The sequence below is a fragment of the Paenibacillus sp. NEAU-GSW1 genome, from assembly GCF_009737085.1.
In the GTDB taxonomy this organism is placed as follows: Bacteria; Bacillota; Bacilli; order Paenibacillales; family Paenibacillaceae; genus Pristimantibacillus.
The window spans coordinates 115344-173014 of record NZ_WOVL01000010.1; the positions used below are offsets into that span (position 1 = coordinate 115344).

At 51.5% G+C, this 57671-nt stretch carries 55 protein-coding genes, 4 tRNA genes and 1 riboswitch (2 of these 60 cut by a window edge); of the genes, 21 read left to right on the top strand and 38 right to left on the bottom strand.

What is annotated here, in order from left to right; all coding sequences use genetic code 11:
* From GOM71_RS09845 to GOM71_RS09895, 11 genes are all read right to left on the bottom strand, one after another.
* On the bottom strand, window positions 1-1412 hold the 5' portion of the coding sequence (locus tag GOM71_RS09845; RefSeq protein WP_173275463.1) for a DUF2339 domain-containing protein. 196 nt of this gene lie to the left of the window's left edge; the window shows 1412 of its 1608 coding nt (coding positions 1-1412); the start codon lies at window positions 1410-1412; the stop codon falls past the left edge of the window.
* The gene (locus tag GOM71_RS09850) at window positions 1409-2086 is read right to left on the bottom strand and encodes a YwaF family protein (RefSeq protein WP_156280440.1); all 678 of its coding nucleotides are present in this window, start codon (window positions 2084-2086) and stop codon (window positions 1409-1411) included. Before GOM71_RS09850 ends, GOM71_RS09845 begins: the two co-directional genes overlap by 4 nt.
* Before the next feature lie 75 nt (window positions 2087-2161).
* On the bottom strand, window positions 2162-2884 hold the full coding sequence (locus GOM71_RS09855; RefSeq protein ID WP_156280442.1) for a response regulator transcription factor: 723 nt from the start codon (window positions 2882-2884) through the stop codon (window positions 2162-2164).
* Window positions 2877-4340 (bottom strand): ATP-binding protein, encoded by a 1464-nt coding sequence (locus tag GOM71_RS24955; protein WP_173275466.1) that lies wholly within the window; start codon window positions 4338-4340, stop codon window positions 2877-2879. The genes GOM71_RS09855 and GOM71_RS24955 overlap by 8 nt, the downstream gene beginning before the upstream one ends.
* Window positions 4341-4469: 129 nt before the next feature.
* Window positions 4470-5198 (bottom strand): DUF6081 family protein, encoded by a 729-nt coding sequence (locus GOM71_RS09865; protein WP_156280446.1) that lies wholly within the window; start codon window positions 5196-5198, stop codon window positions 4470-4472.
* A 37-nt stretch (window positions 5199-5235) separates the two neighbouring features.
* Window positions 5236-6153, bottom strand: coding sequence for a prenyltransferase (locus tag GOM71_RS09870; protein ID WP_156280448.1), 918 nt, complete (start codon window positions 6151-6153; stop codon window positions 5236-5238).
* A gap of 156 nt (window positions 6154-6309) precedes the next feature.
* A complete protein-coding gene (locus GOM71_RS09875; RefSeq protein ID WP_156280450.1) occupies window positions 6310-7053 on the bottom strand; it encodes a hypothetical protein in 744 nt (247 codons plus the stop codon).
* Window positions 7050-7751 (bottom strand): ABC transporter ATP-binding protein, encoded by a 702-nt coding sequence (locus GOM71_RS09880; protein ID WP_367649533.1) that lies wholly within the window; start codon window positions 7749-7751, stop codon window positions 7050-7052. The genes GOM71_RS09875 and GOM71_RS09880 overlap by 4 nt, the downstream gene beginning before the upstream one ends.
* The gene (locus GOM71_RS09885) at window positions 7748-8137 is read right to left on the bottom strand and encodes a GntR family transcriptional regulator (RefSeq protein ID WP_367649534.1); all 390 of its coding nucleotides are present in this window, start codon (window positions 8135-8137) and stop codon (window positions 7748-7750) included. The genes GOM71_RS09880 and GOM71_RS09885 overlap by 4 nt, the downstream gene beginning before the upstream one ends.
* A 647-nt stretch (window positions 8138-8784) precedes the next feature.
* Window positions 8785-10128 (bottom strand): GH1 family beta-glucosidase, encoded by a 1344-nt coding sequence (locus GOM71_RS09890; RefSeq protein ID WP_156280452.1) that lies wholly within the window; start codon window positions 10126-10128, stop codon window positions 8785-8787.
* Between the two features lie 193 nt (window positions 10129-10321).
* Window positions 10322-12109, bottom strand: a complete 1788-nt coding sequence (locus GOM71_RS09895; protein ID WP_156280454.1) for a methyl-accepting chemotaxis protein — start codon at window positions 12107-12109, stop codon at window positions 10322-10324.
* A 78-nt stretch (window positions 12110-12187) separates the two neighbouring features.
* Window positions 12188-12278: riboswitch (cyclic di-GMP riboswitch) on the bottom strand.
* 113 nt (window positions 12279-12391) lie between these two features.
* Here GOM71_RS09895 and GOM71_RS09900 point away from each other — a divergent pair.
* The 3 genes from GOM71_RS09900 to GOM71_RS09910 all read left to right on the top strand — a co-directional run bounded on the left by GOM71_RS09900 (window position 12392) and on the right by GOM71_RS09910 (window position 12843).
* Window positions 12392-12601 (top strand): YrzA family protein, encoded by a 210-nt coding sequence (locus GOM71_RS09900; protein WP_156280456.1) that lies wholly within the window; start codon window positions 12392-12394, stop codon window positions 12599-12601.
* An 80-nt stretch (window positions 12602-12681) separates the two neighbouring features.
* Window positions 12682-12757, top strand: a tRNA-Thr gene (locus tag GOM71_RS09905).
* A gap of 9 nt (window positions 12758-12766) precedes the next feature.
* A tRNA-Pro gene (locus GOM71_RS09910) sits at window positions 12767-12843 on the top strand.
* Window positions 12844-12947: 104 nt separating this feature from the next.
* Here GOM71_RS09910 and GOM71_RS09915 read toward each other — a convergent pair.
* The gene (locus GOM71_RS09915; RefSeq protein ID WP_156280458.1) at window positions 12948-14123 is read right to left on the bottom strand and encodes an acyl-CoA dehydrogenase family protein; all 1176 of its coding nucleotides are present in this window, start codon (window positions 14121-14123) and stop codon (window positions 12948-12950) included.
* Window positions 14124-14208: 85 nt separating this feature from the next.
* Here GOM71_RS09915 and GOM71_RS09920 point away from each other — a divergent pair, with 85 nt between their 5' ends.
* Window positions 14209-14868 carry a YdcF family protein gene (locus tag GOM71_RS09920; RefSeq protein ID WP_367649535.1) on the top strand — a complete coding sequence of 220 codons (660 nt, stop codon included), beginning with the start codon at window positions 14209-14211 and terminating at the stop codon, window positions 14866-14868.
* A 6-nt stretch (window positions 14869-14874) separates the two neighbouring features.
* On the opposite strand, the gene GOM71_RS09925 is transcribed toward GOM71_RS09920, so the two are convergent.
* Complete coding sequence (locus GOM71_RS09925; protein WP_156280462.1) at window positions 14875-16053, bottom strand: MalY/PatB family protein; 1179 nt, start codon at window positions 16051-16053, stop codon at window positions 14875-14877.
* Between the two features lie 199 nt (window positions 16054-16252).
* Here GOM71_RS09925 and GOM71_RS09930 point away from each other — a divergent pair, with 199 nt between their 5' ends.
* Window positions 16253-17476 carry an MFS transporter gene (locus tag GOM71_RS09930; protein WP_156280464.1) on the top strand — a complete coding sequence of 408 codons (1224 nt, stop codon included), beginning with the start codon at window positions 16253-16255 and terminating at the stop codon, window positions 17474-17476.
* Between the two features lie 285 nt (window positions 17477-17761).
* Here GOM71_RS09930 and GOM71_RS09935 read toward each other — a convergent pair whose 3' ends face one another.
* Window positions 17762-21466 (bottom strand): LAGLIDADG family homing endonuclease, encoded by a 3705-nt coding sequence (locus GOM71_RS09935; RefSeq protein ID WP_156280467.1) that lies wholly within the window; start codon window positions 21464-21466, stop codon window positions 17762-17764.
* 310 nt (window positions 21467-21776) lie between these two features.
* Here GOM71_RS09935 and GOM71_RS09940 point away from each other — a divergent pair, with 310 nt between their 5' ends.
* The 3 genes from GOM71_RS09940 to GOM71_RS09950 all read left to right on the top strand — a co-directional run bounded on the left by GOM71_RS09940 (window position 21777) and on the right by GOM71_RS09950 (window position 25574).
* On the top strand, window positions 21777-23540 hold the full coding sequence (locus GOM71_RS09940; RefSeq protein WP_156280589.1) for a DEAD/DEAH box helicase: 1764 nt from the start codon (window positions 21777-21779) through the stop codon (window positions 23538-23540).
* The gene (locus GOM71_RS09945) at window positions 23537-24490 is read left to right on the top strand and encodes a YqhG family protein (protein WP_156280470.1); all 954 of its coding nucleotides are present in this window, start codon (window positions 23537-23539) and stop codon (window positions 24488-24490) included. The genes GOM71_RS09940 and GOM71_RS09945 overlap by 4 nt, the downstream gene beginning before the upstream one ends.
* Before the next feature lie 166 nt (window positions 24491-24656).
* Entirely contained in the window at window positions 24657-25574 is a 918-nt protein-coding gene (locus GOM71_RS09950; RefSeq protein WP_156280474.1) for a hypothetical protein, read from the top strand.
* Here the strand turns inward: GOM71_RS09950 and GOM71_RS09955 are convergent.
* On the bottom strand, window positions 25528-25821 hold the full coding sequence (locus tag GOM71_RS09955; protein ID WP_367649536.1) for a YqzE family protein: 294 nt from the start codon (window positions 25819-25821) through the stop codon (window positions 25528-25530). The genes GOM71_RS09950 and GOM71_RS09955 overlap by 47 nt on opposite strands.
* A gap of 230 nt (window positions 25822-26051) precedes the next feature.
* On the opposite strand from GOM71_RS09955, the gene GOM71_RS09960 reads away from it, so the two are divergent.
* Window positions 26052-26768 carry an N-acetylmuramoyl-L-alanine amidase family protein gene (locus GOM71_RS09960; RefSeq protein ID WP_253944779.1) on the top strand — a complete coding sequence of 239 codons (717 nt, stop codon included), beginning with the start codon at window positions 26052-26054 and terminating at the stop codon, window positions 26766-26768.
* Here GOM71_RS09960 and GOM71_RS09965 read toward each other — a convergent pair.
* On the bottom strand, window positions 26733-27545 hold the full coding sequence (locus tag GOM71_RS09965) for a divergent polysaccharide deacetylase family protein (protein WP_156280595.1): 813 nt from the start codon (window positions 27543-27545) through the stop codon (window positions 26733-26735). The genes GOM71_RS09960 and GOM71_RS09965 overlap by 36 nt on opposite strands.
* Window positions 27546-27728: 183 nt before the next feature.
* Between GOM71_RS09965 and GOM71_RS09970 the strand changes: the two genes are divergently transcribed.
* Window positions 27729-27815, top strand: a tRNA-Leu gene (locus tag GOM71_RS09970).
* 400 nt (window positions 27816-28215) lie between these two features.
* Here GOM71_RS09970 and GOM71_RS09975 read toward each other — a convergent pair.
* Window positions 28216-28503, bottom strand: a complete 288-nt coding sequence (locus GOM71_RS09975; RefSeq protein WP_156280476.1) for a hypothetical protein — start codon at window positions 28501-28503, stop codon at window positions 28216-28218.
* Window positions 28504-28606: 103 nt separating this feature from the next.
* Between GOM71_RS09975 and GOM71_RS09980 the strand changes: the two genes are divergently transcribed.
* Both GOM71_RS09980 and GOM71_RS09985 read left to right on the top strand, forming a co-directional pair.
* Complete coding sequence (locus GOM71_RS09980) at window positions 28607-29623, top strand: S66 family peptidase (RefSeq protein ID WP_156280478.1); 1017 nt, start codon at window positions 28607-28609, stop codon at window positions 29621-29623.
* Window positions 29624-29644: 21 nt separating this feature from the next.
* Window positions 29645-30097, top strand: coding sequence for a GNAT family N-acetyltransferase (locus GOM71_RS09985; protein WP_156280480.1), 453 nt, complete (start codon window positions 29645-29647; stop codon window positions 30095-30097).
* Between the two features lie 70 nt (window positions 30098-30167).
* On the opposite strand, the gene GOM71_RS09990 is transcribed toward GOM71_RS09985, so the two are convergent.
* Together GOM71_RS09990 and GOM71_RS09995 are read right to left on the bottom strand one after the other, a co-directional pair.
* Window positions 30168-30590, bottom strand: coding sequence for an Rrf2 family transcriptional regulator (locus tag GOM71_RS09990; RefSeq protein WP_156280483.1), 423 nt, complete (start codon window positions 30588-30590; stop codon window positions 30168-30170).
* Between the two features lie 69 nt (window positions 30591-30659).
* Window positions 30660-31232: a xanthine phosphoribosyltransferase gene (locus GOM71_RS09995; protein ID WP_156280485.1), complete on the bottom strand. Its 573-nt coding sequence runs from the start codon at window positions 31230-31232 to the stop codon at window positions 30660-30662.
* Window positions 31233-31323: 91 nt separating this feature from the next.
* Here GOM71_RS09995 and GOM71_RS10000 point away from each other — a divergent pair.
* The 4 genes from GOM71_RS10000 to GOM71_RS10015 all read left to right on the top strand — a co-directional run bounded on the left by GOM71_RS10000 (window position 31324) and on the right by GOM71_RS10015 (window position 35291).
* A tRNA-Leu gene (locus GOM71_RS10000) sits at window positions 31324-31410 on the top strand.
* Between the two features lie 373 nt (window positions 31411-31783).
* Entirely contained in the window at window positions 31784-33085 is a 1302-nt protein-coding gene (locus tag GOM71_RS10005) for a sugar ABC transporter substrate-binding protein (RefSeq protein WP_367649538.1), read from the top strand.
* A gap of 68 nt (window positions 33086-33153) precedes the next feature.
* A complete protein-coding gene (locus tag GOM71_RS10010) occupies window positions 33154-34461 on the top strand; it encodes a carbohydrate ABC transporter permease (RefSeq protein WP_156280487.1) in 1308 nt (435 codons plus the stop codon).
* Entirely contained in the window at window positions 34458-35291 is an 834-nt protein-coding gene (locus tag GOM71_RS10015; protein ID WP_156280489.1) for a sugar ABC transporter permease, read from the top strand. Before GOM71_RS10010 ends, GOM71_RS10015 begins: the two co-directional genes overlap by 4 nt.
* A 269-nt stretch (window positions 35292-35560) precedes the next feature.
* Here GOM71_RS10015 and GOM71_RS10020 read toward each other — a convergent pair whose 3' ends face one another.
* The 3 genes from GOM71_RS10020 to GOM71_RS10030 form a co-directional block, all read right to left on the bottom strand.
* The gene (locus tag GOM71_RS10020; RefSeq protein WP_156280491.1) at window positions 35561-35773 is read right to left on the bottom strand and encodes a hypothetical protein; all 213 of its coding nucleotides are present in this window, start codon (window positions 35771-35773) and stop codon (window positions 35561-35563) included.
* A 138-nt stretch (window positions 35774-35911) separates the two neighbouring features.
* Window positions 35912-36244: a hypothetical protein gene (locus GOM71_RS10025; protein ID WP_156280493.1), complete on the bottom strand. Its 333-nt coding sequence runs from the start codon at window positions 36242-36244 to the stop codon at window positions 35912-35914.
* An 83-nt stretch (window positions 36245-36327) separates the two neighbouring features.
* Window positions 36328-36897: a xanthine phosphoribosyltransferase gene (locus tag GOM71_RS10030; RefSeq protein ID WP_156280495.1), complete on the bottom strand. Its 570-nt coding sequence runs from the start codon at window positions 36895-36897 to the stop codon at window positions 36328-36330.
* Between the two features lie 237 nt (window positions 36898-37134).
* Between GOM71_RS10030 and GOM71_RS10035 the strand changes: the two genes are divergently transcribed.
* Entirely contained in the window at window positions 37135-37863 is a 729-nt protein-coding gene (locus GOM71_RS10035) for a hypothetical protein (RefSeq protein WP_156280497.1), read from the top strand.
* A gap of 26 nt (window positions 37864-37889) precedes the next feature.
* On the opposite strand, the gene GOM71_RS10040 is transcribed toward GOM71_RS10035, so the two are convergent.
* Window positions 37890-39173 (bottom strand): ArsB/NhaD family transporter, encoded by a 1284-nt coding sequence (locus GOM71_RS10040; protein WP_156280499.1) that lies wholly within the window; start codon window positions 39171-39173, stop codon window positions 37890-37892.
* A gap of 117 nt (window positions 39174-39290) precedes the next feature.
* Here GOM71_RS10040 and GOM71_RS10045 point away from each other — a divergent pair, with 117 nt between their 5' ends.
* Window positions 39291-40337 carry a YkvI family membrane protein gene (locus GOM71_RS10045; protein ID WP_156280501.1) on the top strand — a complete coding sequence of 349 codons (1047 nt, stop codon included), beginning with the start codon at window positions 39291-39293 and terminating at the stop codon, window positions 40335-40337.
* Here the strand turns inward: GOM71_RS10045 and GOM71_RS10050 are convergent.
* The 3 genes from GOM71_RS10050 to GOM71_RS10060 are packed head-to-tail and all read right to left on the bottom strand — an operon-like array spanning window position 40257 to window position 45997.
* On the bottom strand, window positions 40257-43565 hold the full coding sequence (locus GOM71_RS10050; protein WP_156280503.1) for an AAA family ATPase: 3309 nt from the start codon (window positions 43563-43565) through the stop codon (window positions 40257-40259). The two genes, GOM71_RS10045 and GOM71_RS10050, sit on opposite strands and share 81 nt — an antisense overlap.
* On the bottom strand, window positions 43562-44863 hold the full coding sequence (locus GOM71_RS10055) for a metallophosphoesterase family protein (protein ID WP_367649539.1): 1302 nt from the start codon (window positions 44861-44863) through the stop codon (window positions 43562-43564). The genes GOM71_RS10050 and GOM71_RS10055 overlap by 4 nt, the downstream gene beginning before the upstream one ends.
* 3 nt (window positions 44864-44866) lie before the next feature.
* Window positions 44867-45997, bottom strand: a complete 1131-nt coding sequence (locus GOM71_RS10060; protein ID WP_156280505.1) for a glycosyltransferase family 4 protein — start codon at window positions 45995-45997, stop codon at window positions 44867-44869.
* 178 nt (window positions 45998-46175) lie between these two features.
* Between GOM71_RS10060 and GOM71_RS10065 the strand changes: the two genes are divergently transcribed.
* On the top strand, window positions 46176-47351 hold the full coding sequence (locus GOM71_RS10065; RefSeq protein ID WP_156280510.1) for a GGDEF domain-containing protein: 1176 nt from the start codon (window positions 46176-46178) through the stop codon (window positions 47349-47351).
* 84 nt (window positions 47352-47435) lie between these two features.
* Here the strand turns inward: GOM71_RS10065 and GOM71_RS10070 are convergent, their stop codons facing one another.
* The 6 genes from GOM71_RS10070 to nrdI all read right to left on the bottom strand — a co-directional run bounded on the left by GOM71_RS10070 (window position 47436) and on the right by nrdI (window position 52794).
* Window positions 47436-48095, bottom strand: a complete 660-nt coding sequence (locus tag GOM71_RS10070) for an HAD family hydrolase (protein WP_156280512.1) — start codon at window positions 48093-48095, stop codon at window positions 47436-47438.
* 27 nt (window positions 48096-48122) lie between these two features.
* Window positions 48123-48389 (bottom strand): DUF2164 domain-containing protein, encoded by a 267-nt coding sequence (locus tag GOM71_RS10075; RefSeq protein ID WP_156280514.1) that lies wholly within the window; start codon window positions 48387-48389, stop codon window positions 48123-48125.
* On the bottom strand, window positions 48376-49221 hold the full coding sequence (locus GOM71_RS10080; protein WP_367649540.1) for a PhzF family phenazine biosynthesis protein: 846 nt from the start codon (window positions 49219-49221) through the stop codon (window positions 48376-48378). The genes GOM71_RS10075 and GOM71_RS10080 overlap by 14 nt, the downstream gene beginning before the upstream one ends.
* Before the next feature lie 68 nt (window positions 49222-49289).
* Window positions 49290-50246, bottom strand: coding sequence for a class 1b ribonucleoside-diphosphate reductase subunit beta (nrdF, locus tag GOM71_RS10085; protein WP_156280518.1), 957 nt, complete (start codon window positions 50244-50246; stop codon window positions 49290-49292).
* Window positions 50247-50363: 117 nt separating this feature from the next.
* Complete coding sequence (nrdE, locus tag GOM71_RS10090) at window positions 50364-52448, bottom strand: class 1b ribonucleoside-diphosphate reductase subunit alpha (protein ID WP_156280520.1); 2085 nt, start codon at window positions 52446-52448, stop codon at window positions 50364-50366.
* Complete coding sequence (gene nrdI / locus GOM71_RS10095; protein WP_156280522.1) at window positions 52381-52794, bottom strand: class Ib ribonucleoside-diphosphate reductase assembly flavoprotein NrdI; 414 nt, start codon at window positions 52792-52794, stop codon at window positions 52381-52383. The genes nrdE and nrdI overlap by 68 nt, the downstream gene beginning before the upstream one ends.
* 270 nt (window positions 52795-53064) lie before the next feature.
* Here nrdI and GOM71_RS10100 point away from each other — a divergent pair, with 270 nt between their 5' ends.
* A complete protein-coding gene (locus GOM71_RS10100) occupies window positions 53065-53286 on the top strand; it encodes a hypothetical protein (protein WP_156280524.1) in 222 nt (73 codons plus the stop codon).
* A gap of 165 nt (window positions 53287-53451) precedes the next feature.
* Window positions 53452-54051: a thymidine kinase gene (locus GOM71_RS10105; protein ID WP_367649541.1), complete on the top strand. Its 600-nt coding sequence runs from the start codon at window positions 53452-53454 to the stop codon at window positions 54049-54051.
* A gap of 216 nt (window positions 54052-54267) precedes the next feature.
* Here GOM71_RS10105 and GOM71_RS10110 read toward each other — a convergent pair whose 3' ends face one another.
* The 6 genes in view from GOM71_RS10110 to yhbY are tightly spaced (at most 58 nt apart) and all read right to left on the bottom strand, a layout consistent with a single transcriptional unit that may run on beyond the window.
* Entirely contained in the window at window positions 54268-55029 is a 762-nt protein-coding gene (locus tag GOM71_RS10110; RefSeq protein ID WP_156280526.1) for a class I SAM-dependent DNA methyltransferase, read from the bottom strand.
* Between the two features lie 3 nt (window positions 55030-55032).
* Window positions 55033-55965 carry a CvfB family protein gene (locus GOM71_RS10115; RefSeq protein WP_156280528.1) on the bottom strand — a complete coding sequence of 311 codons (933 nt, stop codon included), beginning with the start codon at window positions 55963-55965 and terminating at the stop codon, window positions 55033-55035.
* Window positions 55962-56309, bottom strand: a complete 348-nt coding sequence (gene rsfS, locus GOM71_RS10120) for a ribosome silencing factor (RefSeq protein ID WP_156280533.1) — start codon at window positions 56307-56309, stop codon at window positions 55962-55964. The genes GOM71_RS10115 and rsfS overlap by 4 nt, the downstream gene beginning before the upstream one ends.
* 58 nt (window positions 56310-56367) lie before the next feature.
* On the bottom strand, window positions 56368-56934 hold the full coding sequence (yqeK, locus tag GOM71_RS10125; protein WP_156280538.1) for a bis(5'-nucleosyl)-tetraphosphatase (symmetrical) YqeK: 567 nt from the start codon (window positions 56932-56934) through the stop codon (window positions 56368-56370).
* A complete protein-coding gene (gene nadD, locus GOM71_RS10130) occupies window positions 56924-57514 on the bottom strand; it encodes a nicotinate-nucleotide adenylyltransferase (protein WP_156280540.1) in 591 nt (196 codons plus the stop codon). The genes yqeK and nadD overlap by 11 nt, the downstream gene beginning before the upstream one ends.
* Window positions 57515-57558: 44 nt before the next feature.
* A protein-coding gene (yhbY, locus tag GOM71_RS10135) for a ribosome assembly RNA-binding protein YhbY (protein WP_156280542.1) crosses the window boundary here: on the bottom strand, window positions 57559-57671 show its final stretch. It continues 196 nt past the right edge of the window; only the last 113 of its 309 coding nucleotides appear in the window; its start codon lies beyond the right edge, outside the window — the gene reads right to left on this strand; it ends in the stop codon at window positions 57559-57561.

Genomic DNA, 57671 nt, shown 5'->3' on the forward strand with positions numbered 1-57671 from the left:
CATTTATACCATTTCTCTCTTTGGAAAGCCCCCCACAGAAACAGCAGAAGCGCATAGATGCCCCACGTTACGGTAAGCGTAACGTTCATATAAACGGAAGGCGCATCAGGGAAATATTCAGTGAATATGTTCTCGATCTGACGCGACAGCAAGCCTCCGATGATGAAATGCGACAGCGCGGAGTAGACATTTGCAAGCACGCGATTAGCCGTTTGCCCGAATTCGTCGATGCGAAGCCTTGTTGCATAATAGAAGCCGATTGCGGCCAGCAAAACCCATGCGATCGCTCCCCAGTTTAAGAATGGAATATAGACGCCAAACCATTCGCCTCTCGGCGTGCTCCACGTAACCACATACCAGTAAAGTCCGACGAAAAACCAGATCGACACCGAAAAGATGGTGGCAATAAGCCATTTATTGAACTGACCGAGAAGCACAAGCGCGACAGCAACGCCCCCCCATATATAAACGTTGACCAGAGGCTTAATTTCCATGCCGCTTCCTGCCTGATTAAGCGACAGAAGAATCAGGAACAATCCAACCGTCCAGTAGACGGCCGCAGCAACGTCTACTTTGAGGAGCAATCGGTTAACCACTGTGCCCGAGAGCAAAAATACGAAGCCGATCAGCGCAATCGGATAAGCGTAATGAAGATCGTTTTGCCAAATGAGCAGCGACCAAAAACCGAATAACACGCCGTTCGCGATGCCAAGATACATATCCAGCCCTTCAAAACTCCGTTTATTGTACCAAGACGACACGAGGAAAGCGATCTGATAGAACAGGAACGCCGACAACGCATAACGAATCGCCATGCTCCATACGCCATCCAGCGACGGCTCGAAGTGAAAGAAATATACGGCATACAATATCCAGGTCCCGCAAAAAGCGGCGATTCTCAGTTCCAGCCAACGTTTAACCACACTCAAATAGATAAAAGCCGCATTCATTACGAGCAAATAAAGAAACAAGGCGAATACTTGATCCGTTTCCGGACGCATCATAAGCGGAGAAATAATGCCGCCGGCCATTGAAATGTTGACGAGCAGTCTGGAATGGTTCCGATAGGCGTACAAAGCAAGCACTACGGTAACTAGCCCCATACCGAGCAGCACCGTTAACGAATCGAGCAGTTCGTAATAGATGCCTGAAAACGATATCGTCATGTAGAGTACCGATGCGGCGACACCCATTACGATTTGGCTGACTACCGCCCATTTCGGTTTGCTCGCCAGATTGTACCCTGCCGCAGCAAGGCCGGCGCCGACAAGCAGCCCGATCGCCATTTTCATCGAATCGGTCACCCAGCCTCTGTCAACTGTATATTGAAACAGTGTAATGAAAGCAACGAGCACGAACAGGACGCCAAGCATCGAAGTCCAATACTTTTTCATCATTTCACCGAAATTCATCTTATTTCTCCTCCTGATTTCTTGTTTTGAAACGGAATATTCGCCAGCCTCATAGCGGCCCACAACAACAGGCAAAGGCCAAACGCGACCATCTCCAGTTGAACCAAGTACCACGGCCATGGAGCAAGCCAGTCAAGCAGCGACGCTGTGGAAGGCTTGCGGGCAAGAAACATAAAATTAGTACCGGCAATACCATTGACGATTGCAGCGGGCACCGCCAGCGCCTGGAGCCAGACAAAGGCTCGCAGCATCGATTGGAAGCCAGGCCGGTAACCGTCAACGGCTGCCATGAACACACATACCGAAATGATGCATATATGCGCGATATAAAAATGGAAATAACGGAAATGCGGGTAGCTAACATCCAAGTTTGGCGTCAGCAGCGCTTGCATCGCGCCCAGAAGGCCAAGAAAAAAGACGATGTCGCCCAGCTTCCGCTTTCGTGTCACGAGAAACGCCGCAGACAGTAAAACCATCATGCTGCATAGCTGCAGCGGAAGCGAATGCACGCCCCAATCCCCTTCGATGATGTACCAGCATTGGAATGAAACTTCACAGGCGATAAGCAGCGCGGCAAGCATATTGCTGAACGCGCTGTTAACCCTTTGCTTTCTTAGCGGCTTGCGGAGCAGAACGATTGCCGCTGCAATTGCGGCGGTCGCCAGCAATTCCATTGCCGATCCCTCGCTTTCCTTATCGTTCTATATGCTCAATTTAAAAGTTTGACGGCAAAAAAAATAGTACCAACTTCAGTTGGTACCATCGCTGTTGCGGCCGCATTCTCCGTCTTTCTGGAACAAGCCCATCGCCTTCACCTCGCGGGCTGCTTCCTTCGAACCGTTAAACGGCAATTTTTTCAACAGATTGTTGATATGGTTTTTGACTGTTCGAACCGACACAACCAGCTTGTCGGCAATTTGCGTTTGCGTATAGCCCTCATCGATGAGCTCTAACAGTTGAAGCTCGGATGGCGTAATTCTGTCGCTCATTTTTTTCGCTTCAAACTCCCGCTCCAGCCGCTTCAGCCGCCGGAACTCTTCGCGCATTTGCTCGGCCGCTATGGCGCTGATCGGCGAAGCGCGCCGGGCTGCCGAACGGATCGCATCGGGCAGCGCCTCGAAATCGGATTTGATTTGATAGTCGATTGCTCCCGCTTGAAAAGAGCTGATAATGAGCTCCTTTTCCTCCATAGAGGTCAGCATTATCACTCTCGCTCCGGTCGCGAGCGCGGCTGCTTCCGCTAATCGAATGCCTTCCGGCTGTCCCTGCAGCATAATATCCATTAGCATGACATCCGGTGGGCCAGTCATTGTTTGGCCAATTGCCGCTTCAGCATCTTCCGGCCGGCTTGCCGTAAAGACTAGCTCGAAATCAGGCTGTCCCTTTAAATACGCCGTTAGTCCGCGAAGCCAATCCGGATCGTCCTCCACAATCGCGATTCGAATCTTCTCACCGGGATTTCTCTCATCCATTCGCTCGATCTCCTTCTATCGCCTGGCCCTGTGACCGGCTGCTTCCGAGGGAGCCTTTCGCATCAGCCAGAGCCGCCCGAACCGCTTTCTTGCGAAATACAAGCTGGATGGCGGTTCCTTCCCCTCGTTTGCTCGTCAGCTGTAAATTGCCCCCGTGCTTTCTCATTACATTGTATGCATAAGGCAATCCAAGACCGAAATTGGCGCCGTCTCCTCTTTTCGTCGTATAAAACGGTTCCAGCGCCTTTATCGCCTGCCCGCGGGTCATCCCCGGACCGGTATCGGCAATTCGCACAAGTATTTCCCGCTTCGCTTCCTTCATTTCAACAGTCAATTCTCCTTCTCCGCCCATCGCTTCCAGCGCGTTATTGATCAGGTTCGTCAGCGCTTCGGCAAGCTGGGCACGATCGATCTCGACCTTCCAGCCCTCAATCAATAGAACCCGAAGCTGAACAGCGCCAAGCATTGGCGTGAACGACTGCAAATGGGATGCGATAAATTCGCCAAAGTCGACGGCAGCGGTGCGAAGCTGCAAATCCTCGGTTCGATGATGAACCCTATAGATCATTTCCTGAATGTGCCGCGACGTATTGAGCACCGTTTCAACGTCTGCAAGGAGCTCCGGTTGATTCGTCGCAATCGCATGCGCCTTCATCTTTTCACCGAACAGCCTTAACTTTCCAACATCGTTTTTGATCGCATGGTTCAGTATGGCAGTCCCGGATGTAACGGCGCGAAGCGTCGTATCGAGTCGGCGCCGTTCGATCAAAATCCGCACGCCAAGAAATCCGTATGTAAACATGCCTATTACAAAAATGGTAACGCCAACGCCTACAAACCACGTATTGTATACCCACATACGCAGCAAGCCAAAGCTCGGCAGCACATAGCTCATTGTCATGCTTAGAAGCACCGTTGGGAGAACCGCCATGCACACGATAATATGCTTTCTCGTCTGCGATGCAAAACCGTTCCGTTTAAGCAGTACGTTAACCGTTCCGAACAGCATGTAGGGCACGGTCCACCACACGATAATGTTATGGGATACAGGACGAACTTCGTTGTAGCCGGGGGTAAATATTAAACAAAGCGCAATCGGCAGAAACAACAGCAAAGGCAGCCCGATGCCGAGTTTGGACAGCTTGCCGATCGGCCTGTACGAAAGCGCAAACATCAGAAATGTGAACGGCAAGCCGTAATAGGAAGTCAGTGAGGATGCCGCTTGAATCATATACAGCAGCTGCTCGGCCGTTTCGCTCGTGCCTGGATTGGCGAGCTTTACGTACGGAATGAGCGTTCCGTCAATAACGGCCGCGAACGCCCCTGCGCCGCCGGTGAACGCCACGCCGCTCAGCCAGCGGTTCGTCGCAAGCCGCGGATCGGATAAGAGCAATATAAGGCCGACGATCCATAATGCAATCAGTACGAATAACATTTTGAGCAGTCCTTTCGTCACAACCAGTCCTATTTAACATATAGCGGACCGTTATCATCGTCAAGCATGCATTGCCGAGCGTAACGCAAAAAAAGAACTCGCTGCGAGATTTACGCGTTTGCGAGTCCTTAATAAGCTTCCTATAGATCCTTACTCTGTTACTGTTATCGTAATTGGAGAATATTCGCCAATGACCGTCTGGCCATGCACCGACACGCTGCCTTCAGGCGTTAAATCTTTCTCGGTCATAATGCCAAGAGCAACCGTAAACTGATTGAACTTGACCGGCACGCCTTTCTCCCGGCGCACTTCGCGTCCGTTCACATAAAATACGATTTCATCCTCGGAACGATTGTACGTAATTTTGTACGTATTGAATTCACGGGCGTTAAAGTCGGTATCCTCTTTAAAAATGCAGAAGAACCGCGTTTTGTCCGATTCCGGAACCGGCACGCCCGGGAACGGAAGCACTGCGTATACGCTCGCATATTTGTCATTGCCTGCAAAGAAATCAAGCGCGCCGCCTGTAGTGAAATCGAGCAGATTCAGCGAAACATAGCCGTCGTACAAATCGCCGGGAGCCGTATTCTGCGAACGGGCGCGAATTTGCAGCTCAAAGCTGATTTCGCCTTGCTCCGGCACTTGTACCGGCTCGGCGGAGTAATACATATGTTTAGCGTTGTCGAGAATTTGCACTTTATCATGGCTGCGGCTAAGCGGCGCTCGCACATATAGGATGCCGTTGCGCACAATAACGACCGCATCCGGCTCGCGGTATTGCCAGAACGAACCGTCAGGCAGCTTAAAGCCGCCGATTGTCCATACTTTCCCTTCGTCGAGAATCGTATCAAAATCGCCAAGTGTCCATTGTTTTGCCATCGTTATTCCTCTCCTCCTGATGAATTTATTCGTATTGCTAGATCAGTCCTTGCACGATTAATGCGGCAATCATAATGATACCGCTGCGGATCGTCGCTTGAAGCGAACCGCCCATTAGAGGCAAGTACGCCGGCGACGGATTCGTCTCCGTTAGCTTGCCGTACACCTTGTTAAGCGGCCAGATTGTCAGCAGCGCCAGCAAAGCATAGAACGGGAGCGCCCCGAAAATGACGCATACGATTAGTGCTGTATAGGCGAGCAGCATGAGCGACCTCGAGAATTGCAGCGCACGGCGTTCGCCCCAAACGACGACCAGCGTTCTTTTGCCGGCTTGCTTGTCCGCTTGCCAGTGCAGGAAGTGGTGATTGAACAGGATCAGTGTCGTTAACAACCCAATAGGCAGCGAAAGAAGCAGAGCACGGTAATCCAGATGCGAGGTTTGCACATAATAAGCGCCGGCTACCGGCAGTACGCCGAAAGAGAGCAATATCGCAATCTCGCTATACCCTTTTCCCCGATAGCCGAAGCGGATCGGAGGCGCGACATAGAAATAAGCAAGCAGCGCGCCCAGCACGCCGAACACAAGCACCATCCAGCCGCTAATGATGGATAAAATAATGCCGCAGGCCGCAGCGACTGCGAAAAGCCCCCACGTAACGGCCGCAAACGTTCGCAATTGCCAAGTTCCGTTCGTCAAATAGCCGGAATTCGTCGAGATGGCGCCTTCCGTCGACTTCGCGGCTTCGTCTGTTCCGTTATAATAGTCCCATAAGTCATTAATCATATTCGAGAATAAATGAACGGCGGCCGACCCGATTAAAGTTAATAGAAATAAGCCAAAATGGAATGCACCGTCCCATACAAAAGCGCCCAGCGCGCCCAGCGCGACGGGTATAAGCATAACAGGCAGCACTCTCGTTCGAGCCGCCTTTTTAAATTGCGTCAATCGTTGCATTTCCTGTTCCCCTCTGTTTATTATCGCATCGTACAATGGTCGTCCACTCCTAATTGAACCACTCTAAAATCGGCGAGTCAACAGCAAGAAAAGGGCGAATGCTTCAAATAATGACAAAAAAGGACGGCCCGATTTGTCCGGAACCGTCCTTAGTACCTATAACTGAACTCGCTTGTTCAGCAGTTTAATTATTGAATAAAAAATCAGCACTGCTGCAACCAGTTGAATGAGCGAAGATCCCCAAGTTTGCGTCGTCCATAGATCAAACTCCATCGTTACATTTTCGGATGTAGAATTGATTTGGGTGATCTTACCATTCACGTCGCTTTTGTAAATCAAATGCTCAAGCCACGAAATGAACAGTTGAATGCCAAAAAATGTTGCGATGCCAAGCCATGGACCAAGCTTTTTACGGTAAACCGACTTCGCGATCGTAATAGCAAAAAAGATGACTAAGACCATGAACAACAGATTCCATAGGCTAAGAAATATGCCTCCGGCAACGTTTGTCAGCGTCACTAGCAAAGGATCGAATGCGAGCTCATTCACTGCATCATACAGCAGAATATAACCGTAAACGGCCGCTCCAAGCACGATAAATCCGAGTAAGCCCCACACGAGCGGCGACAGCACCGTCCAGCCGCCCGATACAGGCAGCAGCCGCCGGCTGTAAGAAGAAATATTGCTCGCGTAGGTTTTGCACATGAGAAAGATGTTGGCTGCGCCAAGCCATGCAAATCCAAGCATGCTTAGCACGAACAACAGCTCTTTGCTCCACTGCGGGCGGCTGCCTCCGAACAAAAGCAAAGCTTCAACGATAATAAACACGGCAGCGACCCCAATAATGACAGAGCTGTTGCGTTTCCAATCATACTTCATTATTTTCAGCAAATCGCTCATGACTCGGAATACACCTCCTTGAAAAGCTCTCCAACGCTTTTGCCGCGCTTCTGCCTAATATCCTCAACGCCCTCATGCAGAACAAGCTCGCCGCTGCGAATAAAGACGACTTCGTCAAAAATGCGTTCTATATCGTTGACAAGATGTGTGGAAACGAGAATACAGCTGTCTTCGCTATAGTATTGCAAAATCGCATCCAATATTTTGTCGCGGGCGATCAGGTCAACGCCGCCGATCGGTTCGTCAAGCAAGTAAAGCTTTGCATTTCTCGAAAGCGCCAGCGTCAATTGCAGTCTTTCGTTCATTCCTTTTGAAAGCGAGCCGATCCGCTCGTCGCCTTTCAAATTCATGAACGCAAGCATTTCACGTGCTTTAGCTGTGTCAAAGTCGGAGTAGAAATCTGCGTAATATTGAACTGCGTCTCCCGCCTTCATCCAGCTTTCGGTCAGCGGCCGGTCCGGCAAGAAGGAAGTAAGCGCCTTCGTTTGCAGTCCCGTCGCCTTTCCGTCAACCTGGATGGTGCCTGATGATGGCTGCAGCAATCCGGCAGCCATTTTCATCAATGTGCTTTTGCCGCTGCCGTTGCTGCCGAGCAATCCGACGATTTTTCCGCCGCCAAGCTCAAGGGACACATTTTTCAAAGCTGCCTTCGATCCGTAGTTTTTCGATACAGATGAAAGTTTCAACAAGCTGCTCACTGCTTTCCACTCCCCTTTGCATCGCTGCCAGTCACCGCTTCGGCAACAATCGAAACGATGTCATTGCTTTCGAAGCCAAGCTCCTTCATGCCTTGCACGAAACGATCCAGCAAATCGCCAGCCATCTCTTTCTTAATGGTCATTATGGTCGCCTCCTCGCTCGTTACATAGCGGCCAAGACCTCGTCTTGTCTCGACTATGCCTTCCCGCTCCAGCTCTTGAAACGTTCGCTGAATCGTGTTCGGGTTAATTTGCAGCTCGGCTGCAAGCTCCCGTACCGAATCGATCTTATCGCCCGGCTTCAGCTTCCCGACAATAATTTGCCGCTTCATATAGTTCATAATTTGCAAGTATATCGGCTGATTGTTGTCAAATGTCATCGTCACAATGGGCAATCCTCCTTCTTATTCGCGGTAGATGGCGCGGGCTAAATGCGCTGCGTGTGCCATCGTGTTAGTGTTATAGTTGAATAGTACACTAGTAAATGGAGAAAGTAAAGCCTATTTTTCACTTTATTTTACAAATTGAGAATGGGGACTATCCTCTGTAATACTTCGGGTGAGTCGTAGCGCGGGAATTACAGGTATGTATGATCGAGGCGAGCATGAAAGATAGTCTGTGCAGCTAATCGGGAGTTCGACCGTTAGAGTGCGGCCGGTTTCGGAGTTTGCATGATATCGTTGCCCGTTGGCCAGATTCGGAGTTTGCGAAGCAGCTTCGCTCATTAACGAATACATTTGCGCTATCTCCAGCCATTTAGTTCGATATCCTAAAAGTACGAAGGCAAGTTCGCTTTTAAAGAACTTGCCTTCCCCATTAGCGAAATATGGTGCTCTAATGCCAATCTGCCTCCGTAAAACGGTCCATTTAGCGAATATCGATTCTTTATTTTGCGAAGCAGCTTCGTTAACGCCTTGAGATACGGTTCATTGGTTGAGTCTTCAGTTGGACGGCGTTGACTGCAACAGCGGAATACAAATTAAAAAAGACGGTTCAGAATTGCTCCTGAACCGTCTTCATCAACCGCAGCGTGTTAAACTTCCAGCCAGCCGCTCGCGATTACGTTTTTATACCAGTAATAGCTGCTTTTTGGCGTGCGCTCAAGCGTGTCGAAGTCGATATGAACGAGACCAAACGGCTTCGAATAGCCAAACGCCCATTCAAAGTTGTCCATCAGCGACCACACCATGTAGCCTTTCAAGTTCACGCCGGATTCAAGCGCGCGGTGCAGCGCCAGCACATGCTTGTGCAGAAACTGAATCCGGTTGTTGTCGCGAACTTTGCCGTCGACTTTGTCGGCCTCGTAGCAGGCGCCGTTTTCGGTAATATAGATCGGAAGCGCGCCGTACTCGGAAGTAATCCAAGTCAATACGCGGTAGAAGCCTTCCGCATAAATGTTCCAGTCAAAATCAGTTTTCTCATAGCCCGAGCTGATTTCTTGGCTGTCGTAAATATCGTTGCCCGGCGCATAACGAACGAGGCTACCTGTGTAGTAGTTGATACCAAGGAAATCGATCGGCTGATTAATGATTTCCATATCGCCTGCTTCGATTTTTACATTGAAGCCTTTCGATGCATACCATTCTACTACTTCCTGCGGGTATTCGCCTTTCAGCACCGGCGAAAGGAACCATTGGTTGAACGAAGCGTTGCGCAGCAGCGCCGTGCGAATGTCATCTTCGTTCGAGCTGTATGGTTCGCGCCATTCCGTATTCGGAGCGTATCCGATTTCGCCTTCTATGCCCAATTCTCTGAAACGTTTCACCGTTTTGCCGTGCGCGACAAGAATATGGTGGGCAACGTCCAGCGCCGCTTGCATATCTTGTTTGCCAGGAGCGTGCGCCCCTATGTAGTTCGACAAAATCGAAATGCACCATGGCTCGTTCAGCGTCAGCCACTTTTTAACCTTGCCGTTCAGACGGTTGAACACAACCTCCGAATAATTTACAAACGCATCGATTGTAGAACGGTTTTCCCAGCCGCCTTGATCCTGCAGCGTTTGCGGCAAGTCCCAATGGTACAGCGTAACAAATGGCTCAATGCCGTTCGCAAGCAGCTTGTCTACAAGCTCTTCGTAATAGGCTAGACCAGCTTCGTTTACAGCGCCGGTTCCTTGCGGAATGATACGCGGCCATGCAATCGAAAAACGGTAAACTCTCGCTCCGAGCTCTTTCAGCAGACGCACATCGTCATCAATGCGGTGGTAGCTGTCGCAAGCGACGTCGCCTGTATGTCCGAAAAGCACTTTACCCGGCGTTTTGGAGAAAGTATCCCAAATGCTCAGGCCGCGACCGTCCTCATTATATGCTCCTTCGATCTGGTAAGCCGCAGTAGCGGTTCCCCATAAGAAATCTTTCGGAAATTGAATTGTACCCATTGTTTCCAAGCCCTCCAATAACAGTATCGTTCTACTCCGTAAGCATTTGCCTAGTTTTGCGAAGCAAAACTTACTCCTTGCGGAATTTGCTCCAAGAAGTGTCCGCTTTATGATATAACGAGTTCCATTATATTGCCTCAGAGGCGTGAATTGCTACTCTCAACATGACTCGAATGACGTTGTGGTGACTTTATTACACTTTAAAAATGGACGCCTTCTCCTTAAGCAGCACCGATGATTGCTTCAAATCTTCCGCGAGCGAGCTCAATTGATCAGAAACAGCATTCTGCTCCCCGGATAAGCCAGTCATCAATTCCATCTTCCCGTTCACATCCTGCGACGTATGCAGCAGCTTGTCCACCGCCGTAACGATATGGGTCATCCCGGCCGTAATTTCTCCGATGGCGGTCGAAATTTCCTTAACCTGCTCGGAAAGCGCTCCGCTTTGCCGCTCTAATCCTTTAAACATCTCGCTTGCCGAAACCGAAGCCGTTTTCGTTGTCGAGATGACCTCTGCGAAAACGTTCAGACGATCGCTGCTGGAGGAAATATCTCCCTGGATCAGATGAAGCTCCTTTGTAATGTTCTTAGAGAATGTTTCCGTTTGTCCCGAAAGCTTGCGGATTTCTTCAGCGACAACCGCAAAGCCTCTGCCGTGTTCGCCTGCACGAGCCGATTCAATCGAGGCGTTGAGCGACAGCAAATTCGTTTGCGTATTCAAATCCTGAATGCCGCCCAAAAACTTCGTAACATTGCCGAAACGCTCTACAATGCGTCCGAAAGCGTCCTTGACGAGCTCAAACTGCTCGACCGTTTGGTTTACTTTGTCCACGACGCCTTCCATGTCCAGCGAGCCTTCCATTGAGGATTGCCGCATTTGCTGCATGTCGCCGTTGATATATTCTGTGGAAGCGGCGATTTCCTCTGAGCTTGCCGATATTTGCTCCGTAACGGCCGAGATAGAAGAGGCATCGTCATATTGGGAAAGGAGCGTTGCCGTTCCAACCTTAATTTGGCTGCTAACTCCTTCGGAAGCAGTCCGGTTACGGCCGATCATATCGCCCATTGAATTGGACATGCTTAACACGGTGCCGCTCACTTCGAGTGTCGCTTTAATTGTATCGCGCAGCTGGCCTCCCATCTCTGATAATAGCCGATCGATTTCGCCCAGCTCATCATGCCGATTCAGCGTTTGCTCGAAAGTAAAATCGCTATTTTTATACGCATTGATCCTTGCCATAACACTCTTTAAACCTTTTTTGAGGCTTTGGCTTAGCGCATAGGACATCAAGAACGGCAGTACGGCAAGCAAAATGACATTAATAATAATGATCGTGTTGGCTGTATTGACGCTCCGCTCCAGCCGTTTCTCATTATCGGCAACATCCTCGCGCATTCGTTCCTGAATCGAAGTACTGGCATAGTTCAGCGTAATGGTATAGATGCCGGTTAGCTCTCTGACGCGCAGCGATTTCATCTCGCTCGTCATATCCGTATCGACCACCGTAAAATTGTTCAGACTCTCAAACGCAAGGTTGAACACTTTTACGACGTTTGCATATGGCATTTCTCCATCTTCAACCGGGTATTTGCGGTCGATTTTTTGGAAAGTGACTTCTAAGCTCTTCAGCATTTCGGGCAATGCCTTTAAGTTCATTTGGATCCGTTCCGCGTAGGAATCTCCATTGTTAGAAGCGTTGGCCTGGTTAGAACCGCTGCTGCCGTTCTCTATGGTATCGATCATCAGAAGCAGCGATTGAAGCATCGAATCTTCAATTTCTTTATATTGCCTCTCAGCATTGCTCAGCTCCCTGGAATCTTTCACCGCGCCTGATACCGATAAGTTTTGCGTGTAAATAAGGATGCCCGAGCCAATGTTGAATAAAGTAATGAGAGTGGTAATAAGAAGCAGTTTGGTAGATATGTTCCGTTTGCTTACGAGCATGGCCGCCTGTTTCGACCATTGGTTCCATTGTTTCATCTGTCAGTTCTCCTCTTCTTTGCCTGAAAAAGAATAAAGCTACCCGGCCAGATGGACGAATAGCTTTCGTATTCATTATCTGGCGGCTTGGCTGCCTTCACTGTCGTCAGACAGCCTTAGGTCCATAGCTTTGCGTCCTTACCTTTCGATAAGTTTGCCTTTTTCGGATTCATGGGTGTGTGAACATCGTTTGACACCGTTCTTTTCTGCTGGATGGACGCGTTCGAACGAATTGCCTTATAATAGTCACAAATAACTATATCGGATGAAGGAGGGCTCAATATGAGCTTTCGATTGGATTTAATAGAAAATAAGGTAGAGTTTTTCGAGGCGAATGACTTGCGGTCGCTGGAGCAGCAAATCGACAGGCAAATCGAAAATAATAAGGCGCTGTTGCTCGATGTCGCTTCCGTTCAGCACCAAGCCGCATTTAATCCAAATACGGGCAAAATGCATTACAGCGCGGTCGTGCTTTTCAAAGTAAAAAAATAAATTTAATAAAGATTTAAAAAAAGGGTTGCATAATCGTATTTGTTTATGGCATAATACTTTTTGTGTCCGATACTTAATATGCCGGTGTAGCTCAGTTGGTAGAGCAACTGACTTGTAATCAGTAGGTCGTGGGTTCGACTCCTATCGCCGGCACCATCTTTTGGACGGGACGTAGCTCAGCTTGGTAGAGCACCTGGTTTGGGACCAGGGGGTCGCATGTTCAAATCGTGTCGTCCCGACCATCCTTTCAGACATAACCGAAGCTTGATTCTATCAAGCTTCTTTTTTATTGCCCGCAAGATAAGAGCGGAAGCGATTCGAAGATCGCTTCCGCTCTTTTTCGCGCTTATAACAATGCCCGCTTCGCCAGCCCTGTAAGAACGACGTCATCCATCGGCGGATTATGCAGCCCCGCCCGCACGTCTCGATACATCCGCTCCAGCGGCAGCGTTCGAGAAAGGCTTGTTCCGCCTACTACCCGCATCGCCAAATCGACAATGCGCAGCGCGCCGTTCGTCGCGGCATATTTCGCCAGTCCCAGCTCAGGCCGCAAGCTCTCGCGCCCGGACGGATCTTTGTCCCAACGATCTGCGACGCTGTACAGCAGCGTTCTTGCCGTAATAAGCTCCGCTTCCAGCTCGCCCAACTGACGCTGAATATTAGGCAGTTCAGCTATTGAACCGCCATTCAGGCTGTTTGGCCGGTATTCCTTCGCAAATTGGATTGCAAAATCGCGCGCCGCATGGGCGATGCCGATGTAACAGGCCGGTATATGAAGCAGCGCGCCGCCGTAGTCTGAAGCGATAGCCGCCGGACGTATTGCGGCTCCTTCTGCCGAAGCAGCTTCTGCGATAAAAACATCGTTCAACAACAAATCATGGCTGCCAGTCGCCCGCATCCCCATCGTATTCCAGGTTTCTTCTATCGTTATGCCGTCTCCCATGCGAACAAGAAACTCACCGACTCGTTGTTCTTCTTCCACCCAAGCCGTCACCGTGAAATGAGTCGCTATCGGGCTTAGCGTGCTGAACGTTTTCCGGCCGTTGATCAGCCAGCCGCCTTCGCACCGTACAGCTGCCGTTTCCGGCCTGCCGCCGCGGCTTGGGCTTCCAGTCGCTCTTTCACTTGCGTAATTGTTAAAGTACGCGCCGTGAAGCACAACCTCACCACATAGCTCGGCGTAAAGCTGCTCCGGCCATGCTCGCGTAATGCGCAGCTGCAGCAGCTGTCCCAGATGCCAGCCGACCGCAAGCGCTGTCGAGCCGTCTCCGCGGGCAAGATGGTCTTGCGCCAGCACCAGCTCATATAGGGAAGCCTCTTCCCCTCCATAAGCTTCCGGCACCGTCAGTTTCGTATATCCGCTCGCGGAAAGGTCGGCAAAATTTTGAAAAGGAAAGCTGCCCTCTCGGTCATGCCCCGAAGCCCGCTCAGCAAACCCGACCGCCAATCGATCCGATCTTGCCGCAATGGCCGCTTCCCGATCATTTCGGATAAAAGGATCCTTCGCATATGTTGCCGTCATATCGGCTCATACCTCCTTGCTCAAACGCTATAGCTATTAATAAAGGACAACCATATCTCTTCTAACTTATCACAAAGCGCGCGAGGTGGCGAAACATTTCACGATTCCGTTCGTCTACATTACTATGACTATTTCGAAAAAAAGCATCAAACGCAGCGTAATTGCATTGTTTCTGTTCACCTTGAGCTACTTGCTTTTCAACGCGTACAGCATTTGGACATTCGGAGAGCACAGCGCGCAGCGCGCACCCTTATATGCAGACGCCGCCGTCGTTCTTGGCGCAGCCGTATGGGACGGAAAGCCTTCTCCCGTATTTCAGGCCAGAATTGATTACGGCATCAAGCTATATAAGAAAGGCTATGTGCGAAAAATTATTTTTACAGGCGGAAAAGGCCACGGAGGAAAATGGGCAGAAGCGGAAGTTGCCCGGGATTATGCCATTAAGCAAGGCGTAAGTTCTGCACATATTTTAGTGGAGACACAATCGAAAATTACGGAGGAAAATCTATTGTTTACGCGCAAACTTGCCAAGGCTAGCGGTCTGAGCACGTTTGCGATTGTAAGCGATCCGCTTCATATGAAACGTTCGATGACTATGGCAAAAAAGCTCGATATGGACGCCTATGCAGCGCCCACACCGAACTCTGCTTACAAGAGCATGAAGACGAAGCTGCCTTTTCTGCTCAGAGAGCTGTTCTATTATACCGGATATGTCGTATTATCTCCCGTTCGTCCCGTTCATTGACGCCTTTTATTTAAGAGCAAGCTTGCCCGCATTGCAAAATTGCTCCAGCGCTTGAGCGACAATGGACCTCGGAGCCGCAAGATTAATCCGCAGCCAGCCTTCGCCCTCAGTTCCGAACGTAGAGCCGAGGCTAAAGGCTACCTTCGCTTCCTCAACCATCCATTTTTTCAGGCTGCTCTGCGCGATGCCAAGCCCTCGGCAATCCACCCAAAGCAAGTACGTGCCGTCCGGCAGGAGCGGCTTGACCTCAGGCAAATGTTGGGCCAAATATTGCAATGCAAAATCGAGGTTGCCTTTCACATAGGCCAGCATTTCATCCAGCCATTGCTCCCCTTCGTTATAAGCGGCAATAATGGCGGCCTCGATAAAATGGTGCGGGTAATTCAATCCAAGCACTTTCAATCGCGTATCGATGCGGCGTTTCCATTGCTTATTCGACGTAATAAGGAATGAGGTTTGAACGCCCGGCAAATTGAACGTCTTCGTCGCAGCAGTACATATTATCGTTAGTTCCGCTATCTCCGGCGACAAGGACGAAAACGGTGTATGCTCGTGTCCAGGGAACGTCAAGTCGCAATGAATTTCGTCGGAAACAACCGCAACTCCGTATTTTATGCAAAGAGCGCCGACTGCCTCCAGCTCCGCTCTCGTCCAGACGCGTCCGCCGGGATTGTGGGGACTGCAAAGAATAAACAGCTTTGCGCCTTCTGCGAACAGCTGCTCCAAATGGGCAAGATCCATCTCAAATCGGTTGTTTCGCTGTACGAGCGGGTTTTTCGCTACAATGCGGCCGTTGCCTTCGATCACTTCATAGAAAGGCGGATATACCGGCGTTTGAATGACGACGCGGTCCCCGGGAGCGCTGAACTGCTCCACGCAAACGCTAAGCGAGGTCACAACAGTCGGCGAGTCGGAAATCCAGCTCGGATCGACTTGCCAGCCATGGCGCCGGTTAAACCAGCCGGCAATCGCCTCGTAATAGTCATTCGAATGTGTCGTATAGCCGTACACGCCAAGCTCAGCGCGTTTGACCAGCGCTTCTTTTATCGCAGGCGGTACGCTGAAATCCATATCTGCAACCCAAAGCGGCAGCAAATCGTCAGCACCGAAAATCCGCTCCATATCATCCCATTTGTACGATCTCGTATTCCGTCTATCAATAAGTTGGTCGAAATTATTATTCATGAGGTGATACATCTCCGTTTCGGCTTAATATATGTTCCTATCATGATAACAAATGAGAAGATAACAAAAAACCAATCAAACAACTGGGCATTACATAAAAAAAAGCCAAGATCCAGCATTGCGCTTCATTATGATGAGCAGTTATTATGTGCTTACCTTTACTAAGCTTATTAAAAGCAACTGAACAGGAGTCAGCATCATGAACAAACCGACACAGTCTATTCAAGCAACAAACAGCTCGTCTGCGACAAGAGCATTCCCCTTATCGCTCATCTGCCTTACTATCGGAGCCTTCGCAATCGGCATGACGGAGTTTCTGGTCATGGGATTGCTCCCGAATGTGGCGAAGGATTTACATGTAACGATCTCGCAAGCCGGCCAGATCATTACCGCGTACGCGCTGGGTGTCGCGATCGGCGCTCCGCTGCTAACCATGCTTACTCACTCTCAGCCGAAGAAGAAACTATTAATCGGGCTGATGGGTATTTTCATCCTTGGAAATGCGCTCTCGATGATAGCGCCGACGTACCCGCTTCTCATCGCGGCCCGAGTGTTGACCGCGCTTGCGCACGGCACCTTTCTTGGCGTCGGATCGCTAATCGCCACTTATCTTGTCTCGCCAGACCGACGCGGCAGTGCCGTCTCGATCGTTCTTGCCGGCTTAACGATCGCTAATATTATCGGCGTACCGATTGGTACGTTTATCGGCCAGCATTTTGGCTGGAGAGCCTCTTTTGGCGTCATTACTGTACTTGGCGTTTTCTCGCTTCTCGGCATTATGAAATTTATTCCGGTTATCCGCGAGAGCCACACTACAAGCCTCAAGCAGGAGATACGGAGCGTGTTGAAGCCGCAGGTGCTGCTTACGCTTCTCGTCGGCTTGTTTGGCTGCGCCAGCCTGTTTGCGTTATTCACTTATATTTCGCCCGTACTGCAATCGATCACCGGTTACCAAGAGAGCAGCGTAACCTGGATACTCGTTATATTCGGCATCGGCGTAACGATCGGCAATATGATCGGCGGCAAGCTGGCCGACTGGAAACCGCTCCCTTACCTTGCCGCAAACTTTGCTGTGCTTGCGATCATTTTGGCCGTTCTGACAGCCGCGTTGTCTAATCCGATTCTCGCTGTCATCACGATATTTCTTTGGGGTGTAGCCGCATTTGCCATTATGCCGGGCATTCAACTGCGAACGATGACGCTCGCCGGAGACGCGCCGATGCTAACGGCCACAGCAAACCACTCGGCGTTGAATGTTGGCAACGCGCTAGGCGCATACACAGGCGGACTCGCCATTACGCTGTTCGGCCTGCCTTCGCTCACATGGCTGGCGGCAGCGCTCGCCGCTTTCGGCTTGATTGGCATCGGCTTTAGCAGAAGATTAGACCAGTCGATCAAGCAAAAAGCGAAAATGCAAAAATAGCTAAACAACAGAGTCGACACTGATAACACAGCGTCGACCCTGTTTTCCTTCCTGGACCTTACAGCAAAAAAGCCCCTCTTCGAGCCTTCCTATAATGCACTCCCGCCAATTTACAATAAATTCCACATATTATGATGGACGCGCCTTATTTTACAACGGTTTTTTACGACTTTTGTCTCACTAAACTTGACTGGCTATCTCAATCTGCTCGACGATCGACATTAACTCGTGTACTGCACAAATATATTAACGGCAGTTTCATCTCAAATGAAACTGCCGTTTTTATTAATTGCACTTGCTGAACCCGCAGTTGCTGCACTGCTTGCAGCCTTCGATGCTGATGAGCGTAGCTGAACCGCAAGATGGACAAAGATCGCGTGAACCTGTATCGTTGCTATATTTGTGTGGCGTTTGCTCATTAACAGTCAGCGCTGTTTCCTTGTCTCCTTCATTCGCAAGAGGCGCAAGCTCTGACGCAGCGGCATGTTCATCCACACTCTCGATATGCGTCTCCAATGCTTTAGCGACAGCGTCGGCAATCGATTCTACCCGATTGACGCCGAAGCCGATTGCGCCAGAGCCGCCGATTCCTTTCAGATGCTTAATAAGCAGCTGTACTTTGTTGCCGTGGTCGCCGTAACGGAGAAACAGCGAGCATACGCGACCCAGCGCTTCCGCCATGGCGAAGACGTCCGAGCCCGCTTTTCCGACATTTAGAAACACTTCAGCCGGTGTGCCGTTCAAGTCGTTAATCGTAATATAGGCCATCCCGAACGGGGTGTTGATTTTGTATGTTGCTCCCCGCAGCATTTGCGGACGGCGCTTGTAGACATTGTCTGCGCCTGAAGCTGCTGCTGGCTCTTTGGCTCCGGAATTTGCAGGACCAACAGGTTCTGTGGCATCATCCGGCTTGACCTCGGCAGCCCCCTTATCCTTCGCCGTCGACAACACCTGTACGTCGCGGCTTCCGTCACGGTAGATGGTAACGCCTTTGCAGCCCAAATCGAATGCCATCTCGTACAGCTCTTTCGTTTCCTCTACCGTGAAATCGTTTGGACAATTGGCTGTTTTCGAAATCGAGCTGTCTACCCAGCGTTGGATTGCCGCTTGAACGCGAATATGATCCTTCGCCGACAAATCCATCGCCGTAACGAAATAGTCCGGCAGCTCCTCGCCGGGATGGGCATCCTTCCACTGCTGTGCGATCGGCACCAATTGCTTGTCGAAGCCAAGCCGGCTTTGACGGAAATATTCAAAGGCGAAGTAAGGCTCAATGCCGGTCGAGGTTCCGACCATCGTCCCTGTACTGCCGGTCGGCGCTTGAGTAAGCACCGTTACGTTACGCATCCCTTGTTCCCTAACGGCAGTGCCGATTTCCGGGAATGCTTCGATCATATGACGCATAAAACCGCTTTGCACGAAAAGATCCGCATCGAAAGCTTCAAACGATCCCTTCTCCGCCGCAATTTCAGCGGAAGCAAGATACGCTTCCCGCGCCATGAAGCTATAAAGCTCATCAAGAAAACGAAGCGATTCCGGGCTGCCGTAGCGAATACCAAGCTTGATCATTAGCTCTGCAAGCCCCATCGTGCCGAGTCCGATGCGCCGTTCCCGCTTCTGATTGGCCTCGTTTTCTTCAAAATGATAAGGCGTTGTATCTATTACATTATCAAGAAAACGAACGGACCAGCGCGTCACCGTGGCTAGCTCCGGCCAGTCGACCGCATGCTTGCCATCATCATAAAACTTGGACAAGTTAATCGCCGACAGGTTGCATACGCCCCAGCCCGGCAAGCCCTGCTCACCGCAATTGTGAGCGACTATCCCTCCGGCAATAAGCGAATTCGTCTCGGGCTCGTGTATATCATAGACGACCGAGACTTCACCTTCCGTGACCAAAAGGACTTTGGACATAAACTTCTCCATTTTTCGGGATGGCCGAGCGATTCGTTCAAGCGCTTCTTGCTTCCTTGCGATAAAAAGGAATCCGATTTTTTCTTTAAAGGCAAGCAGGTTATTCCCCGAGATAATGAGCTCGAAGAAGGGATTGCTTTTATATTCGCAAACATCTCCTGCGGCGGTTATATAATTGAATTGCGATTGTTTCTTCTTTGATCGGCTGTATATCCGTCCATGAACACCGAATTGAAGGAGCAAAAGCTGAACACCCTGCAGCAGCTTTCTCGAAGCCGAAGTCAAGCAGACGCTCCGATGCATCTCATCTCGTTCATAAACAATACCGTCAGCGCTAAACAAAGCTTGAAGAAAAGCGGCAACGCTCTTCCTCCCGGCTGTAAACATAATATCCGGCACTTCTTTTTCCGGAGCAGCAACCGCACGAACACCGTATTCCAGCAGTTTCTGCCTAAAAGCATTTCGCCACCAATACACATTCCAGGTTCCGTTCTTCCGTTCAAACGCTTTTGCCCTGACACCGCTAAGCTTCTCGCCATACCGAATCATGGTGTCCATCATCTCGATGTCGTCTTTTCCGAACACCATGCCGATATCGCCGCGCTTTGAAAGCCATCCGTCGCCAGTTAACCAGCCTAGAAAAGCTCCCCATTCCTCGCCCAGCTCGTTTTGTTCGTTAAATTGTCCTTCGCCCGACTGGATATAGACATAGTCGTCCGATGCAAGCTGGCTTGCTTTTTTCCATCCGCTCTGTGTATAAATCTGATGCTCTGGCGTTACTTTCAGCTCCATTCCGTTTGCAAGCGCAATGTTAACGGTTTGGCGAATTCCAGTAGGAAAGACGGTTGCCCTACGCAACATAGTACCCAGCATTTCATATGAACGACCGCCTGCTACCTTAGCATGCTCGACAAGACGGCTGTCCGTAGCGATGGTAAAAGGCTGACTTCCAACCTTGTGATAAAGCTCTTCAATTGTCATTAAGCCGAATTCCGTAGAGATTCTCGTATCCGGATGAAAGCATGGATTTGTACTGATAATCGGATTGAAGTACCAGCTGTTGGACATTTGATTGTAGTATTCCATAAACACGACGCCAGGCTCTGCTGATTTCCAGGCCGACTCAATGATGGTATGCCATATTTCGCGGGCTCGGACCGTGCGATAGTGAACCGTCTTTTTCCCTCGTTGTTTCCAATCCGCCAGATCGCCATTCCATAGCTCATCGTATTCCGGGTCCTTCGTATCGGGAAATACAAGCTCCCACTCCAAATCCTCTTTGACCGCCTTCATGAAGCCGTTGCTGACGCAAACGGACAGATTGGCGTTCGTAATTTGCCCCATAGTCTCCTTGACGGTAATGAAGTCGAGCACGTCAGGATGCCAGTCATTAATCATGAGCATTAATGCTCCTCTTCGGCTGCCTCCCTGCTCGATCAGCCCTGTCGTATAGCTGAACAAGCCGCCCCATGATACGGCGCCGCTCGACGACCCGTTCACTCCGGCAACGATTGCCCTGCGCGGACGCAGCGAAGAAAGATTGATGCCGACCCCGCCCCCGCGCGCCATAATTTCAGTCATTTCGGACAGCGTAGTCATTATGCCGCCTCTGCTGTCCTTTGGCGAAGGAATAACATAGCAATTGAACAGCGTAAGCTCGTCGCTCGCCCCCGCTCCAGCCGCAATTCTCCCGCCAGGCACAAGCTTCCAATCATACAAAATAGAGCGGAAGCGTTCCGTCCACAATTCCCGCTTCTCTTCCGTTTGCTCCGCGCCGGCCATGGCCGCAGCAAGCCGATTCCACATTTCTTCGGGAGACTTCTCAATCGTCAATGTCAGCTTCTCAATGCTGGATTGAATAATCTCGCCGCTCCTAAGCTTGACACGAACCTCGTTCCCTTGGCGCTCAATGACCTCGCCAACTTCTTTCGTTGGAAACTTCGGATCGTCCTTTGTCAACACCAGCACAATATCTCCTGCCGACGTTCCGCTTGTATCGGCTTTTTTCCACGCATAACGATCGAGAAATATTTTCTCGCTCAACCCTTCAAGCCGATTGCCTTCCGCATTCACCATCGCTGCAGCCTCCCCTGTCCCGATTTGGCTCCATCACCGATAATCAACATATTGTGTATATGTCTTATTATAACACACAATATATTGATTTGAAGTCCAATCGTTCATGAACGATCAAATTCCGCTTTTATTTATGCTTCTTCTTATTAATCCTCTCCATTAGGGCATACTAATGGCAACTATCGCTTTTTTGCCCGAAAGGAGTTGCGCTCTTTTGTCCACTCTTAATCCGAATAACAATGCCAATCCGCTCGCTGACGACAGCTTGTCTGAAGCTGCCGGATCGCCAGCGCAGCCGGGAACAGCCTTAATGGCAAATGCCGTTACTCGCAAACTTCATCCTTTAGTCGATTTAACGCTAGACCGGAGCTGGTTTGACGAGCTGCAAGGACGAATCGCTAGAAACGGGCCGTGGGACGATTGGACGCTGTTCCAGCTGTCAATGGAGGCTGAGCAAGCGAAGCGCATCGACAGCTTCGATCAATTGCAATGCTTAAGGACGCTTCCAATGCTTGAGCCGATGCCGCATCAGATCAGCACCGCCCGCAAAGTGCTGCATGAGATGGGCGGACGGGCCATCCTGGCCGACGAAGTCGGACTTGGCAAAACGATTGAAGCCGGGCTCGTGCTGAAAGAATATCTCGTCCGCGGACTCGTTCGCCGCGCCCTCATTCTCGTTCCCGCATCGCTTGTGCTGCAATGGGTGCGTGAGCTCAATCAAAAATTCGGCATCGCAGCCGTGGCCCAAAAGAAAGAGCATACTTGGCATTACGACGTCGTCGTCGCCTCCATTGATACGGCCAAACGCGAGCCGCACCGTGAGCTCGTGCTCGGCAACGATTACGACCTGATCATTATCGACGAAGCTCATAAGCTGAAAAACAAAAAGACGACCAACTATCAATTCGTCGTTCAACTGCGCAAAAAATATTGTCTCCTGTTGACGGCGACGCCTATCCAGAACAACCTCGACGAATTGTTCAATCTAATTACGCTGCTCAAGCCCGGCCAGCTCGGCGGCCAGAGTGAATTTGCCGCCAATTTTGTGGTGGACAAACGGCTGCCTAAAAACGAGGATCAGCTGCAGAACGCTCTGTCCAGCATTATGATTCGCAACCGGCGCGGCGACGGAGGCATTTCCTTCACAAAACGAATTGTACGCAACATTCCATTAGAGCTTTCCGCCGAAGAAAAAGCGCTGTATGACGCCGTTACCGCATTCGTTCGCGAGCGCTATGACGAAAGCGGAGGCGATTTAACGAGCATGCTTTCCCTTGTCACGCTGCAGCGCGAAGTTTGCAGCAGCCGCGATGCGGTGTTCGTCACGCTCGTCAATCTCTTTAAGAAAACGGCCGAAGACTCCCCTATGCGTCCGAAAATATGGGAGCTTGTTGAATTTATACGCCAAATTGAATCCAACACGAAAGCGGAAAAAACGCTTGAGCTCATCAGGCAAACGAACGAGAAAGTTATTATTTTCACCGAATACCGGGCGACGCAAGAATATTTGCTGCAGTTTTTCCGCAACAACAACATGGTTGCCGTGCCGTATCGAGGCGGCATGAATCGCGGTAAAAAAGACTGGATGATGGACCTGTTTCGCGGCCGGGCTCAAGTGCTCATCGCAACGGAAGCGGGCGGCGAAGGGATCAATTTGCAATTTTGCCACCATATGATCAACTTCGACCTGCCTTGGAATCCGATGCGCGTCGAGCAGCGAATCGGCCGCGTACACAGACTTGGCCAAACCGAAGATGTTCATATTTACAACCTTTGCACGCTCGGGACGATCGAAGAGCATATCGTTAATTTGCTGCATGAGAAAATCAATCTGTTTGAGCTCGTTATCGGCGAACTCGACCATATTCTCGAAAAATTCGAGAAAGGCGAAGGCTCGCTTGAGCAGCAGCTCGCCCGCGTCCTGCTTCAATCAGGCGGCAATGGCGAGCATTTGCGCGCGCAAATCAACAATCTTGGCTCCTCGCTTGTCAAGCTGCGCAATGAATCTGCCGATCCGGCGTCCCTTTTATCAAATATGACGTCATTAGGCCAGGAGGTGGAGATTCATCCATGAACGAGAAACAAGTGCATAAATTCGTTCATCGCTATTTGGAGGCGACGCAATGCTCCATTATTGAAAAATCGCCAGCCCATATTACCGTAAAGCTGTCGCCGAGCGCAGACCGCGAGCTGACAAATCGTCCCTATTACTGGAGTTTTGTCGATCGAACCGGCGAGCCACCTGAAACGATGACTTTTCTGTTCGTTACCGATACCCAGAAGTACGACATGATCACCGCAGCCAAAAGCTCCAGTCAAACGGAGCGCAATGAAGCTGCTTCACCCGAGGAAGCAGCTGCCAACGCGGCGCTTGGCCGAACGCTCGGCTTCGTTCCGAACCATTTTACGGCCAATGTACGATTGCCGCGCGAGGATTTATACTTCGGCTCCCGCAGGCTTGAACAACTTTTTACGGCGGCCAGAACGTCCGGAAGCTACGTCAACTTATTCCAGGAACCGGATAGACGGGCAAACAATCCGTTCCAATCTACGCCGTATACCGCATGGCTTGGCGTCAACATGCGCGTAGAATTCGCTTGCGATATGAAACGCGAGGAAATTTACAGCTATGGCATTTCTTTAGCCACAGGCCATCTGGTTGAGCATTTTCAAGATCGGCTGCAGGAGATTAAATTAACGCCTAGACTCCCTTCCAACGTTCATGTAACCAAAAACGGCCTGACGCTTGCCAGAGCGCTGAATATCATCGAGCAATCGCTGGAGCGAAAGCTTAAAGGCTATGATTACAGCTGGGCCGTCGGCGCCGCTGCCCGGCTGGATGAAGAGCTGCTCCGCATCAAAAGTTACTATGAACCGCTTATTCAATCGGCGACAGAGGAAACGAAATCGGCAGTTGAAGAGCAATACCGCCAGCGGCAAGCGGAAATTAAATGGCAATACGAGCCGCGGGTGACTGCATCCGCCATAAATTGCGGCATCTTTCATCTCGAGGGCATCGATTAGCGGCAATCAGACTTCATTCGCAACAATCCGGCAAAAAAAGAGTGTGACTAAACGCCGCAATCGCGACAGCAATCAACAGCCTTCTGCGCGCTTGTCCTCTACAATAAATACAACAAGCAAAATAATAAAGGCAGTTTTTGTCTGCCGATGAAAAGGGTGACTATTGTTGCGAAAATGGATAAGAACGCTGCTCTGTTCAACGATTGCTGTCGCGATTGTTATGTCTCCGACGGCCGCGCATGCGACTTCCCCTTCCAATATTCAAGCCGATGTCTCGTTTTCTGACAAAGCATTGCAAAGCTGGATCGATCAGTTGGCTGAACAGCCGGGATTCGAAGCCTGGAAGGGAGCATATGCAGAACAAACGCCGCTTGGACCCGGAACGCATAGCTGGCTTGCGCTTATTAAGCAAAAACCAGAAGGAAATACAGTCGGATACGCGGTCATTCATGCCGCGCAGGACGGCGGCTTCACGATAGGGGAATATGGCATTGGCCAATATTTATACGATAAGCAAACGCTGCTTCCGTATTTAGAAGGGGATAAAGCAACATTATCGCAAAAACAGCCGGAAATTCGGTATATCCATCCTTTGCTTGCTGTTTGGCGGACAAGCTCGAAATCAGCCGATGAAGTCGAATATAACGACGCCATGAGCGGAGAACAGCTGCCTTTAGAGGATGAAGTCTGGACTAAAGCGGCAAAAAAAGAAGAACAGCTTCTCGCTGCTCTTCCTCAATTGCTTCTATCCGATTCCGATGCTGCTGCGCCTACGATGCTCGCTTCAGCTGCAAATCCGTCCTTTGATCCTTATGGCAAATTATCTTGGCTCACAGGCGATACCCCGCTTGCAGCAAGCAAAGACGATATTTCGAAGGTGCTGTACAGGCTCAAAGCGAAAAAACCTTTGCAATATACAGCCGAGAGATACGACGGCAAAATGCGGTATGTCTGGTCCGTAACCGGCTTCCACAGCTGGGAAGGAGGCACCTCCTATGCCGCGCTTGAATCCGACGAATGGAGCGGGAGCAAACGTTTTATTCCGATTCAGCTGCTTGCGGAACTAGGCGCTTTTTATCGGTAATATGATGCTCTTCGACGTTTCTTTTCCAGAGCAGCAAGCTCATTGCCCCTACGCCGAACCATCGCGTCAGCCAATGCTCTCGTCCTGCTTTGGCCATCGCTCGCTTGAGCTTTCGCTCCGACCGCGGAGTCTCTATATATTGAACCAACTGTACGGTCATGTATTGAATCAGTTCACTGCCGCCTTTTGCCATCATTCTCACCTCGTCATTCGATTTGTTAAAATATAAGGTTTTATAAGTTTTCACTTATAAATACGCTTATATTTCAACGCGAAACGAAACTCCGCCGACGCCGCAAGTGTACGGCGAAACCGTTTCTGCTTGCTAAAAGTTTGCCCTGCTTCTTCCGTTCATAAACGTGTATGAGTTTTCCTCCAATAAGCCACGATAATAGCAATCAGCGCTTATATATGGTGAGCTTAAAAAGGAGTGACTTTGAGCTCAGCTCAAAGTACTGATGTCAGGAGGAGTTTGTTTTGTTTAAAATTTGGCGGCTTGCAGCAGCGCTTTTCCTGCTGCCTGTATGTGCGATTGAGGCGGCTGCAGCGCCGGACACGGCTGCTGAACAACAGCCCCGGCATTCATCAAACGACAGCGGCTGGACGATGCCTTCCGCAATCGTCCTTATTGATGCCGGCCATGGCGGCATTGATGGAGGGGCGACGGCGGATTCCGTGCTTGAAAAGGATATTAACCTCGCTATCGCCCAAAAGCTTTATTTGCTGCTGAACAGCCAAGGCATTCCAGCTGTGTTGAACAGGACTGGCGACTACGCGCTTAGCGACGACAATCGCTGGCATATTTCCGGTTCCCGGCATCGGCGCGACCTGTCGCAGCGAAGGCAGCTTACCGAGGAAATCGAAACGCAGCTGCTAGTCAGCCTCCATGTCAATTGGACCAAAAACCGCACAAAAAGCGGCCCGCTCGTCCTTCATCAAGGAAGCGGCGAAAGCGCGTTGCTCGCCTTTTGCATTCAAGACACATTAAACCGGCAGCAGCAAACTTCTTTCCTGCCGCGCGAAGGGAAACCATTTTATTTGCTTCGCAGAGTCGATCAGCCAGCGGTTATCGTAGAGATGGGCTTTATTAGCAATGAAAGCGACCGGGCGATGCTGACCGATCCGCGCCAGCAGCTTCGCGTCGCCGCAGCTATCGCCTCAGGGATTCGGCAATACAAATGGGTCACCCGGTGAAGATGGAAGCATAGCAGCCGCTTTTACAAATTGAACTTGAGCGCCGGATTGCATCGCCGGAATAGACTGCCGCAGCACTGCGGCGGTCTTTTTGCCTGGAGGCCCGACATGCCCGATCACGACGCAATACTCATGACTTTCCAGATGCTTGCGGACAACGCCGATCTGCTTGGAAATATGCGCTTCTGTATAGATGTCATCGAGAAACACGTCATTGGATACGAGCGGAACGCCGAGCTCCTTCGTTACTTTTGGCACAACCGTTTTGAAAGTCGTTCGGCTGTCGAGAAAAAACAGCCCCCGCTCCTTGCATACGCCAATAACGATGCGCATGACACGCTCATCCGCAGTAACTCTCGAGCCCATATGGTTATTCATCCCGACCGCATAAGGCACCGCATCAATCGCGGCTTCCACTCTGCTGCGAATTTCGGCATCGCTTAAATCTGTCGTTATCGCGCCTGGCCCCAGCCAAGACTTCAAGCCCCGGTTCGGCTCCATCGGCATATGGACGATTACGTCATGACCGAGCCGGTGCGCTTCTTCGGCATCCCGTTTCGTCGTCGGCATAAACGGCATGACCGCTACTGTAAATTTAACTGGAAGCTTCAGCATTTCCTCTGTTCCGTCCATATCGTTGCCGAAGTCGTCAATTACAATCGCAATTTGGCGATTGCTCGCCGAAGATTCCGAAGGCGCGCTTGCCGCAACTTGACCGTCTCCTCCGCCAGCATAGAGCAGAAGCACTGCCGCCCCCGCCAGCAGCAATCCGTACATTTTTTTGCCGTTCCCTTTCACCGGACAAACACTCCTTCTTCATATGACTGCCAGCAAGCAGTCGGTATCGTTTCCCTTCATTGTTTGTCCATTCGAGGGAAAATATGCTGAATATTTGAACTTTGCTCAAACGCTTGACTCGCTTCCGCCCGGCATGCTACCATAGGGAACATATTATGATATGCGGTCGTGGCGGAATTGGCAGACGCGCTAGATTCAGGTTCTAGTGGTGTAACAGCCGTGGAGGTTCGAGTCCTCTCGACCGCACCATACTTACAATTGACAAGAGGCTACCCTTATGGGAGAGCCTCTTTTTTCGATTGCTCTCTCTATTCCTGCATTTCTGCACACTTCTTCGCTTTTGCAGCTTATGGCCTGGCATTTTTCACGTAGTTAAACCTGCAATTATGCAGTTTTTTCCGTTACCCTCTACACCTGACGGGTTAATTCCTGCAAAAGTACATCCTTTCCCCCTACTTTGTCGGATTTGGAGCAGCCAGACTATGCTATTCCTGCGCTTTTGCAGGCTTACGGGCCATTCCCCTAATTCTCGGCCGAAAAACCTGCACATTAGCAGGTTTCGGGAGAACTGAACTCGAATAACTGCTTGCTCAACGGCGCGTTTTGCGGCGAGAATGCGGCATGCAAGGACCTCCCATACTACCCCCTCTTATCTCAGCGCGAGAAATCCCGTTATAAGCATGCCCGCGCCTATTCCAAAATGAACGCCCCTTGCCACCTGCCAAGGCATCAGCTTAACGAACAGTCCAATAAACAACCCGCCAATAATTGAAGCTACCGCCCCAATGAACCAGCCGACAACCGAATCCGATGACAAGTTAAACAGATTTGGCTTGAGCGCAAAGTCCGCCGCACCCATTCGCCGATAAACTTCCTTCGTCATATACAATCCGTAACCAATCGCTATACAAGAAATGAGCCAGCATACGATAGCCAAAACACGATTTGTCCCACATCCTTCCCTATAAATCTCCCCTTCCCATTCCCGAACCATGCAACTATAATGGACGTTATACCATAAAAAGGAAGGATGATATTCCTTGATCACTTATCCTATACTTGCACAAGGCGCCACGCTTGGCGTCACCGCCCCTTCTTCAGGAGCGCGTCCGACGGTGCATCACCTGCTCCATGAGGCGGACAAACGTCTAACAGCCAAAGGATACAAGGTCCGTTTCGGGGAAACGCCCTGGACGCAAAATAAAGTGCGGTCGGCTCATTCTTCCGTGCGCGCAGCCGAATTTCAAGCGATGATGCAAGATAAAAGCATAGATGTCATTATTCCGCCATGGGGCGGCGAGCTGCTAATTGAAATGGTCGAGCACATCGACTTTTCGTCACTGCCTGCCAAATGGATCGTCGGGTATTCCGATGTCAGCCTGTTGCTGTTCACAGTTACGATAAAGACCGGCATTGCTACCGCACATGCGATGAATTTTATCGATTTGAGGGGCGAAACGTCAGATGAAACGACTGGCATGTGGGAATCGGTTCTATCGACAAAAACCGGCGGTACTGTCGCTCAGCATTCGTCGCAGCTCTATCAAAAGGAATGGACGCATGACAATCCTTCTCCGCATGTTTTCAATCTAACGGAGCAGACGGAATGGCGCACCGTTTCCGGCAATCCCGTCCGCGCTAAAGGGCGTTTGCTTGGCGGCTGTATCGACATTATCCGGCATGTGATCGGAACGCCATACGGCGATGTCCGCCATTTTCAATCCCATTTCATTCAGAATGAACCTATTGTCTGGTATTTGGAAAATTGCGAGCTAAACACAGCTGATTTGCGCCGTTCCTTGGTGCAAATGAAGCTGGCGGGCTGGTTTGCCAATTGCTCGGCTATCCTGTTTGGAAGAAACGGAGTCGACAGCCCGTTTAACGGATACACGCATGAAGAGGTTTATGCGGAGTTAGCGGAAGAGCTGGACATTCCGATCGTCTACGATATCGATTGCGGTCATGTTCCGCCGCAAATGACGTTCATCAACGGAGCTTATGCGGAAATCGAAGTCCAGGACGGAAAGGGCACCGTCGTCCAACGGTTCAAAGGCTAGACGATGAAAAAGGAGAAGCCTATGAATATTAGAAAAAAAAGATTCGATGAGGAATACCCTATGAATCTTTTGCTGTTGGCTGATCCTTCTCAAAAGCTGGTTGAGGATTACATCCAAAGAGGCGAATGTTTCGTAACTGAAATGGATCATCAAATCGTTGGCGTTTATGTTCTGTTGCCTACAAGACCTGAAACAGTTGAACTGGTTAACGTAGCGGTAACAGAGGAAATGCATGGCCAAGGAATTGGGAAGCAATTAGTCTCACATGCTATCGAAACGGCTAGGTCGAATGGCTACAAGACCATAGAAGTGGGTACAGGAAACTCAGGCATGGGGCAATTAGCCCTTTACCAAAAATGCGGTTTTAGAATTGTTGGCATAGATTTTGATTTTTTCATTAGACATTACGCTGAAGCCATTTATGAGAACGGTATACCGTGCAGAGATATGATTCGATTATCTCAGGATTTGTAGGGGAAAAGTTAGTTAAATATTAGCTAATAAAAAAGAAGACGGCATCCAACGCCGTCTTCTTTGCGTTTGCTCACATTCGGCTGGCCAAATCGGTCGTCACCTGCTCCAATGTCTGTGAAGCAAGCTTGGCTTCAAGCGCAAGCTGCGCCTCCGAAAATACCGTTTCCAGCGATTGCTGAATATGTTTCCCGACGGAACAAGCCGGATTCGGCTTCTCATGAATGGCGAACAAATCCTCTTGGCCTTCCGACTGTACAGCACGGTAGATGTCCAGCATCGTAATTTGCGACGCGGGACGCGCAAGTGTTGCCCCGGCGACGCCGGGAGTCGTCAACAGCAGGCCCGCTTTGTTAAGCATGCCCATAAGCCGACGAATAACGACCGCGTTCGTATTGACGCTGCCGGCAATATATTCTGAGGTCACGCGCAACCCCTTGGAAAGCTCAATCAAAGACAAGATGTGAACAGCTACGGCAAACCGGTTGCTGGTCATTCCTCATCCCTCCTTGCAATAACTGCGCCTTTTACATGTAACGATTATAGGTACATGCCAAGCCCTTTGTCAATCGACGAACGCAATTTTATTTTCGGCAAGAGATGCGATTCGGGCTAAAGACTCAACCCGGTAGCCAAGCTCAAGCAGCTTCTGCCTTCCCGGCTGAAACGCCTTTTCGATGACAATCCCAATGCCTTCGACCTTCGCTCCCGCTTGTTCGGCAATGCGCGCGAGGCCAATTGCCGCATCGCCATTGGCAAGAAAATCATCGACGATTAGAATGCGGTCGTCAGCCGACAGATGCTTTCTGGATACCGAAACTTCGCTCTCCTCTTGCTTCGTAAAGGAATAAATTTTTTCCGTGTACAAGTCGTCCTTTAAGGTCAACGATTTGCGTTTGCGCGCGAACAACAAGCGGACATCCAGCTTCATCGCCGTCATGACAGCCGGTGCGATGCCTGAAGATTCAATCGTCAGCACCTTCGTAATGCCGCTTTCCGCGAATTGAGATGCGAATGCTTCGCCAATCGCCAGCATGAGCTGCGGATCAATTTGATGATTTAGAAAAGAATCGACTTTTAGAACGCGATCGTTCAGGGCGATGCCTTCGGCTTCAATTTTTCGTTTCAACAGCTCCATTGCAAACAACATCTCCCTTGTCCCAATTTTAACTTGACTTCACTTTATTAAAAATGATATCATACTTTTTGTTGACAAGACATATTGTCATGCGGTCGTGGCGGAATTGGCAGACGCGCTAGATTCAGGTTCTAGTGGTGTAACAGCCGTGGAGGTTCGAGTCCTCTCGACCGCACCATACTTACAAACGCAAGGAAGCTGCTTAAGCAGCTTCCTTTTTTTTCGGTTTCAAGCGTGGAAAACGATCAAAAATGAAAGAAATATCCACAAATAACAAATAAACAGCAGATATCAAAGCGTTTTATAGTCAAAACGGCCGTTTTTGACGATAGAATCCATTTGCAAGCGCTTTTATGGGCGGCATATAATAAGGGCGTTACGAAGCTGAATCATGTAAATAACGAACAACAATATGAAGGCTATGTTACCTTTAGGGGTACAACCTCGGCACTTTTTAGTGGCGGCGAGGTTGTGCCTCTTTTTGTTGTCCCCACATTTTTCAGCGGCTGTAATGGACCGGCAACAAAAATAGAAGAAGGGTGGTTTTTTTCGTGAGAAAGAACAAATGGGTAATGATGCTGGCGAGCCTGACGCTTATGTTCTCGCTGGCTGCTTGCGGCGGCGGCGGCAACAACAGCCCGGAAGCGACAAATGCGGGCAACACGCAAACAGAAGGCAACTCCGCTGCAGGTCAAGAGGCTACAGAAGAGCTTAAGCCTGAGGCTGGAGCAAAGCTGGTTGTATGGGAAGCGCAGGAGCAAGTTGCGTACATGGAGCAAGTCGGCAAAGAGTTCGAAGCTAAGTACGGCGTTCCGGTTAAAGTGGAAACGGTTGCGGGCGGCGATCAAGGCGGACGACTCGCGACGGACGGCCCTTCCAAAACAGCAGCCGACGTTTTGACGCTGCCGCATGACCAGATCGGCCTGGCAGTTAAAGCAGGCTTGCTGCTGCCAAACGACGTGTTCGAGGAAGAAACGAAAAAGAATTCCGTTGAAACGTCCGTCATTGCCTCCTCCTACGACGGCGTGCTTTACGGCTACCCGAAATCGGTTGAAACGTATGCGATGTTCTACAACAAGGATATTTTCCCAGAGCCTCCAACCACTTGGGACGAAGTTGTTAAATTCGGCAGCACCTACACTGATCCTGCGCAAAAGAAATATGCGATCATGTGGGAATTCGTCGGCTATTACTCCTATCCGTTCATTGGCAGTTACGGCGGCTACATGTTCGGCGACAACAATACGAACGGCCAAGATATCGGCTTGAACAAAGGCGATGTCGTAAAAGGCATGGAATTCCTCCGCTCGTTAAAACCGATTTTGCCAATGAACGCGGGCGATATTACGTACGACGTCAAAACGCAGCTGTTCCAAGAAGGCAAGCTGGCGCTGAACATCGACGGCCCTTGGTCGGTTGCCGCATTCAAAGATAAAGTCAATTTCGGCGTAGCTCCGCTGCCTAAGTTCCCTAACGGCAACGATGCGATTACTTTCTCCGGCGTGAAATCGTACTATGTCAACTCCTATACGAGCTATCCGGAAGCTGCGCGCCTGTTTGCTAATTTCGCAAGCAGCAAAGAAAACCAATTGCTCAACTATAAAATGACCGGCGCGATTCCAGCCAACATTGAAGCCGGCGAAGATCCGCTGATCAAGGACGACCCGATTACTAGCGGCTTCTTCAAACAATTCAGCAACTCGGTTCCGATGTCCTCCGTTCCTGGCGTCGATCTCGCTTGGGAAGGTTTGAAAGCAACGTTTATCTCCTTGTGGGACGATCCAAGCCTCGACATTAAGACAACGCTAGACACTATGGTCAAATCGATCGAAGACGGCATTAAATCGAGGTAATCAATTTTGAGCCGCGCGCAGATTTTGCGCGCGGCTCAACAACACGCATAGAAAAGAGGATGGCCTCCATGTCAACAAGAGCGACTGGCGCCATTTTGTCCGCACTCTTTGCGGGCCTGGGGCAGCTGTACAACCGGCAATGGTTGAAAGGTATTATTTTTCTGATTATCGGAATAGGCAGCATTTATGTTTTTATATTTGAGCTTTTCGATTTTGTAAAGGGGCTTATTACGCTTGGCGACCAGCCGGGCGGCTTCGTTAAAGTAGGCAAAATGACGCGCCTTGTAGAAGGCGACCATTCCATCTTTATGATGGTCAAAGGCTTGGCCGCCGCCTTCGCCTCCCTCCTGCTGTTCAGCTTTTACCTGCTTGGCATCCGAGATGCCTATACAGTAGGGAAGGCAAGAGAACAAGGAAAGCAGCCGCACAATTTCGCGCAATCGCTTCGGTCGGCCGGCCACAATCATTTTGCTTATATCGTGCTGTTGCTGCCGTTTATTAGCATTATGCTGCTTACGGTGCTGCCGTTAATATTTTCGGTTCTTATCGCTTTTACCGATTATGCAGATCCGATATTGCCGCCTGCCCATCTTCTCAACTGGGTAGCCTTCGACAATTTTATAGACATGTTTAAAATGAGCGTTTGGGGCAATACGTTTACCGGTATTTTAAAATGGACGATTATTTGGGCGATTATCGCCACGATTACAACGTATGTCGGCGGAATTTTGGTCGCATCGCTTATTCATCAGAAAGGGCTGCGTTTCAAGAAGTTTTGGCGCACAGCTTTAATTGTTCCATTTGCCATTCCGAACATGGTATCGCTGCTCGTTATGCGCAACATGTTCAACAATCAATTCGGACCTGTCAACGCCTATTTGCGATTTTTCGGCATCGAAGGGCTGCCATGGCTGACAGATCCGTTCTGGGCCAAAGTTACGGTCGTGCTGGTCAATATGTGGATCGGCATCCCGATCACAATGATTTTGGCATTCGGCGTATTGACGACGATTCCGCGCGATCTCTATGAAGCGGCTGATGCGGACGGAGCGAGCTCTATGCAAAAGTTCCGGCATATTACCATACCTTTTGTGCTGTTCGCTACCGCTCCGATTCTGATCATGCAATTTGCCGGCAACATCAACAATTTCAACGTCATTTACTTGCTGACAAATGGCGAGCCGGTAAACATCAATTATCAATTTGCCGGCCATACGGACCTGCTCGTAACCTGGCTCTATAAGCTGGCGCTCAATCAGTCGCAATTCAGCTTCGCCTCTGTCATCGGCATCCTCATTTTCGTAATCGTCGCATCGATCTCCATCTGGAGCTATACGCGAACGCGCTCGTACAAAGAGGAGGATATGATCGTATGAACAACGCATCAACGAGGTGGAAGCTTGGCGCAAGCTATGTTATTCTTTCCGCGCTCGTCTTTTTCAGCCTTTTTCCGGCGCTTTGGATCGTGATGTCGTCGCTTAAAACCGGCAACAGCCTGTACAGCGAATCATTCATTCCGAAACAAATCACATTGGAGCATTACCGCGATTTATTTACAAAAACAATGTATCCAACCTGGTTTTTGAATACGCTTAAGGTTGCGGTCGGCTCGACCGTTCTTGGAACGTTCCTGCTCCTCATCGCTTCCTATGCGATTTCTCGTTTTCGGTTCGTCGGCAGAAAGCTGACACTTAAAGCAATGCTCGTCCTTCAAATGTTTCCGGGCTTTATGGCGATGATTGCGATTTTCGTCATTTTGAATGCCGTTGGACTGCTCGACTCGCACTGGGCGCTTATCCTTGTGTACAGCAGCGGGGCTGTCATTTCCAACGTATTCGTAGCCAAAGGCTTCTTCGATACGATTCCGCGCAGTCTGGAGGACGCTGCGAGAATCGACGGGGCAAGCCACTGGCAAGTATTTGCATCCATGATCGTGCCGTTATCGACGCCAATGCTGACATATGCGAGCTTGATGATTTTTAACGGCGCTTTTATTGACTTTATTTTCGCCGATCTTATTTTGCGCACCGAGGAAAAACGAACGCTCGCAGTCGGCCTGTACCGGATGGTGAGCCAGCGCAACTCAACGGAATTTACGATGTTCGCGGCTGGCGCCGTGCTCGTAGCCGTTCCGGTTACGATGTTGTTCTTGTTCCTGCAACGCTACCTCGTAGAGGGACTGACAGCAGGCTCTTCGAAAGGATAAGTTCATTGGCATTATGAAAAAGGACTTCAGTTGACGGATTAGCCGCCTGCTGAAGTCCTTTTTGTTATTCGAAAAGATCGCCGAACACGTCGAGCACCGTTTTCTTTTTCTTATGATGCGGATAACCATGCTTGTTGTCCTTATAAGACCCGTATTAGTCTTTATGGCCGTATCCGAAGCCATAGCGTTATGTTTGGGGACTTGTTGCTGATATGGCTGCTGGGGCGGGTACGGAGTCACATTTCACAATCCATCCGCTCCTTTCAGGGCTATAAAACCGAACCTCTCTCACCTGCAGCCGGTTCGAAGCGATAGCTGCGGCTAAGCTTTAATACGCGCTTGTTCGCTTTTCGTAGCACAACAGTCTCATCATCCCATGCGACAACGATGCCGATCACGTCATTCGCTTCCATCTCGTCGCGGACAACGCGAACCTTTTCCCCGCTTACTCTGTAATGGTCTAATTGTTCCTCGGATATCATTTATGTAAACCTCCGCGTCACATTTCATTATTCAAATGAAAATTATAGTTTGCTATATTTGCAAAAAAACCTCAACAGTCTGCTAAAAGCCCGTTGAGGTTTTTCCGCTATTTTAATCATAAATGAGTATGCAGCTGCTTAAGCTTCCCCTACATGCTCTTTCGAATCGTGAGGCTCTTTCTCGAACCATTCATCCAGCACTTTGGAAGACATTACCCGCTTTGAGATATAATCCGCTTGACGCTCCGAGAACTGATCGCGCCATTCCATTTCGAGTTCTTCGCTCAGCTTTACAATCGTGAGCAATTCCGACCATGCGACGTAACGCTTATACCAGAAAAATTGCGGATGCTCAATCATATAAGGATACAAATCATCAAATTCCGTATGCTTGCAGTCGAGTGCGCGTTCGAAGTGAACCTTCGCATCGTTCAATTTCACATTCATAAATTCAGCCGATAAGTTTCCCATCGTTTATGCCTCCTCCCGGTCACTTACGATCTATTATATGCTATATTTCTGTACCCGAAAAGTGCATATATGCTGGAACTTTACTATTCGAATACAATCTTGCCGTCCGCAAGCGACGAGATTTTGACCAGCGGCTCGACGCGAACCCCTTGCTCTCTCAACGTTCTTCCGCCCGCTTGGAACGTCTTCTCGACGACAAGGCCAAGGCCGACAAGCGTTGCGCCCGAACGTTCGATAATTTTTACCAGCCCTCTAGCAGCATCGCCGTTGGCAATAATGTCGTCGATAAACAGCACTTTATCGTTCGTCGTTAAGTATTCCTTGGACACCATAATATCGGTTACCATCCCCTTAGTGAAGGAAGGCACCCGCTCGCAATAAGCTTCAGGATCGGCTATAAGCGTCTTTTTCCGGCGCGCAAACACTAGCGGAACGCCAAGCACATACGCAGCGGCAAAAGCGGCCGGAATGCCGGAAGACTCAATTGTCAGCACTTTTGTAATTTCCTCGCCCGCGAAACGTTTCGCGAACTCATGACCCATCTCCATTGTCAAAGCCGGATCGACTTGGTGGTTGATTAGAGAATCGAGCCTCAGCACATCATTCGAAAGCACCGACGCTTGTTGTAAAATTCGCTCTTTTAAAATATCCATCGCATTCATTCCTTCCACCCATAAATCCCTTTTCGATAACGTACCATACGTTAGCATGCTAGCGCAACCGCGTTTTCAGCAACAATCGCTCGTTTTGCGTTCTGAATTGTACGATTGTTAAACAAAAAAACATTTTCTTCCGATGATAATGAAAACAGAAACTTTTTCCAATTATGAACGTCTACTATTACATAGATAAAAGCAAGGTCGACCCTTGCCCAGGGAGAGCTGGAGCCAATGAGCAGACGAAGAACAAACGTACATAACAAAGTAAAACTAGCGGCTGCTTTAGCGCTGGCTCTTATAGCGACGAGCTGTCAGAGCAATGTCATCCACAACGGGAATGAAACCTCATTATTGAACGAGAAGCAAACCGATACAGCCAACACTTCGCTTTTGACGGGCGACTCTCCGCAAAAAAATTATAAGCCAAGCGGCGACGGTGAAACGACCGAACCGAATGCAGAAACGTTCTCGCCCGGCTATCAGGGCGGCACCAGCGCCGAATCCAACGTGCTTTCGGATGGCGGCAAAACCAAGGATACAGATAAACCGAAAACGAGCGAACCGCAGTGGAATTCTTCCAAACCGCTCATCCTCGGACTTGCCGTTGGCGATCTCCGGTCTAAAGTGACCGAGCAATTCGGCGACTACATCGACCGCTATAAGCTTGAGGATGAGAAAGAATCAATCGAGGTTTATGAATATAAAGGATTTGCCGTCGGCATCAATGAGAAAAATACGATTCAATATGTTGAAGTGTATGACGGCGCTGTATCCACGGGCATTAGCGGCATCCGCGTCGGCGATAAAAGCGAGAAAGCCGTTCAGGCGCTCGGCAAGCCGCAAACGCAGAACAGCTATATTCTTACTTATCTAGGCAAAGGCACGCTGCTTAAGTTCGACTTGGATCCAGAGAAAAGCAAAATCGTCTCGATAAAGCTGATCGCACACTCGGAAGAGTAATGATCCGGGCGATTTGCGGCACTGCTTTAACGCAGAAGATAAAGCGCCGCCAGACTGCAAAGCAGTATCGGAAAGGTGAACAGCAAACCGTATTTCGTATACTCCCGCCACGATACAGAAACGCCGCCCTGCCGTACAAGCTGCATCCAAAGGAGCGTAGCCAGCGAGCCGATTGGCGTCAGCTTCGCGCCAACTGAAGTGCCGATAAGGCTCGCATAGGGCAAGTAATCGGGACCGTTCACTTGCGCAATCGCCAGCGAGGATATGAGAACGGCCGGCAAATTGTTCACGACCGAGGAGAGCAGCGAGAATATGAGGCCCGATCCGATGACGCCAATCAAGTCGTCTTTATTCGCAGCCGATGCGATTAATGCCGGGAACCATGAAGCAGCACCGTGCACGTGCAAGCTGTACACGATCAAGTTCATCGCTAAAGCGAATACGATAATAAGCCATGGGGCGCGCATCACCGTTTGCCGAAACGGTGCGCGCCCTTTTGCCGCGGACGCGGCCCATTGCAACGCCGCCCCGCCGAGCGCAATCGCCGAAGCCGGGAGGCCTAATGCCTCGGAAAGCATATAGCCCGAAAGCATTAGCGCAATGACAGCCCAAGCCAAACGGAACAGTCCCTTATCAACGATGGCGGCAGCCGGTTCCGGCAGCAAAATCGCCTCTTCTCCGCTATTCTCCTCACGCATAATCCGCTGGCGGAAAAAGCCGGTTAACACGAGTATGGTCGCCGCAATCGCGGCAATTCCCGGAACGATCATACTCGCTGCATATTCGCCAAACGCGATGCCAAAAAAGTCGGCGGTCAAAATATTGGTCAAATTGCTCATCATCAGCGGCGCGCTCGCCGTATCCGCCATAAAACCGACGCCCAGCAAAAAAGCGAGCCTCCCGCCGCGCGAAAGCCGGAGCAGCCCCGTCGTCTCCAGCACGATCGGCACCATGATGAGTATCGCTCCGTCATTATTGAAGAAAACCGTAATACATGCCGTCATTAATGACAGCAAGGCGAACAGCAGCACTTGTCTGTTTCGGTATCGTCGCACGATATGAAGCGCCGCCCAGCGGAAAAAGCCAATTCCGTCGAGCAGCGACGTGAACACCATGATGCCGATGAGTGAAAATGTCGCGTTCCACACGAAGCCCCAAATATATCCGGCGTCTTCGGGCTTAAGAAGCTGCAGCGCGAATAAGACCGCCGCCCCTGCGAGCGCAGTAAATGCCTCGTGCAAACCTTTCGGTTTCCACAATATAAGCGCCAGAGCGCCAGTAAAAACGAGGATAGAAACTATCATTGCCATCTTGTCAGTTGACCGCCTTTACAGAATTGAAAGTAGAGATTTAAACAAGCAGTCATGCTCGTCCTCGCGCAGGCATACCTTTTTTAAAGAGAAGGTTAACGAACGGAGGACGTTCACATGATGAAACGTACCGGCAAGGTGCTGCAAATCGCTTCAACCTATATGGGCACGATCGTTGGCGCGGGTTTTGCGACCGGGCAAGAAATTTTGCAGTTTTTCACCCGTTTTGGCTACTGGGGCAGCTTGACGATCGCCCTCGCAACCGCGATGTTTATTTGGCTTGGGAGCAAGATGATGCTCATCTCAAGCGACATTCAGGCAAAGTCGTACGAGGATTTGAATAAGGCGCTGTTCGGCGAAAAATACGGCCGATGGATCAGCCACTTTATGCTGCTCGTGTTGCTTGGCGTAACAGCCGTCATGCTTGCGGGCGCGGGTACGATTTTTTATGAAAATTGGAATATTTCGTATCAAGCCGGCTTGCTAATTACTATTGCCGCCAGCTATTTTCTGCTTCGCAAAGGGATGAACGCGATACTGATGGTAAACGCGATCGTCGTGCCGCTTATGCTGCTATTCACCGTCGTCGTAATGATCGACACGTTCAACACGCCGGGAGCCGGACGGTTCATCTCGCTTAAAAGCGACTACTCGGCGCTTGCCGCATGGGCGTCGCCTTTTCTGTATACCGCATTTAATCTGTCCATGTCACAGGCGGTGCTCGTGCCGCTCGGAGCCGAAATCCGTGATCGCAAAACGATCGTGCTCGGTTCCTGGGTCGGCGGCATCGGCATCGGCTTTATGCTGCTGGCCGGCCATATTGCCTTATCGGTTCATATGCCCGGCGTTCAACAGTTTGCGATTCCGATGGGCGGCATCGCGAGGCAGCTTGGGCATACCGTTCAGCTTATTTATGTATTTCTTATTTTCGCCGAAATTTTCACGACGCTGATTGCCGATATTTACGGATTAACGCTGCAGCTGCAAGAGCGGCTGAAATGGTCGCGCTCCGCATTGACCTTGCTCATTCTGGCTTTCTGCTTTGTCGCCAGCCAAATCGGCTTCGGTCCGCTGTTGTCGACGTTATATCCGCTGTTCGGACTCATCAGCCTCGGTTGGCTCTATTTGATCATCCGCAAGCGAATGGCGCAAAACAGCGTTTAACGTACCGCTCATCGCAATGGATTTCGCTTGGGTCAGCTGCTGCCGCAGCAAGTCGCGAACATGATCGTGACAAGTGAACAGCAGCAGCTGTCGGCTTGAAGATAACCGCCCCATTAGTCTTGCCGCAGCTTGAAGCCTCGGCTTATCGAAGTTGACGAACAGATCGTCCAGCATAAGCGGCAGACCCGTATTGCGCGACGCTTCTTCGGCAAGCGCCAGCCTCATCGACAGATACACCTGCTCGGCTGTTCCCCGGCTCAGCATGCCGCTCTCCACTTGCCGCTGCTCATAATCGACGAGCCAGATCGACGCATCTCCCGGTTTCGTCAGCACGCGTGTGTAACGGCCGCCCGTAAGCTCCTGCACATATCCGCTTGCCAGCCGAAGCACCTCCGGCTGCCGTTCTTCCTCATAAATTTTTTTGGTTGCGCGAATGAGGGACAGGCTGACTGACAGCACCGCGTAACGGTCCGCATCCTGTTCCAACTGCGCCAGAGCCATCTCCTTGTCGGCAATCAGCCTTCTTCCCTCATCCTCTTGCAGCAAATGCTCCAGCTGCTGACGCAGCCTTCCTCTTGCCTCTAATTGCTCGGCTTTCATCCGCTCCGCCGATTCCGCTTCCTGTAGGCATTGCTTAAGCAGCGCCTCCAGCTCGGCTTCATCATGGCCCGCCAGCCATTTCTCCAACTCCTCCTGCCGCTGCGAGGACAAGCCAGCCGTCAGTTCGATCTCGATGCGATTCAGCTCGGCGTCAACTGTCATCAACCTTGCGCGGCAGTCCAGCGCTGCGGCGAACGCCGGCGCGGACGCCATGCCTGCCTGCCGGGCCAGCTCAAGCCCGGCCTCGGCTGCTGCGCCGATTCGCGCTTCAGCGCCGCGAATCGCCAGCCCGCGCTCGGCAAGCCGCGCATCGAGGCGCGCCGCTTCTTGCTGCGCCGCCGCTTGCCGGCGCAGCTCCGCCTGCAGCAGCCGCAGCGACAGCGGCGCGCTATGCTTCGCCGCCTCGGGCACGGCGGCGCAAAGCTGCGCCGCCTGCGCCTCGAAGGCGGCGAGCTGCCGCCCTGCGGCGGCGTGCCTCGCCGCTCGGCGATCGCGCTGCTGGAGCCGCTGCAGCGCTTGCTCGGCGAGCTCGAACGCTTCGAGCGCCGCATCCGGCGACATCGCCGTCGACAGATCGCGCTCGGCAAGCCAGGCGCGCCATGCCAGTGCGGCCGCGCTGCGCCGCTCAGCCGCAGCCTGGGCTGCCGCGCGGCGTTCGGCGGCTGCGTCGCTAAGCCGCTGAAGCCGGCGCTGCTGCTCCTGCCGGCCGGCATGCAGCCGCTCGCGGCGCTGCAGCGCTTCGCGCCGCTCGAGCACGGCCGCGTGCAGCCGCTCACGCGCCTGCTGCGCCGCCAGCGCCAGCTCCGGCGCAGCTTCGCCGCGCGGCGAAGCAAACAGCGCTGCGGCCGCTTCCGCCGGCGCTTCAACCAGCTGCGCCAGCGCCTCGTTCACTCGCTGCTCGCGTTGGCGCAGCATGCTGAGGCTCGCCTTGCCGCCGCCCCCTCGTGCCGCGCTCCCCCGCGAAACGGCGGCTTTGGCCCGGCGGCCGCCAGCCCGGCCGCTCCGCCAGGCGCTTGCAGCGAGCGCCGCAGCAAGCGCGCCAAGCCCGGCCGCCGCGCCGATCAGCCCGGCGCTTCCATCGCCGCCTGCTAGCGCTCCAATAGCGGCAAGCACAAAAGCTGCACCGCCTGCCGCGGCAACGGCAGCCCACAGCAGCCCCGCACTTCCTCGCGGCGCGCCTTCGCCGCCGGCATCTGCCGATGCCGAAGCGCGAAGACGCTCCAGCTCCCATTCCCGCATCGCCGACTCGAATTGCAGCCACGCCGTTTGCAGCGCCTCGCTCGTACGGGGCACAAAGCTTAACGCATGCGAACGCCGATGCTCCTCCGATTCATTGGCCTGCGCTTCGATTTCTTCCAGCATGCGAACCGCGTCCCGCTCTTGCGCTTCCGCATGGCTAATCTCAGCGGCCAGACGCTCCGCCAACCTTGCGGCTTCCGCTTCAATCAGCCGTACGCCTCGCGCATGCTCACGGTCCGCGATCGGGAAGCTGGACCGCCGCAGCTGCTCCTCCGTCCATTCGGGGGCAATTCGGCCCAGCAAACGGCCGATCGCTTCATCATCGCTTCGCAGCTCGGAAGCGAGCTCCACGCGATCCGCATGGAGCATCGAAGTTCGCTCGCTTTCCAGCAGCAAAGCTTCCGCCTCCTCCGAGCGGGCGATAAGCGCCTCGTCATAATCGAGACTCTCCCGCTGAAGCTGCTCCAGCTCTTGCTGCCGCCGTTCTCGTTCGAGCTCGCTCGCCGCATCGCCGCGCTCCCGCTCCAGCTCTCGCCACTGCTGCTCCGCTTCCGCCGAAATGCGTTCCGCCATTGCCAGTCCCTCGCGTTCGCGTTCCAGTTCAAGCCGTCGCAGCCATTGCGGACGAACAGCGACTGCCTTGGCCAGCATTTGCGCCTTCGCATGCCGAAGCGGCAGCTCGCATTCGATTCGCTCAAGCTCCCGCTCAAGTTGATCAAGCGAACGTTTCATCGCGTTATAGCCGTCGATCGTATCGGTCTGCCTTCGCAGCTCCGCCTCCGTATGCTCCAGCGCCTTCAACTGTTTATTGATCAGCTGTGTCGTCCCTCTTGGCTTGAACAGCAGATCAAGCTCCTGCTGCAGCTTTTTCTCGGCGTTAGCAATTGCCTTGCCGCCTTCAAGCCCGGCGTCGTATAAATAACGGCCAAGCTCGTCGCCCGCAAGCGCGCCGACCTGTTGAAGCTCAGTCAGCGTAACGGCGTACAGCTGGCGAAACAGCTTTTCTCCGACGCCGTTCAAAAACCGGCGTTCCCATTCCTCCTGCGTAAGCCAGCTTTCCGCAACTAGCGGCTCCGCGCCCGAGATGCGCAAAGGACGAAGCAGCGGCTTTCCTCCTTGAATGGAAGCATAGCGCTCGATTTGATACATATCGCCAAGGGCATCTTCGAACTTCAATTGTCCGCCATGCTTGCCTCCATGAACCGGCTCTTGCCGCTCCGCGTCATTGCCGCGCCGCGAAAAGCCGTACAGCATCGTTCGGATAAAGCTGAACAGCGTGCTTTTTCCCGCTTCATTCAAACCGTAAAATACCGCTGTTTCTCCATCCAGCCGGCAGTGAAACCGATGAAGCTGACCGTATCCGTCAATCTGCACCTCGAGCAGTCTCACGCTTCCTTCCTCCCTTCGCCGTCACCGTCGCCGGCCAGCAGCCCCAGCGTCAGCTCTCTAGCCTGCTTGAGCCATCGCTCCGGCAGCTCGTCCCACGTATGGCGCAGCAACCGTCCCAGCTTCGGATGTCCGGCAATCGGCTCCACCGATTCCCTCGCATAGGCGCTCCATGCGTCGCGGCTGCTCGCCAGGTTGGCAGCCAGCCTCGCCAGCTCGCCTGCAAAGCTGTCCTCTTGCTGCAGCTCGGATATATGAAGCTCCGCGGCAGTGTTGATCTCAAGCGAGTAAATCCAAGTCCAGACGCCGCCGGAAGGCTGTTGCCCGCTCTCCTGCATTTGCTCCAGCAGCGTCTTGACAACGATCGTATCTGCCAATCGGCTGTGAAGCGGTCCGCGGCCCGTTATTTGCAGCCTCGCCATAACCGACCGTCCCTCACCGGCTAAAGACAACCGCAAAGCCGCATCCTCCAGCTGATAAAGCAGCTCCTGCACCGTGCGAATGCCGTCAATCGGCACTTCCGTTTCCAGCCAGCGAATGTTATCCAGCGCAACAAACGTTAACTGCACGGCGCGCGAAGCAGATACGTCTACGACGTAACAGCCTCTCTCGCCCTGCTCGCGCGGATTGCGTCCTTGAATGTTTCCTGGGTACACAACATGAGGATATTGATGCAGCACCTGCTTCGTGTGGATATGGCCAAGCGCCCAATAATCGAACCCTTTGCCGCCGACTAATTCATCCAGCGTGCATGGCGCGTATGGGTCATGCGAGCTGTCGCCGTTAACGTTGCCATGAAGCATCGCGATATGAAACGGCCCCGTCTCCTGAATTGAATAGCCGGCAGCCAAGTTTTCCGTTACATGCCGCGTCCCGTACGACACGCCGTAAACAAAAGCGGCCAGCTCACCGCTTCTGCAGTAAGCCGGCCGGCATTCCATTCGGTCAGCGCCAAATACGGTCACATTAGACGGCAGCAGCAGATCAGCGCGGGAACCGTTCAACGGATCGTGGTTGCCGTGTATGACGAAGACGGCGATGCCGTGCTCATGAAGCCGTTCCCATTCCTTCGCAAGCAGCAGCTGCGCCCGCAGCGAACGATCTGCGCCGTCATACAAATCGCCTGCTATGACGACAAAATCGACCCGCTCGCGTATCGCCGTATCCGTCAAAGCGCGCAGCGCGCCGAAGGCAGAAGCCATCAGCTGCTCCCTTAGCTGCTCCGGCGCTTTGCTCATGCCGCGAAACGGGCTGTCGAGATGCAAATCGGCCGCATGTAAAAATCGAAATGGCGCTGACACCCGCTACACCTCCGGTTTAAATGACAAATACACTTTTTTAAGCTGCGAAATGACGCGCTGCAGCGAGTATACTTTCTTCGCCTTATCCCAGCCCGACCTGGCGATATTGTACCGGTAGATCGGATCGGTGACGAGCTTCTCCAATGCGTCCGCCAATGCGGGCGGATTTTCAGGCGGCACGAGCAAGCCGTTTACCCCGTCTTCGATTTGCTCCGCAATGCCGCCGACACTCGTGCCGACAAGCGCAAGCCAGCAAAGCGCAGCCTCCGCGAACACAGAGCCGAACGCCTCTGCGCGGGAAGGCAAGACGAAGATGTCGAAAAAAGGCATGAATTCTTCCGGATGAAGCATATAGCCGTAAAAAATAATGTCATCGTACAAATCAAGCTCCGCCGCCAGCTGTTCCAGCTCCTCGCGGATCGGACCGTCCCCGATAATATGAAGCACGAACGGGTGGCCGCGCCGTTTCAGCTCCGCGCATGCATGCAGCAGCGTATCCAGCCCTTTGGCCGGGACGAGCCGGCAGACGGTAATAAGCTGCGGCACCGCGTTCTCATGCGCGATCGGCTTAAATCTTTTCTCGTCAAAGCCGTTCGGAATCACTTTAATAACGCTCGGATCTTTAATATAAGGCGATATATAAGTACGGAATGATTCGGAAACGGTCAATATCCGGTCCGTTTTGGCCTCAAGCTCCCCGTAAAGCTTCGTTAAAAATTGATGCTCGGGGCCGTTCTCGGCAATTTTGCCGTTTAATATAAGCTCTCTTTCGTAACTGGAATGAATCGTCATGATAACCGGCGTATCCGGAAATACATGCTTCATCACTAGCGCCGCGATCGGATGATGGGCGTGTATAATATCGAAGGACCGGTTAATTCGCAGCTTGGTCCACCATAAATAATCGCTGATCGTACGCAAATATTTATCGACGATCGGATTGCCTTCAAACGGCGTCGGATCGAACGTCTCGAAAACGTATGCCTCTTGGCCTTTTCCTCTAACCCGCTTAGGCAGCGAGAACAGCTCCATTTGCCAGCCTATTTTCACAAAACGCTCTTGAATATACGGGACCATGGAGGACACGCCGCCCGGTTGTTCCGGCGGAAAAAACAAAGCTTGAAGAATATTCAATTGTCCTGCCTCCTAAAAGTTTACGAAGTAAACTTGCTTCGTAAGCATTCGCTTTGAGTTTACGAAGTAAACTTGCTTCGCAAGCTATTTCGACACTATTCGCATGTCGTAAAACATGATATTATAGAACATATGTTTCTGCAAGCATCCTATTACCCTAATTTAAACGGAGATACATATGACGATTATTCAATGGCTTTCTGGCCCGAACGGGCAGCTTATTTCATCCGCCAGCGTCATCGTAATACTGGTGCTGATGCTCTTTATGTCTATGCGGCTGTACGCCAGTTACAGAAACAAACGGATATACCGGCTTCTGACATCGACGCTTCCTTTGTTCATCATTCAGCAGCTGCTGCTCGCCTGGCTATCCTACCCTGAGCAGGAAAAGCCGCCATGGCTGCATTTAACGGCGACGATGATGCAAATCGTCTCTTTTATCATTATAAACTTTGTTTTCATGAAATTATATACTCATCGGAGCGCGCAATTAAAAAGTATCCCTTTTATCGTTATGATTAGCCTGACCTTTGTGATCGCAGGCGCCCATTACGCGTTCTTTCCGGTATCGGCGGAGGCGATCGCGGCGGGCGAGCAATACCGCTTTCTCGGTCTTGATTTCTACTCGCTCGTCGTAACGTTCCTTATCCTGCTCGATACGAAGGGCACGGAGATGAACACGCGATATTCCGCCAGCCTTATTACATACTTTATTGTCGAGCTTTCCCGAATCGCAGACGGCTACGTCTTTCACGGATCTGTCGGCTGGCTTATGCTTATCAGCCATTTGCTGCCGATCGTCTATTTCACGCAGCTGTTCTTGCTCCTGTTCGAATGGGTCATTGAGCGGCTGCTGTCTACTTACCAATCGTCGATTACAGACGGTTTGACAGGCTTGTACAATCGAAGGCATTTCAATATGAAAGCGGATCAGCTGCTGAAACGAACGTCGAACGTCGCTGTCATTTTTTGCGATATCGACAACTTCAAGAAGCTGAACGATACGCAAGGCCATCATAAGGCGGACGGCGTCCTGAAGCAGGTTTCTGAGATCATTAAAGAAGAATCGAACGGCATCGGAACGGCAGGGCGTTACGGCGGCGAGGAATTGCTCGCTTGCATCGGAACGGACCGCGTCAAGCCAGAACGGGTAGCGGAGTCGATCCGGAAGCGCGTTGAATTAGAGACGATCGTGACGATTAGCGTCGGGGTCAGTACGACGAAGGATGCGAGGTCGGTTCAGGAGCTCGTTAAGCTGGCCGACGAAGCGATGTACTATTCGAAAACGAACGGCAAAAATAAAGTTACGATGTTCCAGTCGATGCCTGCGGCAATGAAGAAATCGCTGCTATAGGCGGCTAAATCGAGCATGATAAACAAAAGCTGTCCCGCCTGTCGACGATCGACAGACGGGACAGCTTTTTATGTATGGCTGCATTTATTGTTCAAGCCATTGCAGCAGCAATTGCCGCAGATCCTCAACCGTTTCCGCTCTATGGCTCGGCTCCGCAAGCGTCAGTTCCTCGTCGCTGCCATAACCGTAGCCGACGCCAATGGACGGAATGCTATTTTTGTTCGCGCCGATAATATCGTGTTTGCGGTCGCCAATCATAATGGCGTTGGACGCATCCAGATTTGCCGTATCAAGCACATGACGGATCACTTCCGCTTTGTCGGTGCGCGTGCCGTCCAAGTTGCTGCCTCCGATAAAGTCGAAATAGGAAGTTATTTTGAAATAGTCGGCTATTTTCTCGGCAAAATAGGTCGGCTTCGAAGTCGCGACACACAAAACTGAGCCCCGTTCCTTCAACTCGCCCAGCAGTTCTGCAATGCCCGGGTATATTTCATTCTCGTACATGCCGCGATCAGCGAAATATTCACGATAGTGCGAGATGGCCTGCTTGGCTTCATCCTCCGAAAAGCCGTGCAGCTCCTTGAAAGTATCCTGCAGCGGCGGACCGATAAACGGCTCCAGCTCATCCAGGCTGTTAACCGGTATGCCGAATTTCTCTAGCGCAAACTTGACCGCGCTCGTAATGCCAAGCTTTGGATCGGTTAACGTTCCGTCCAGATCGAACAGTATCGTTTTTGTTGCCATTTGTTTCTCCCCCTAATTTATCTGTTTTCAGCCATTCGCATTCCGGTTCCCACGCTTTTGCTGTTCCATCGCATAAAGATCATCTTCAATACTTTGCATTTTTTCGATGACGGTTCGACGAGCATCGGCGATTGCCTGGTTGTAAACGATCGGCCCGAGCTCTGCCAGCATGTAATCAAGCAGTTGCTCCGCCGCGATGGAGCCGATCGTCTCCGACCGCTCCTGCTCGAAGTAGTGCTGCACGCGCTGGACCAGCTGCATTTTCTGTTCCCGTTCCAGCTTAAGCTTCATCATTGACGTTTCCTCCTTCAACAGCCGCATGTTCCAGCTGTCCTCTTACAACCATGACGGCTTGTCCGCCAAGCAGGACACGCTCTCCTTTAAGCTCGGTGCGGACTAAACCGCCTCTTGCCGAAGCTTGAAAGCCGGTCAAGCTCTCCTTGCGCAGCCGTTTGCTCCAATAAGGCGCAAGCGCGCAATGCGCAGAGCCCGTCACTGGATCCTCGTTCACCCCTAATTTCGGGTAAAACGCACGCGAGACGAATTCATAGCTTTGCCCTGCATCCGCCTTTGCCGTCACGATGACTCCTCTTCCCTCAAGCGTGCGCAGCAATGTCCAATCCGGCTGCAGTTCGCGAACAGTCCGCTCGCTGTCGACCTCAACTAAGTAGTCCATCCGGTTTTTGCCCGTATAGCGCGGAATCAAGCCAAGACCCTGAATAAGCGCTTCCGGGGCTTGTCCAGCGACAGACGGCTCAGCCGGGAAGTCCATCGTCATCCAATCGCCTTCCTGCTCATCCGCACGGCGAACGGTCAGCAGACCGCTCTTTGTTTGAAACAACGCTTCTTTTTCTTTACTCAATTTCCCAGTTTGCCACAGGGTGCAAGCAGCGGCAAGCGTTGCGTGTCCGCACAGGTCAACCTCTGCAAGAGGCGTAAACCAGCGCAGTCCATACCCTTCCTCTGCGGGCTCAACAAATGCAGTTTCCGACAGATTCATTTCAGCGGCAACTTGCTGCATCCACTGCGCATCCATCGGCTTCTCCAGCAAGCAAACAGCTGCCGGATTGCCTTTGAACGGCTTATCGGTAAATGCATCTACTATGCAGATTGGTATCGTTGTCACGGACAGATCATCTCCTTATTAAATAAAAAAGCAACCGGTTATGCTTACCGATTGCTCTTTGAAGTTCATTAGAAATTAAATACGAAGTCATCATCTTTCAGCTGCTCGACATGAACGGTACGAACGTAGCCGTTGCCTTTTTTGGAGAAAAAGTCATGCTGCTTCGTATGGGTGCTGATGCCGTTGAAGACGATCGGGTTGACCGGCTCTTCCGGGAAATGCGGCTCGAAGCCGAGGTTCATCAGCGCTTTGTTCGCGTTGTAGCGCACATAGGCTTTCACTTCATCCTGCAGGCCGATTGGGCTGTACAGGTTATCCGTGTACACCGCTTCGTTCTCATATAGCGTGTTCAAAAGCTCGTACAGCTCCGCTTTCAATTGCGCTTGCTCTTCGCTACTGAATTCTTGGTACAGCTCCTGCGCAAGAACACCGACATACAGGCCGTGAATGCTCTCGTCGCGAAGGATCAAGTCGATGATCTCGCCGCTGCTCGTCATTTTACCTTGGCCAGCCAAGTAAAGCGGATAGAAGAAACCGCTGTAGAACAAATAGCTTTCGAGGAATACGGAAGCTGCCATCGCCTTATACAGCTGCTGCTTCGTGCTGATGCCGTTGTACCACGAGGAGATCAGGTTTGCTTTCTTTTGCAGCTGCTCGTTCGTCTCTACCCATTGGAAAATCGCATCGATTTCCTCAGTCGAAGCAAGCGTTGTGAATATGCTGCTGTACGATTTGGCATGGATTTGCTCCATCATCGACATAAACGCCAATACCGCTTTGCGCTGCAAGCCGTCCACATGCTCCAAAATTTTCGGCATGCCGATGCCGCCTTGAATGGTATCGAGTAGCGTAAGTCCGCCCAGCACGTTTTTGTAGACGGTACGCTCGGTATCGCTCATTTCCATCCAGTCCATTTTATCATCGGACAATGGAATTTCTTCATCCGTCCAAAACTGCATGACGTTCTGCTGCCAGAATGTAAGTGTAAAATCGTCATCAGGACGGTTCCAGTTAACTGCTTTCATCGTCGAGTTTGCTCCTTTGCAAGCAAAAAGGCCTTCGCCGCCATTGAAGGCGGCGAAGGCCTTTTTGCGCGATTAGATGAGATTGTTATTCGTCCGCTAGCGGATAGGATGATTCGATTATACGGCGCAGCTTGTGCACTCCTCGACGGAGAGACGTTTCGTTCTCGTATAATAGAGCGATTTAAGTCCTTTTTGAGCAGCATAAATGTAGAAACGAGCCAGCTCGCGAGTCGTTACATTGCTGTTGACGTGGAGGACGGTCGAAATGCCTTGGTCAACGTGCTGCTGGATTTCCCAGATCAGGTCGATCAGCTTGAACTGGTCGATGTTGTAAGCCGATTTGTAGAACCATTGCGTTTCCGCGCTCAGGAACGGCATCGGGTAGTACGTTGTCGAGTTTGCGTAAGTGCGAGTCTCGATATGCTCAACGATCGGCATAACGCTCGATGTTGCATTTTGAATATAGGAAATGCTTTGCGTCGGCGCGATCGCAAGACGGTATGCATGGTACAAGCCGTATTTTTGCACTTTTTCTTTCAATGCAGCCCAGTCTTCCGGCGAAGGAATTTCCATGCCTTCAAACAGCTGCTTGACGCGATCAAGCTTCGGACGGAAGTCCGTCTCGATATAGCGCGTGAAATATGTGCCTTTCGCATACTCCGAACGATCGAAATCTTTAAAGGTTACGCCGCGTTCTTTGGCGATTTCCATACTTTGCTCGATCGAATAGAAGTTCATCATCATGAAGAACGTGCTTGCGAAATCTTTCGCTTCTTCGCTTTCGTAAGCGATTTTGTTTTTCGCAAGGTAACCGTTCAGGTTCATCGCGCCAAGACCGACGGAATGAAGCTCTTCATTGGCTTTGCGAACGCCAGGAGCGTTGTCAATGTTCGACAGGTCGCTGACCGTTGTGAGCGCTTCGATGCCGACATGGACCGATTCCTTCACTTTTTTGCGTTCCATGACGTTCACGATGTTCAGCGACGCCAGATTGCAGCTGATATCGCGTTTGATTACGTCGTCGGTGCCGTAATCATTAATCGTAGAAGTTTCTTGCACTTGGAAAATTTCGGTACAAAGGTTGGACATTTTGATGCCGCCGATGTCCTTCAGCGCGTGAACGCGGTTAGCGTTCGATTTGTTCATAATATATGGATAACCCGATTCCAGCTGAATCGAAGCGATCTTCGTCATCATGTCGCGAGCGTTCATCACTACTTTTTTCACGACTTTGTCGTTAGCAAGCAGCTCTTCGTACATTTCATCCATGTCCATGTCGTCCAGGTGGATGCCGTAAGCTTTGTGTACGGAATGCGGACCGAATACATGCAATTGCTTATTTTCCGCAGCCAGTTGGTAAAATTTATTCGGAATGATCAAGCCGATCGACAACGTTTTGATGCGCGTTTTCTCATCAGCGTTAATTTTTTTGCAATCAAGGAACTCAATAACGTCCCAGCCGAAAATGTTGTAGTAACCCGCGCCGGAGCCTTTGCGCTGGCCCATTTGGTCCGCGTAGGAGAACGCATCCTCCATCAGCTTCAATACCGGCATAACGCCTTTTGCCGCGCCTTCAACGCCTTTAATCGATTCGCCGCGTCCGCGCAGCTTCGACAGGTTGACGGCTACGCCGCCGCCGATTTTGGACAATTGCATGCAAGTGCCCAGCACGTAGTTGATCGAGTTGAGCGAATCGTCCATCTCAAGCAGGAAGCAGGATACCATTTCGCCGCGGCGGCTTTTGCCTGCGTTCAGAAACGTCGGAGTTGCCGGCTGCAAACGTTGCTCGATCATCGCGTCTGCAATGCGAAGCGCTCTTGCAGCATCGCCTTCGCCAAGGTGAAGCGCTACGATCGCTACGCGGTCGGAGTATTTCTCCAAATATTGCGCTTTGTTGTTCGACTTCATTGCATAGTCTTTATAAAATTTAGAGATCGCCATATAGGATTCGAATTGGAAGCTGCTGCTCTCTGTCAGCGTGAAGACTGCCTCCACTTGCTCATATGTATATTTGTCATATACATTGTCGTAATAATCGTTCTCTATTAAATAATCCAGCTTCTCGCGAAGCGAGCCAAACTTCATGCTCTTGCGATCGACTTCCTCCATGAAAGCGGCTACCGCCTCCCGGTCTTTATCCAATTGATAGAAGCCGTCCGCTCCGCGCTGCATTAATTCGTTGTTCAGTTCGATATGTTTCAATGGTCCGCACCCTTTCGACAAAATATTCCATATCTTGATTTGTTCCGGATAGTTCAAACTTCGAAATTACGGGTACTCCGAACATTTCCGAGATCGTATCCGCACTCTTGGCGAAGCCGTCTCCCCAGTTTCGGTTGCCGCTGGCGGACACGCCGCACAGATGCTCATAGTTCCGTTTCAGGAAGGACATCACCCGCTCAGGAACTTGCCCGAACCCTGTCGTATAAGTAACCAAAACGAATGGCTCGTCCACTGCGCCTTGCTCTTCAATCGGCAGCGCACGCATATTTAGTTTATTGATAAATCGCTTGACGTTTCCCGTCCGCGAATCATACATAACCAGCATGTTTATTTCTCTCTCCTCCGCCGAATAATAGCAATAGAAAAGCGCTTCTGACTGCTAGAAACGTCAAATGCGCTAGTAGACAACATCCTGTAATATCAACCGCAAACACTCAATATGTAGTCGATGTGTTTGATTCTACATCAATATATAGGACTCGTCAATGTAATTTATGGATAAACTTTTAACTCGTCTATTATCGGCACTCGACTATTTTAACAGATGCGGATATGATGGGATAGTGACATTTTATTGCTATTTTGGAGGATCGAAATGAGCGGAAATTTTACGCCTGAGCAGCTGCGCGAAACGGTGGAAAAGCTGTTCCGGGATGCCGGCTACGCCTTGCCCGAACTGCTCGCCGAGATCGAATTGCTGTCTGAGCAAAACGAGAAATTAAAACAAGAATTGAAGAAGCTGCGTCTTTCGTCGACGCGCTCGGCCTCGGCAGGAGACAAGATGAACAGCCGCCTGAAGGACGCTTTAAGAGAATAAGCGGATCATAGGGGCGGATTGAGAAATCGTTATTGCATCATGCGAAATATGTCATATGCCTCTTTTTTAGCGACGACCATTATTGCTAAAATAATACAAACGAAAGCAGCTTGCGACAAAAGCGCTTGACTGCATCTTGCATAGCGGAAGGAGCAAACGCTCGGAGTGGAACGTGGCATAGTTACCGTCATTACAGGCCCGATGTTCTCGGAAAAATCAGGCGAGCTAATACGCCGCTGCCAGAAGCTGGCGCAATTTGGACGAATGAAGGTGGCCGCCTACAAGCCGGCGGAGGATTATCGTTTTGGCCAAGCGGAAATTGTCAGCCGGATCGGCTACCGTTTGCCTGCCGCGAGCATTTCGCGGGAGCTGCCGGAAGATCAAATACGCAAGGTGTTGAAGGAAACGGAAGAGGCCGATGTCGTTGCTTTTGACGAGGTGCAATTTTTTGCCGAGCCGATTTTCGAGCTGATCTCGGCGCTTGCTGCCGGCGGCAAGCAAGTCATAACAGCCGGTCTTAATATGGATTACCGCGGCAAGCCTTTCGGCTCCATCGGGCAGCTGCTCGCCGTTGCGGATGAGATCGTGAAGCTTTCGGCATTTTGCGCGGTATGCGGAAGCCCGAGCGCTAACTTTACGCAGCGCGTTATTAACGGCCAGCCGGCGGAGGCTGGGCCGGTCATTCTGATCGGCGATACGGAGAGCTACGAGCCCCGCTGCCGCTGTTGCTTCTCGCCGCCGAAACAAGCGGCGGGGGAACAATAACGTTGCCTACAAAGGGCCGTTTTGGCGCTCAGGCTACGACAATAGAAAAAGGGTGTGCATCAGCTGTATGGCTGATATACACCCTTTTTCTATTGTCGCTGGCGCAGCCTGCCTTCCGGCGGCTCAGCTGCCGCCGCTCGAGCTACAATAGCGGAACTTTGTTCCGCTATCCCCCCCACTATGGCGGCCCAGCTGCCGCTCGACTGCCGCCCCGCCTTAGCGCCGGGCGACGAAAAACAGTCGCTCGGAATCCGAATCCGCAGGCTGGAGCTCAAAATCGGCGAACAGCTCGACCGCCGAGAAGCCGGCGCGCAGAAGCGCGGCCTTGATCCAGTCGGGATCGTAGGCCCGCTGCGTATGCAGCTCTTCAAAGCGTCGGAACCGCTCGCCTTGCTCCTGGGCAAATATCGTCAGCTGATGTTCGATTTCACAGCGCTCTTCGTCAAACTCGCATGTCCATATATAGGCGACTTCCTCTTCGTCAAGAACGAAAGGCTGCCCTTCCGCATACCGCTCAAGCACCGATGGAGCATGGACATCGAACATAAACAATCCGTCCTCCTTCAGCCCCTCATGCGCGGCGCGAAAAGCGGACTCGACATCTTCTTCCTCGGTTAGGTAGTTGATGCAGTCGCAGAACGAAATAACGCAATCGGCCGGCTCGGCAAGCTGCCAATCGCGCATATCCTGCTGCAGCCAGACAATCGAACCGCCGCGAGCTATCGAAGCGCTGCGGCGGTCGTCCCACTTGCTGCTTGCAACGGCCAGCATATCAGCCGACAGATCAATGCCGTATACGCTGCGGCCAGAGAGCGCAAGCGGAATGGCGATGCTGCCTGTTCCGCAGCCGAGATCGACAACGGTCGAAGGCTCGCCATAGCGCGCCCAGCAGCTTTCCGCAAACTGCCGCCACTTGTCATAGGGCATGTCTGCCATAAGCCGGTCGTAGACCGATGCAAATTGTCCGTAAGCATCCATGCGTTATTCCTCCGAGCCGTTATCGCCAGCGCTGTTTCCGTCCTTCTCGGACGGCGCAGGCTCAGCCAAATAAGTCCAGCTTCCCTTCTGCGTAACGAGCCCTTCCCGCATCAGCTTGCCAATCGCGCGCTTAAACGCAGATTTGCTAATTTGAAATTTTTGCTTGATCGCCTCTGCTGGAGATTCATCGGAAAATGGCATGCCGCCGCCTGGACGCTCTTTCATATAAGCTAGAATCCGGTCGGCATCCTCAAGTCTGCCCTCTTGCTTAAGCTTCGCCATCGCCAGGTTGACGCGTCCGTCCTCGCGAATAAACGCAACACGCGCAGACACCCGCTCGCCCAGCCGCAGCGGCTTTGTCCGTTCCGCGGCTGGGATAAGGCCATAAACGCCAAATCCGACGACGCCGCCGTCGACCAGCACGAATGAACCCATTTGCAGCGATTTCGTTACCCAGCCCTCAACCCATTGGTTGCGCCAAGCGCTCGGAGCGTCAAATACGAGCGGTGCAAGCTCGTCTTCGCCGGCAAGCTTCGCCAGCAGTCTTCCCGCCTTATCGTGACCGAGCACAACATGCACTTCGTCGCCCGGCAGCGGACGGTACTCCACCTTCTCCGGCAGCTCCGACAGCGGCAGCAGCAGCTGCCGGCCAAGTCCGATCTCAAGGAAACAGCCCAGACGCGGATGAACGTCGGCAACCTTCAGGCGGGCCATTTCGCCTAGCGTTATGTAAGGCTTTTTCATCGTAGCCGAAATGCGATCCTCCGTGTCGAAAAACAGAAACACTTCGATCTCGTCATTCAGCTTCGGCTTTTTGCCGACGAGCTCCGTATAATGCATCAGCACTTCCTGTTCGCCATCGGTCAAAAAATAACCATAGGGCGACACTTCGCGCGCCACCCTCAAATTTGCATACGTTCCGGCTACCCAGCTCATGCGAATTCCACAACCTTCGCGTCTGACCAGAGCCGCTCGATATTATAGTAATCACGTTCATCGCGATGGAAAACATGGACGATAACATCGCCGAGGTCAACCAGCACCCAGCGCGCCGAATCAAGCCCCTCGATGCCGCGCACCCGCACGCCGCGAAGCTCCGCCTGTTTGCGGATTTCGGTCGTAATCGCTTGTACCTGCGTATCTGAATTCCCGTGGCAAATGACAAAATAATCAGCCACTAAAGAAATTCCCTTCAATTCCAATGCGACGATGCGCATCGCTTTTTTATCATCTGCCGCAGCAACCGTCACTTGCAGCAGTTCTTCGGAATGTATCGTCATAGTCCAGCCTCCTTATGCTTTGCGAAGCTGACTGGCTTCGCAAGCGTCCTCATCACGTTTAATCTGCAATTTGCAGAAGCAAATCATTTCGCGCATCAACCGTCAGCGGAAAAATGCGTTTGCCCTTCGCGATCAAGAAAGAAATCGTCGAATCAAAGCCGGCGATCAATGCCCGTTCCAAGCTTTCAGCGCTCAACTCCCGAATCCGATCGACACCGGGAAAATCGCGGCTCGGCTCCATATAGTCCGCAAGGCAAACCACTTTGTCCAGCTTCGTCATGCCGATGCGGCCGGATGTATGACAGCGGATCGCATCCAGCACGTCCTTATCCGTAACGCCGTAATCATGCTCAGCGACCCAAGCTCCAACCTCAGCATGCCACAGCTCTTTATCATAATCGAGCAGCGTTAGATCGAGGTTGTGCTCGCGAATCATTTGCTCCATCCTCGTAATTTGCCAAAATTTCGCCACATCATGCAAAATAGCGGCAAGCTCGGCTTTTACAGGATCTTCGCCAAAACGCTCCGCAAGTATGATTGATGTTTTCATGACGCCCTCAACATGTATCCAGCGCCGTTCCGGCATTTCTGCTTTAACCGCTTCAATCATCTGCTCACGATTCATATAGCGCTCTCTCCTTAATGATCAGTTCCACAGCATCCGGAGCCAAATACCGGATCGAACGTCCAGCTTTTACCCGGTTCCGGATATCGGTTGACGATACGCCAATCGCCGGCATCGGAACGATGCGCAGCCTTTCCTGCAAAAAGCCAGGAAGCCGATCCGGCTCTGCAGGCGTGCCTTCTCTTTCCAGACCAATAAAGGAAACGAGTTCTGCAAGCTCCTCGATCCGATGCCATTGCTGCAGATCATTAATCCGGTCAGAGCCTATAATATAGGAAAAAGAGTGCTGCGGGTGCAGCCTCTTAAGCTCAATTGCCGTATCGACGGAATAGCTCATCCCGCCTCTGCGCAGTTCAATATCGACTGCATGAAACGACGGGTTTTGGCCAATCGCCTCCTCGACCATGCGATAGCGGATATCGCTGTCGACGCCAGGCGCATGATCTTTCAATGGAGGCTTAAAAGAAGGAATGAACCATACCTCGTCCAATTCGCACAGCTCAAGCGCCGTTTCCGCCGCGATGAGATGCCCGATATGAATCGGATCGAACGTACCGCCCATGATCCCGATTGAACTCATTCCTTCCCCTTCTTTCTTGATGCTTTAGATGCGATGCGGCAGGCTTAGCGGGTCGGCTTCGGCAGCTCGATTTTCCGATATTTTTCGTCGCTTGATTGCTTATAGAGTACGATTGTTTTGCCGATGACTTGCACGAGCTCAGCGCCTGACGCCTCCG

Bases quoted from the DNA above. Each gene is read 5' to 3' on its own strand.
- GOM71_RS09850 (WP_156280440.1), bottom strand. From the start codon at position 2,086: ATGGAATTGCTGGCGACCGCCGCAATTGCAGCGGCAATCGTTCTGCTC.
- GOM71_RS09855 (WP_156280442.1), bottom strand. From the start codon at position 2,884: ATGGATGAGAGAAATCCCGGTGAGAAGATTCGAATCGCGATTGTGGAG.
- GOM71_RS09865 (WP_156280446.1), bottom strand. From the start codon at position 5,198: ATGGCAAAACAATGGACACTTGGCGATTTTGATACGATTCTCGACGAA.
- GOM71_RS09870 (WP_156280448.1), bottom strand. From the start codon at position 6,153: ATGCAACGATTGACGCAATTTAAAAAGGCGGCTCGAACGAGAGTGCTG.
- GOM71_RS09875 (WP_156280450.1), bottom strand. From the start codon at position 7,053: ATGAGCGATTTGCTGAAAATAATGAAGTATGATTGGAAACGCAACAGC.
- GOM71_RS09890 (WP_156280452.1), bottom strand. From the start codon at position 10,128: ATGGGTACAATTCAATTTCCGAAAGATTTCTTATGGGGAACCGCTACT.
- GOM71_RS09895 (WP_156280454.1), bottom strand. From the start codon at position 12,109: ATGAAACAATGGAACCAATGGTCGAAACAGGCGGCCATGCTCGTAAGC.
- GOM71_RS09900 (WP_156280456.1), top strand. From the start codon at position 12,392: ATGAGCTTTCGATTGGATTTAATAGAAAATAAGGTAGAGTTTTTCGAG.
- GOM71_RS09915 (WP_156280458.1), bottom strand. From the start codon at position 14,123: ATGACGGCAACATATGCGAAGGATCCTTTTATCCGAAATGATCGGGAA.
- GOM71_RS09925 (WP_156280462.1), bottom strand. From the start codon at position 16,053: ATGAATAATAATTTCGACCAACTTATTGATAGACGGAATACGAGATCG.
- GOM71_RS09930 (WP_156280464.1), top strand. From the start codon at position 16,253: ATGAACAAACCGACACAGTCTATTCAAGCAACAAACAGCTCGTCTGCG.
- GOM71_RS09935 (WP_156280467.1), bottom strand. From the start codon at position 21,466: ATGGTGAATGCGGAAGGCAATCGGCTTGAAGGGTTGAGCGAGAAAATA.
- GOM71_RS09940 (WP_156280589.1), top strand. From the start codon at position 21,777: ATGGCAAATGCCGTTACTCGCAAACTTCATCCTTTAGTCGATTTAACG.
- GOM71_RS09945 (WP_156280470.1), top strand. From the start codon at position 23,537: ATGAACGAGAAACAAGTGCATAAATTCGTTCATCGCTATTTGGAGGCG.
- GOM71_RS09965 (WP_156280595.1), bottom strand. From the start codon at position 27,545: ATGTACGGATTGCTGCTGGCGGGGGCGGCAGTGCTTCTGCTCTATGCT.
- GOM71_RS09985 (WP_156280480.1), top strand. From the start codon at position 29,645: ATGAATATTAGAAAAAAAAGATTCGATGAGGAATACCCTATGAATCTT.
- GOM71_RS09990 (WP_156280483.1), bottom strand. From the start codon at position 30,590: ATGACCAGCAACCGGTTTGCCGTAGCTGTTCACATCTTGTCTTTGATT.
- GOM71_RS09995 (WP_156280485.1), bottom strand. From the start codon at position 31,232: ATGGAGCTGTTGAAACGAAAAATTGAAGCCGAAGGCATCGCCCTGAAC.
- GOM71_RS10010 (WP_156280487.1), top strand. From the start codon at position 33,154: ATGTCAACAAGAGCGACTGGCGCCATTTTGTCCGCACTCTTTGCGGGC.
- GOM71_RS10015 (WP_156280489.1), top strand. From the start codon at position 34,458: ATGAACAACGCATCAACGAGGTGGAAGCTTGGCGCAAGCTATGTTATT.
- GOM71_RS10020 (WP_156280491.1), bottom strand. From the start codon at position 35,773: ATGATATCCGAGGAACAATTAGACCATTACAGAGTAAGCGGGGAAAAG.
- GOM71_RS10025 (WP_156280493.1), bottom strand. From the start codon at position 36,244: ATGGGAAACTTATCGGCTGAATTTATGAATGTGAAATTGAACGATGCG.
- GOM71_RS10030 (WP_156280495.1), bottom strand. From the start codon at position 36,897: ATGGATATTTTAAAAGAGCGAATTTTACAACAAGCGTCGGTGCTTTCG.
- GOM71_RS10035 (WP_156280497.1), top strand. From the start codon at position 37,135: ATGAGCAGACGAAGAACAAACGTACATAACAAAGTAAAACTAGCGGCT.
- GOM71_RS10040 (WP_156280499.1), bottom strand. From the start codon at position 39,173: ATGGCAATGATAGTTTCTATCCTCGTTTTTACTGGCGCTCTGGCGCTT.
- GOM71_RS10045 (WP_156280501.1), top strand. From the start codon at position 39,291: ATGATGAAACGTACCGGCAAGGTGCTGCAAATCGCTTCAACCTATATG.
- GOM71_RS10065 (WP_156280510.1), top strand. From the start codon at position 46,176: ATGACGATTATTCAATGGCTTTCTGGCCCGAACGGGCAGCTTATTTCA.
- GOM71_RS10070 (WP_156280512.1), bottom strand. From the start codon at position 48,095: ATGGCAACAAAAACGATACTGTTCGATCTGGACGGAACGTTAACCGAT.
- GOM71_RS10075 (WP_156280514.1), bottom strand. From the start codon at position 48,389: ATGATGAAGCTTAAGCTGGAACGGGAACAGAAAATGCAGCTGGTCCAG.
- nrdF (WP_156280518.1), bottom strand. From the start codon at position 50,246: ATGAAAGCAGTTAACTGGAACCGTCCTGATGACGATTTTACACTTACA.
- nrdI (WP_156280522.1), bottom strand. From the start codon at position 52,794: ATGCTGGTTATGTATGATTCGCGGACGGGAAACGTCAAGCGATTTATC.
- GOM71_RS10100 (WP_156280524.1), top strand. From the start codon at position 53,065: ATGAGCGGAAATTTTACGCCTGAGCAGCTGCGCGAAACGGTGGAAAAG.
- GOM71_RS10110 (WP_156280526.1), bottom strand. From the start codon at position 55,029: ATGGATGCTTACGGACAATTTGCATCGGTCTACGACCGGCTTATGGCA.
- GOM71_RS10115 (WP_156280528.1), bottom strand. From the start codon at position 55,965: ATGAGCTGGGTAGCCGGAACGTATGCAAATTTGAGGGTGGCGCGCGAA.
- rsfS (WP_156280533.1), bottom strand. From the start codon at position 56,309: ATGACGATACATTCCGAAGAACTGCTGCAAGTGACGGTTGCTGCGGCA.
- yqeK (WP_156280538.1), bottom strand. From the start codon at position 56,934: ATGAATCGTGAGCAGATGATTGAAGCGGTTAAAGCAGAAATGCCGGAA.
- nadD (WP_156280540.1), bottom strand. From the start codon at position 57,514: ATGAGTTCAATCGGGATCATGGGCGGTACGTTCGATCCGATTCATATC.